Origin of the sequence: Nonomuraea longispora, assembly GCF_004348345.1 — a bacterium.
Classification (GTDB): Bacteria; Actinomycetota; Actinomycetes; order Streptosporangiales; family Streptosporangiaceae; genus Nonomuraea; species Nonomuraea longispora.
Genome location: NZ_SMJZ01000039.1, coordinates 1 through 50396, shown reverse-complemented (window position 1 = coordinate 50396; position 50396 = coordinate 1). Strand labels below are relative to the sequence as shown.

41 protein-coding genes and 1 riboswitch are annotated in these 50396 nt (G+C 72.2%); of the genes, 20 read left to right on the top strand and 21 right to left on the bottom strand.

Going from position 1 to position 50396, the window contains the following annotated elements:
* Nucleotides 1-281: 281 nt before the first annotated feature.
* Both E1267_RS13175 and E1267_RS13170 read left to right on the top strand, forming a co-directional pair.
* A complete protein-coding gene (locus tag E1267_RS13175) occupies nucleotides 282-1991 on the top strand; it encodes an ATP-binding cassette domain-containing protein (RefSeq protein ID WP_132332728.1) in 1710 nt (569 codons plus the stop codon).
* Nucleotides 1988-3766, top strand: a complete 1779-nt coding sequence (locus E1267_RS13170; protein WP_132332727.1) for an ABC transporter ATP-binding protein — start codon at nucleotides 1988-1990, stop codon at nucleotides 3764-3766. The genes E1267_RS13175 and E1267_RS13170 overlap by 4 nt, the downstream gene beginning before the upstream one ends.
* A 58-nt stretch (nucleotides 3767-3824) precedes the next feature.
* On the opposite strand, the gene E1267_RS13165 is transcribed toward E1267_RS13170, so the two are convergent.
* The 3 genes from E1267_RS13165 to E1267_RS13155 form a co-directional block, all read right to left on the bottom strand.
* The gene (locus E1267_RS13165; RefSeq protein WP_132332726.1) at nucleotides 3825-4511 is read right to left on the bottom strand and encodes a C40 family peptidase; all 687 of its coding nucleotides are present in this window, start codon (nucleotides 4509-4511) and stop codon (nucleotides 3825-3827) included.
* A 12-nt stretch (nucleotides 4512-4523) separates the two neighbouring features.
* Nucleotides 4524-4660, bottom strand: a riboswitch (cyclic di-AMP (ydaO/yuaA leader).
* Between the two features lie 114 nt (nucleotides 4661-4774).
* The gene (locus E1267_RS13160; RefSeq protein WP_132332725.1) at nucleotides 4775-5728 is read right to left on the bottom strand and encodes a Gfo/Idh/MocA family protein; all 954 of its coding nucleotides are present in this window, start codon (nucleotides 5726-5728) and stop codon (nucleotides 4775-4777) included.
* A 19-nt stretch (nucleotides 5729-5747) separates the two neighbouring features.
* Nucleotides 5748-6569, bottom strand: a complete 822-nt coding sequence (locus E1267_RS13155) for an aldo/keto reductase (protein WP_132332724.1) — start codon at nucleotides 6567-6569, stop codon at nucleotides 5748-5750.
* A 97-nt stretch (nucleotides 6570-6666) separates the two neighbouring features.
* Here E1267_RS13155 and E1267_RS13150 point away from each other — a divergent pair, with 97 nt between their 5' ends.
* Entirely contained in the window at nucleotides 6667-7623 is a 957-nt protein-coding gene (locus tag E1267_RS13150) for a hypothetical protein (RefSeq protein WP_132332723.1), read from the top strand.
* Complete coding sequence (locus E1267_RS13145) at nucleotides 7620-8849, top strand: DUF6716 putative glycosyltransferase (protein ID WP_132332722.1); 1230 nt, start codon at nucleotides 7620-7622, stop codon at nucleotides 8847-8849. Before E1267_RS13150 ends, E1267_RS13145 begins: the two co-directional genes overlap by 4 nt.
* A gap of 16 nt (nucleotides 8850-8865) precedes the next feature.
* Here E1267_RS13145 and E1267_RS13140 read toward each other — a convergent pair whose 3' ends face one another.
* From E1267_RS13140 to E1267_RS13115, 7 genes are all read right to left on the bottom strand, one after another.
* Nucleotides 8866-10119: a polysialyltransferase family glycosyltransferase gene (locus tag E1267_RS13140; protein ID WP_181957796.1), complete on the bottom strand. Its 1254-nt coding sequence runs from the start codon at nucleotides 10117-10119 to the stop codon at nucleotides 8866-8868.
* The gene (locus E1267_RS13135) at nucleotides 10116-11102 is read right to left on the bottom strand and encodes a glycosyltransferase family 2 protein (RefSeq protein WP_132332721.1); all 987 of its coding nucleotides are present in this window, start codon (nucleotides 11100-11102) and stop codon (nucleotides 10116-10118) included. The genes E1267_RS13140 and E1267_RS13135 overlap by 4 nt, the downstream gene beginning before the upstream one ends.
* Before the next feature lie 23 nt (nucleotides 11103-11125).
* On the bottom strand, nucleotides 11126-13162 hold the full coding sequence (locus tag E1267_RS13130) for an N-acetylneuraminate synthase family protein (RefSeq protein WP_132332720.1): 2037 nt from the start codon (nucleotides 13160-13162) through the stop codon (nucleotides 11126-11128).
* A gap of 73 nt (nucleotides 13163-13235) precedes the next feature.
* The gene (locus E1267_RS13125; RefSeq protein WP_246063829.1) at nucleotides 13236-13673 is read right to left on the bottom strand and encodes a helix-turn-helix domain-containing protein; all 438 of its coding nucleotides are present in this window, start codon (nucleotides 13671-13673) and stop codon (nucleotides 13236-13238) included.
* Nucleotides 13661-13813, bottom strand: a complete 153-nt coding sequence (locus E1267_RS46325) for a response regulator (RefSeq protein WP_246063827.1) — start codon at nucleotides 13811-13813, stop codon at nucleotides 13661-13663. The genes E1267_RS13125 and E1267_RS46325 overlap by 13 nt, the downstream gene beginning before the upstream one ends.
* A gap of 141 nt (nucleotides 13814-13954) precedes the next feature.
* Nucleotides 13955-15298: a HAMP domain-containing sensor histidine kinase gene (locus E1267_RS13120; RefSeq protein WP_132332719.1), complete on the bottom strand. Its 1344-nt coding sequence runs from the start codon at nucleotides 15296-15298 to the stop codon at nucleotides 13955-13957.
* A 65-nt stretch (nucleotides 15299-15363) separates the two neighbouring features.
* On the bottom strand, nucleotides 15364-16857 hold the full coding sequence (locus E1267_RS13115; RefSeq protein WP_132332718.1) for a glycoside hydrolase family 13 protein: 1494 nt from the start codon (nucleotides 16855-16857) through the stop codon (nucleotides 15364-15366).
* A gap of 288 nt (nucleotides 16858-17145) precedes the next feature.
* Between E1267_RS13115 and E1267_RS13110 the strand changes: the two genes are divergently transcribed.
* Nucleotides 17146-18393: a right-handed parallel beta-helix repeat-containing protein gene (locus E1267_RS13110; RefSeq protein WP_246063826.1), complete on the top strand. Its 1248-nt coding sequence runs from the start codon at nucleotides 17146-17148 to the stop codon at nucleotides 18391-18393.
* A 36-nt stretch (nucleotides 18394-18429) separates the two neighbouring features.
* A complete protein-coding gene (locus E1267_RS13105) occupies nucleotides 18430-18729 on the top strand; it encodes a hypothetical protein (protein ID WP_132332717.1) in 300 nt (99 codons plus the stop codon).
* A 10-nt stretch (nucleotides 18730-18739) separates the two neighbouring features.
* Here the strand turns inward: E1267_RS13105 and E1267_RS13100 are convergent, their stop codons facing one another.
* The gene (locus E1267_RS13100) at nucleotides 18740-19306 is read right to left on the bottom strand and encodes a TetR/AcrR family transcriptional regulator (RefSeq protein ID WP_165959595.1); all 567 of its coding nucleotides are present in this window, start codon (nucleotides 19304-19306) and stop codon (nucleotides 18740-18742) included.
* Nucleotides 19307-19359: 53 nt separating this feature from the next.
* On the opposite strand from E1267_RS13100, the gene E1267_RS13095 reads away from it, so the two are divergent.
* The gene (locus E1267_RS13095; RefSeq protein ID WP_132332715.1) at nucleotides 19360-22473 is read left to right on the top strand and encodes a bifunctional cytochrome P450/NADPH--P450 reductase; all 3114 of its coding nucleotides are present in this window, start codon (nucleotides 19360-19362) and stop codon (nucleotides 22471-22473) included.
* Nucleotides 22474-22505: 32 nt separating this feature from the next.
* Here E1267_RS13095 and E1267_RS13090 read toward each other — a convergent pair whose 3' ends face one another.
* On the bottom strand, nucleotides 22506-23585 hold the full coding sequence (locus E1267_RS13090; RefSeq protein ID WP_132332714.1) for a serine hydrolase domain-containing protein: 1080 nt from the start codon (nucleotides 23583-23585) through the stop codon (nucleotides 22506-22508).
* Nucleotides 23586-23787: 202 nt separating this feature from the next.
* Between E1267_RS13090 and E1267_RS13085 the strand changes: the two genes are divergently transcribed.
* The 5 genes from E1267_RS13085 (at nucleotide 23788) to E1267_RS13065 (ending at nucleotide 29201) form a co-directional block, all read left to right on the top strand.
* On the top strand, nucleotides 23788-24411 hold the full coding sequence (locus tag E1267_RS13085) for an ACT domain-containing protein (RefSeq protein WP_132332713.1): 624 nt from the start codon (nucleotides 23788-23790) through the stop codon (nucleotides 24409-24411).
* Between the two features lie 59 nt (nucleotides 24412-24470).
* Complete coding sequence (locus E1267_RS13080; RefSeq protein WP_132332712.1) at nucleotides 24471-24983, top strand: MaoC family dehydratase; 513 nt, start codon at nucleotides 24471-24473, stop codon at nucleotides 24981-24983.
* Between the two features lie 25 nt (nucleotides 24984-25008).
* Complete coding sequence (locus tag E1267_RS13075) at nucleotides 25009-26172, top strand: acyl-CoA dehydrogenase family protein (protein ID WP_132332711.1); 1164 nt, start codon at nucleotides 25009-25011, stop codon at nucleotides 26170-26172.
* An 85-nt stretch (nucleotides 26173-26257) separates the two neighbouring features.
* Nucleotides 26258-27571, top strand: a complete 1314-nt coding sequence (locus tag E1267_RS13070) for an acyltransferase family protein (protein ID WP_246063824.1) — start codon at nucleotides 26258-26260, stop codon at nucleotides 27569-27571.
* Between the two features lie 424 nt (nucleotides 27572-27995).
* A complete protein-coding gene (locus E1267_RS13065; RefSeq protein WP_132332710.1) occupies nucleotides 27996-29201 on the top strand; it encodes a cysteine--tRNA ligase in 1206 nt (401 codons plus the stop codon).
* A gap of 25 nt (nucleotides 29202-29226) precedes the next feature.
* Here the strand turns inward: E1267_RS13065 and E1267_RS13060 are convergent, their stop codons facing one another.
* A complete protein-coding gene (locus tag E1267_RS13060; RefSeq protein ID WP_132332709.1) occupies nucleotides 29227-30507 on the bottom strand; it encodes an ABC transporter ATP-binding protein in 1281 nt (426 codons plus the stop codon).
* A 230-nt stretch (nucleotides 30508-30737) separates the two neighbouring features.
* On the opposite strand from E1267_RS13060, the gene E1267_RS13055 reads away from it, so the two are divergent.
* The 5 genes from E1267_RS13055 to E1267_RS13035 are packed head-to-tail and all read left to right on the top strand — an operon-like array spanning nucleotide 30738 to nucleotide 35782.
* Entirely contained in the window at nucleotides 30738-32207 is a 1470-nt protein-coding gene (locus E1267_RS13055) for a glycoside hydrolase family 13 protein (RefSeq protein WP_132332708.1), read from the top strand.
* The gene (locus tag E1267_RS13050; protein WP_132332707.1) at nucleotides 32204-33229 is read left to right on the top strand and encodes a LacI family DNA-binding transcriptional regulator; all 1026 of its coding nucleotides are present in this window, start codon (nucleotides 32204-32206) and stop codon (nucleotides 33227-33229) included. The genes E1267_RS13055 and E1267_RS13050 overlap by 4 nt, the downstream gene beginning before the upstream one ends.
* Nucleotides 33226-34101: a carbohydrate kinase family protein gene (locus E1267_RS13045; protein ID WP_132332706.1), complete on the top strand. Its 876-nt coding sequence runs from the start codon at nucleotides 33226-33228 to the stop codon at nucleotides 34099-34101. Before E1267_RS13050 ends, E1267_RS13045 begins: the two co-directional genes overlap by 4 nt.
* A gap of 20 nt (nucleotides 34102-34121) precedes the next feature.
* Complete coding sequence (locus E1267_RS13040) at nucleotides 34122-35030, top strand: dihydrodipicolinate synthase family protein (RefSeq protein ID WP_132332705.1); 909 nt, start codon at nucleotides 34122-34124, stop codon at nucleotides 35028-35030.
* Nucleotides 35027-35782 carry a FadR/GntR family transcriptional regulator gene (locus tag E1267_RS13035; protein ID WP_220449457.1) on the top strand — a complete coding sequence of 252 codons (756 nt, stop codon included), beginning with the start codon at nucleotides 35027-35029 and terminating at the stop codon, nucleotides 35780-35782. The genes E1267_RS13040 and E1267_RS13035 overlap by 4 nt, the downstream gene beginning before the upstream one ends.
* Here E1267_RS13035 and E1267_RS13030 read toward each other — a convergent pair.
* Nucleotides 35779-37107 carry an MFS transporter gene (locus E1267_RS13030; RefSeq protein WP_165959594.1) on the bottom strand — a complete coding sequence of 443 codons (1329 nt, stop codon included), beginning with the start codon at nucleotides 37105-37107 and terminating at the stop codon, nucleotides 35779-35781. The genes E1267_RS13035 and E1267_RS13030 overlap by 4 nt on opposite strands.
* Before the next feature lie 118 nt (nucleotides 37108-37225).
* Here E1267_RS13030 and E1267_RS13025 point away from each other — a divergent pair, with 118 nt between their 5' ends.
* A complete protein-coding gene (locus E1267_RS13025; RefSeq protein ID WP_220449456.1) occupies nucleotides 37226-37966 on the top strand; it encodes an IclR family transcriptional regulator in 741 nt (246 codons plus the stop codon).
* Complete coding sequence (locus tag E1267_RS13020; RefSeq protein WP_132332702.1) at nucleotides 37963-38868, top strand: D-isomer specific 2-hydroxyacid dehydrogenase family protein; 906 nt, start codon at nucleotides 37963-37965, stop codon at nucleotides 38866-38868. Before E1267_RS13025 ends, E1267_RS13020 begins: the two co-directional genes overlap by 4 nt.
* Before the next feature lie 169 nt (nucleotides 38869-39037).
* Here the strand turns inward: E1267_RS13020 and E1267_RS13015 are convergent, their stop codons facing one another.
* From E1267_RS13015 to zwf, 6 genes are all read right to left on the bottom strand, one after another.
* Nucleotides 39038-41098 carry a serine/threonine-protein kinase gene (locus tag E1267_RS13015; RefSeq protein ID WP_165959593.1) on the bottom strand — a complete coding sequence of 687 codons (2061 nt, stop codon included), beginning with the start codon at nucleotides 41096-41098 and terminating at the stop codon, nucleotides 39038-39040.
* A 151-nt stretch (nucleotides 41099-41249) separates the two neighbouring features.
* Nucleotides 41250-42395, bottom strand: coding sequence for a cytochrome P450 (locus tag E1267_RS13010; RefSeq protein ID WP_132332700.1), 1146 nt, complete (start codon nucleotides 42393-42395; stop codon nucleotides 41250-41252).
* 216 nt (nucleotides 42396-42611) lie between these two features.
* The gene (locus E1267_RS13005; RefSeq protein ID WP_132332699.1) at nucleotides 42612-43424 is read right to left on the bottom strand and encodes an IclR family transcriptional regulator; all 813 of its coding nucleotides are present in this window, start codon (nucleotides 43422-43424) and stop codon (nucleotides 42612-42614) included.
* 175 nt (nucleotides 43425-43599) lie between these two features.
* Entirely contained in the window at nucleotides 43600-44214 is a 615-nt protein-coding gene (gene eda / locus E1267_RS13000) for a bifunctional 4-hydroxy-2-oxoglutarate aldolase/2-dehydro-3-deoxy-phosphogluconate aldolase (RefSeq protein WP_132332698.1), read from the bottom strand.
* A gap of 179 nt (nucleotides 44215-44393) precedes the next feature.
* Nucleotides 44394-46337 carry a phosphogluconate dehydratase gene (gene edd, locus E1267_RS12995; protein ID WP_132332697.1) on the bottom strand — a complete coding sequence of 648 codons (1944 nt, stop codon included), beginning with the start codon at nucleotides 46335-46337 and terminating at the stop codon, nucleotides 44394-44396.
* A gap of 67 nt (nucleotides 46338-46404) precedes the next feature.
* Nucleotides 46405-47934: a glucose-6-phosphate dehydrogenase gene (gene zwf, locus E1267_RS12990; RefSeq protein WP_132332696.1), complete on the bottom strand. Its 1530-nt coding sequence runs from the start codon at nucleotides 47932-47934 to the stop codon at nucleotides 46405-46407.
* Nucleotides 47935-48074: 140 nt separating this feature from the next.
* Here zwf and E1267_RS12985 point away from each other — a divergent pair, with 140 nt between their 5' ends.
* Complete coding sequence (locus E1267_RS12985) at nucleotides 48075-49280, top strand: ROK family transcriptional regulator (RefSeq protein ID WP_132332695.1); 1206 nt, start codon at nucleotides 48075-48077, stop codon at nucleotides 49278-49280.
* A gap of 17 nt (nucleotides 49281-49297) precedes the next feature.
* Here E1267_RS12985 and E1267_RS12980 read toward each other — a convergent pair.
* A partial coding sequence (locus E1267_RS12980) for an ATP-binding cassette domain-containing protein (protein ID WP_132332694.1) occupies nucleotides 49298-50396 on the bottom strand: 1099 nt, incomplete at its 5' end.

Sequence of the window (50396 nt, the reverse complement as noted above, 5' to 3'; positions counted from 1 at the left end):
GCCGGTCAGGCGTCTCTCCCGCGCTCGTCCCCGGGGCGGGACATTTCGCCTTCCTCACAGTTGGATGCTCTCCGTAATGGAATGCCCTCGCAAACCCGACACGCTCAAACGCCTGGGCGGACGCGAGCGCGCGCCCCTCGCTCGACGAGCACCGCTCGGCCGCGGAGCACCGCTGGTCCGGCCCGTCGCTATCTCGATGTGATCGCATGGGTTTGACTGGTGCGGCGTCGCCGCGTTACGGTCGGCGGCATGTCAGGTCAATGTGAGCGCATTGGATTGCTATGAGTCTGGTCCGGCTGCTGCCGCTGGCCGGATCCCGCCGGTTCCTCCCCCTGGGGGTGTTCAGCGTGGGCGCGGCGGTGCTCGGGCCGCTCAGCACGATCCCGCTCCGCCGGCTGATCGACCACGGTGGCGCCACCGAGGTCGCCGCGCTGCTGCTCGCCCTGCTGGGGCAGGAGTTCTGCGCGGCGCTGCGGGAACCGGCCGGGGCCGCCGCCGCCCGGCGCATCGACGGCGTGCTGCGCGCGAGGGTGCGAGCCGCCGCGACGGCCATGCCGCTGGCGCGGCTGGAGAACCCTCAGGTGCAGGCCGACGTACGGCTGGCGCTGACCGGGCACCGCGGCAGGACGGCGGGCATGGCGGCGGTGGCGCAGGCCGGAGAGGCGAGCCGGGCGGCGGCGGCGCTGTTCGGCGCCGCCGTGCTGGCCGCGCACGTGTGGTGGGTGGCCGCGGCCGCGCTGGCCCTGTCGGTCGCGCAGAACCGCCGCATCGCCGCGATGCTCGTCGGCCCTGGCGGCGTGGAGTCCCTGGCCGACAGCCCCGAGCAGGTCCTGCGCCTGCGCCGGGCCGGCTACCTGGCCGAGCTCACCGGCGGCCCCCGCGCGGCCAAGGAGGTCCGCGTCTTCGGCGTGGACGGATTCCTCATCGGCCGGTACGTCGCCGCCATGCGCGCGTTCGTGACCCCGCAGGCGCGCGGACGCCGCGCCGTCGTGCACGGGTACGGCGTCGTGCTGGCGCTGCAACTGGCCGGCGCCGCCGGCACGTTCGGGGCGCTGGCCTGGCTGACCGCCGCCGGCACGCTGACAGCCGCCGCCCTGGCCCAGAGCGTGCTGGCAGCCTTGCTGGTCCTCGCGTACGGCGCGGGCGGGCACCAGATGTTCGAGATCGCCCACGGGAGCAAACCGTACGAGGCGGCAATGCGCGTGCTGGACCAGCCCCTCACCGCCGCCCCCACCGCCACGGCAGCCGAGGAGCCCGCCGAGGAGCCTGCGCTGGTCAGGGTGACCTTCGGCTATCCCGGCCGGGCGGAGCCGGTGCTCAAGGAGCTGGACCTGCGGGTGCGGCCGGGCGAGCGGCTGGCCGTGGTCGGGCTGAACGGCGCGGGCAAGACCACCCTGGTCAAGCTGCTCACCGGCCTGTACACCCCCCAGAGCGGCACCGTCGGCACCGCAGGAGACGCCGCCGTGGTCTTCCAGGACTTCGCCCGCTACTCGCTGCCGCTGCGGGACAACGTCCGCCTTGGCGCGCCCGCGCACGAGTGGACGGACGCCGACGTCCTGGCCGCGCTCGCCGCCGTCGACGCGCTCGACCTGCTCGAAGGGCTTCCCCAAGGGCTGGACACGCCGCTGTCGCGCTCGTTCACGGGCGGGCGGGACCTGTCCGGCGGGCAGTGGCAGAAGGTGGCGCTGGCCAGGGCGGTGTACGCCCTCGACGCGGGCCGGCGCATCCTGATCGTCGACGAGCCCACCGCCCACCTGGACGCGCGGGCCGAGCAGGAGGTGTTCGAGCGGCTGCTGGAGCGTACGCGCGGGCGCACCCTGGTGCTCATCTCGCACCGTTTCGCCACCGTACGCCGGGCGGATCGCATCGTCGTCCTCGACGGCGGCGCCATAGCCGAGCAGGGCGGCCACGCCGAGCTGCTGGCGATGGGCGGCCGTTACGCGCGCTGGCACCGCCTCCAGACCGCCCTGATCGCGGGGACGAGCCGGTGACCGCGATCCTGCGCACGCTGGTGTGCCTGGCCTGGCGCACCGACCGGCGGGCCTTTCTCACCCTGACCGTCTTCCTCGCCCTCGGCGCCGTCAGCCACGGCATGGTCGGCGTCTTCCTGCGCGCGCTCACCGACGCCGCCACCGCGGGCGACGGCGTGCGGGCCTCGTGGTGGGCCCTGGCCGCAGGGGCCGCGCTGGCCACGGGCGTGGCGCTCGGCCGTGCGGAGCTGACGCTGATGGAGGAGCTGGGGGAGCGCATGGGCCTTGCCGTGCAGGAGGAGATCCTCACCCTCTCCTCAGGTGTGCCCACCATCGAGCATCTGGAGCGGCCCGCGTACCTGGACAGGCTGGCCACGTTGCGTGAGGAGAGCCGGCAGCTGTACTTCGCGGTGTGGGCGCTCGCGCTGGTCGGCGAGCACGCCGTGCAGATCGGGCTCGGCGTCGTGCTCGTGGCCGCGGTGCATCCGCTGCTCACGCTGCTGCTGGGCGGAGCCGTGCTGCCGTCGCTGCTGGTACGCGGCCGCGCGGCCCGCCACGTCGACGCGGCCGTCGAGCGCACCGCCGAGACGGCCAGGCTGGAGGAGCACCTGTCCGAGTCCGTTACCACGCCGGAGACGGCCAAGGAGGTGCGGCTCGCCCGCGCCGCGCCCGCCCTGGAGGCGATGGCGGCGCAGCGGTGGGAGGAGGTGTCGGCGGGGTTGTCGCGGGCCAGGGTCCGCGCCGCGCTGCTCACGTTCGCCGGGTCCGGCACATTCCTCGCCGGGTACGTGTCGGCGCTCGGCTGCACGGCGTGGCTGGCCGCCCGGGGGCAGGCCACGGCCGGCGACGTGGTCCTGGTCGCCACGGTCGGGGTGCAGTTCGTCACCCAGGCCTCACGGCTGGCCTTCCACGTGGGGTCGGTGGCCGCCGGCCTGCGCGCCGCCGGGCGCCTCGCCTGGCTGCGCGCCTACGCCCGGACTCGTACGCCCCCCGCGGACGAGGCCGGAGGGGCCGAGCCGCCCGGAAGCCTCAGCTACGGCATCACGCTGCGGGACGTGTCGTTCACCTACCCCGGCACCACGAAGCCTGTGCTGCGCGGGATCGACCTCCGCCTGCCCGCCGGCGCGACCGTCGCGCTGCTCGGATCGCCGGGCTCGGGCAAGACCACGCTGGCCAAGCTGCTGTGCGGCCTGTACCAGCCCACGGGCGGGGAGATCCTGCTGGACGGAGTCCCGCTCCGCGACGTGCCCCTGGGGCGCTGGCGGCGCCGGATCAGCGCCGTGTTCCAGGACTGGGTGCCGTTCGAACTCACCGCCGCGGAGACCGTCGGCATCGGTGACCTGCCCCGCATGGGCGACCGCGCCGCCGTGGACCGGGCGCTGGGGCGGGCCGGCGCCACGGAGGTGGTGGCCGGGCTGCCGGAAGGCCTGGGCACCGAGCTGGGCGACAGCTTCGCGGGTGGGGTGAAGTTGTCCGGCGGACAGTGGCAGAGGCTGGCGCTGGCGCGCGCCTCGATGCGGGAGGAGCCGCTGCTGCTCGTGCTCGACGAGCCGACCGCCTCCTTGGACGCGCCCGCGGAGAGCGCGCTCTTCGCCCGGTACGCGCAGGCCGCCCGCCGCCACCGTGCGGCCATCACCCTCCTGATCACCCACCGCTTCCCGACGGTGCGCGTGGCCGACCTGATCGTGGTGCTGGAGACCGGGCGGATCGCCGAGCAGGGGAGCCACGACGAGCTCATGGCCCTTAACGGCCGCTACGCCGGGCTGCACGCCGTTCAGCGGGACGGCGAGGGCTGACCGGACGCGCGAGAGCGCGCGTCCATGCCGGACGCGCGCTCGTACGCGGGGGGCGGGGTCAGGCGGCGTACTCGGGGTAGCCGTAGCCGACGACCTCGGAGGTCGGACGGGTACGCTCCTCGACCTTGCCGTTGCCGGTGTTGCCTTCGATCGTGGAGATGGTGCCGTCGCCGTTGTCCTTCACGACGAAGCCGACGTGCTGGATGTCGCTGATGTCCTTGCCGCCGTCCCAGGAGAAGAACACCACGGCGCCAGGCTTGGCCTCGGTGCCGAAGCGGTCGTTGGCGGCGAACCACTTGGCGTGGGCGACGGTGTAGGCGTCCCAGCCGACCTGCGGACGGGCGCCGGTCTGCTCACCGACCCAGGAGACGAACATCGAGCACCAGGCGGCGTTCAGGTAGGCGGCCGGCTCGCCCCCGTCACGGGCGACGGTCTCGGCGGCGCGCTGCGAGTTGGCGTACCACTGCTGGTACGGGGTGCCGCCACCGGCGGCGTTCTCGGAGACGCCGACCTGGGACTTGGCGAAGTCCAGAACCTGGGAGGCGGTCACATTGACCTTGGTCTCCTCGGCCGCGCGCTTCTTGGACTCGGTGACCGGCGAGACGGCGGCCGGCCTGTTGCCGGGAGGGGCGTCGGCGTTGGCGGCGGCGACGTTCGCGCCGAAGGCCGAGGCGAGGACGGTGGCGCCGAGTGCGGCGCGGGCGATGGTGCGCTTGGGGACAGCGGTAAGTCGGAACGTGGCCATCGAGGGGATAACTCCTTGCTTCCATGCCGCTTACCGGGTTAGCTGACGGGTTCGGGCGTGGAAGCTGCCCTACGGCACCAAGGTGCCGATTCACCCCAAAGGACGTGGGTCCCCGGTTCCGCGTGATGCGGATTCAGCGGTCACAGGACGATCCTGTGATCTTGTGCGATGGTCAGACATAGCCGGACAAACCGGACGTATGCCTTGAGATGCCCCATAAGGTAATACATGAGGCAAGAGGATTACAACTACATAAAGCCCAGCTAGGCGATTTGCCTGCGAGCGTCGGCCAGAAGCCCCAGCATGGCAAGGGATTCGTCAAGGGGCATGATCGAGGATTCGGTCCTGCCCTCGGCCGTGGCGGCGCGGACCTCGCGGAGCTCACCGGCGTAACCGTTGTCGGCCGGATCGAGCACATGCTCCTCCGGCTCCTTGGAGGGCCCGGTGAGGACGATCCGCTCGGGCGCCCAGAACGGCGCATGGATGTCCGCCCGCATCTGCGTACCTACAACGCAGGCCTGGTTCGGGTAATTCCCCAGCAAGGAGGTCTCCACGAAAGCCCTTCTGCCGCCGGGATAGAGCAACATCCCGGCCGCCTCCGCGTCAACTCCGCTCGGCGCCAGCGAGCCCGTGACGCGCAGGCCGGTGGGCATGCCGAGCAGCAACTGGGCCAGGCCGAACGGGTAGACGCCCAGGTCGAGCAGCGCGCCGCCGCCCAGCTCCGGGGCCCACAGCCGGTGCGCCGGGTCGTAGGGCATGGCGAAGCCGAAACTGGCCTGCACGGAGCGGATCTCCCCGAAGCGCGAGTCGGTGGCGATGAGCCTGATCAGCGGGTTGAACCGCATCCACATGGCTTCCATGAGGAACACGCCGGCCTCGCGCGCCATGCGTACCATCTTCTCGGCGTCGCCCACGGTCGCGGCCAGCGGCTTCTCGCACAACACGGACTTGCCCGCGGCGATGGCGGCCTGCGCGACCCGCAGGTGCTCGGTGTGCGGCGTCGCCACGTAGATCGCGTCGACCGCCGGGTGGGCGCACAGCCGCTCATAGGAGCCGTACGCCGACTCCGCGCCCAGCGCGGCGGCCAGGGCCCGCGCCCGTTCCGGATTCCGGGAGCCGACGGCGCCCACCCGCATCCCGGGCTCCGCCACGATCGCCGCCCCGACGGTCCGCGCGATGACGCCCGTCGCCGCTATGCCCCATGTGAAATCGCGCACGCGGACGATGCTAGACGCATCAGATCACGTTGAACGTGTCAGGGTCGCCACCGTAGCGAAGGCCCCTGTTCAGCGCGCCGAGGGCGGCCATGCTCTCCGGATCGAGGATGAAGTCGAACACGTCGATGTTCTCGGCGATCCGCGACGGCGTCACCGACTTCGGGATGACGACGTTGCCGAGCTGCAGGTGCCACCGGAGCACGATCTGCGCGGGTGTCTTGCCGTGCTTGTCCGCCAGCAGCGCCAGCGCCGGATCCTCCAGCAGCCCCCGGCCCTGGCCGAGCGGGCTCCACGCCTCCGTGAGGACGCCGTTGGCCTCGTGAAAGGCCCGCGTCTCCCGCTGCTGGAAGTAGGGGTGGAGCTCGATCTGGTTGATGGAGGGCACGGTGTCGGTCTCGTTCATCAGCCGGGTGAGCATGCCCGCCGTGAAATTGGACACGCCGATGGCCTTGGCCCGCCCGTCACGGTAGATCTTCTCGATCGCCTTCCACGCCCGGACGTACTTGTCCTGCTTCGGCACCGGCCAATGGATGAGATAGAGATCGACGTAGTCGAGCCCCAGCCGGGCCAGGCTCTCGTCGAAGGCCTCCTCCGCGCGGGCGTGGTCGGCGTTGGCCAGCTTGGTGGTGACGAACACCTTCTCGCGAGGCAGGCCGGACGCGCGCACGGCACGCCCCACGCCCTCCTCGTTCCCGTAGGCGGCGGCGGTGTCGATGTGCCGGTAGCCGGCCCGCAGCGCCGTCGCCACCACCTGCTCGGCCTCGTCGGCGGGAACCTGCCAGACGCCGAAGCCGAGCTGTGGGATCTGGACGCCGTCGGTGTTGAGCATGAGCGAGTTCATGGGTCCCATTGTTCACGTACCGTTTCTGGCCGCTTAAGGCGGCCGGGCTAGCTTGAAGCCGTCGTGAACGCGCCATCACCCGGCTGGGAGGACTGGAGTGGTCGAACAGGCGTCGGCCTGGGTGGAGTCCCCGCTCCAGATGCTGTGCGCCGTCGAGGCCCACCACGCCGGGCTCCTCGGGCCCGCCACGGCCGTCGTGCCGCGGGCGGGGCTCCGCCCGCTGAAGGCGACCCGCCGGGAGCTGCGCGCGCTCGGGCTGCCCGACGGGCTCGAACTCGCGGAACCGCGCGACGCCATGCCGAGGCGCGTGCACGCCGTCGGCGACGCCTTCTCCGGCAAGGTCCAGCTGCGCTGGCTCACGTCCGGCATCGGGCTCACCTCGGGACGCATCGTCATCGTCGACGACGGGCTGGCCACGCTGCGGCTGCTGGAACTGCTGGCAGCCGGGCCCCGGCGGCCGCTGCTGCGGGCCCGCGCCAAGCCCACCGCTCCGCGCTCCGCGCTCGGCCTGGCGGCCGCGCTGCGGCTGCGCGTGAGCGACGTCTCCGTCTTCACCGCGCTGCCCGTGGCCGACGACCTGGCCGCCGCCGTCGTCCGTACCGGCGTCGATCTCGTACGCCACGACTTCGCCTGGCTGCGCGCCCAGCCGCCCAGCACGCAGGGGCCGGCCGAGCGCACGGTCGTGCTCGGCACCTCGCTCGTCAGGAACGGCCTCGTGCACCGCGACCACTATCTGCGCTGGCTGACCGAGCTGGCGGCGCGGGAGCCGCTCGCCTACTACCCGCACCGCCGCGAGGACCCCGTCGACGTGGCCCTGATCCGGGAGCGTCCCGGCATCACCGTGCACGACGCGGGCGCGCCCGCCGAGCTCACGTTGCGCGGGCTGGACGCGGGCCAGCGCGTCCTCAGCCTCCCCTCGACCGCGATCACCTCGCTGCGGGTGCTGCTCAGCCCGCGCGGTGTCGCCATCGAGCCCGTGAACGTTCCCGATGACTGGTGGACCAGCAGGGCGGAACCCGCCCTGCGCTCGCATTTGACTGGAGTGACCGGGTGAGAGTGCTGGCGGTTGCCGACTCCGACTCGTACCTGAAGTGGGCGGCCTGCCTGCTCGGCGACCTGCCCGCGGGCTGCGTGACGGAGCTGGCGGTGGTGCGCACGCCGATCGCGCCCTCGCCCGAGCAGATCGCCGCGGCGGTGAGCGGGCCCGCGGACGGCCCGGGGAGCGGCGCACAGGCCCCGCCACTGACCGGGCCGCCGATCGGGCCGCCGATCGGGCCGCCGGTGATGTCGGCGCGGTCGGTGCGCCGGCTGGCCGAGCGCACGCGGCCGGACGTGATCCTCGTGGCCTGTACGGGCCCGGTGGTGGACGTGCTGGTCTCCGACGTGTTCGCGGGGCTGACGCCGAGGCCCGTGTTCGTCAGCGGGCTGCCGGGCATCTCGGTGCCGGCCACGGAGAAGGCGTGGCTGTTCCGCAGCGGCTGCGACCTGTTCGTGGTGCACAGCGAGCGGGAGGTGGCCGAGTTCCGCGACATCGCCGGCCGGCTCGGCGGGGGCGGAGCGGTCGGCCTGGCCAGGCTGCCGTTCCTGCGTCCCGGCGCGGTCGCCGGGGGCGGGAACAGGATCGTGTTCGCCACCCAGGCCAAGGTGCCGCGCCCGCGCGAGGAGCGCGAGCGAATCCTGCTGGCCCTGGCCGAGCTCGCCGGGCGACGGCCGGAGCTGGACGTGGTGGTCAAGCTGCGCGCACTGGAGGACGAGCGGCAGACGCACAACGAACGCCACCACTACCAGCGGCTGTGGCGGGAGATGGGCGAGCCGGGGCGGCTCGCCTTCGCCGCCGGGTCGATGCACGACCAGCTGACGCGGGCGGCCGGGTTCGTCACGGTGAGTTCGACGGCGGCGCTGGAGGCCATCGCGCTCGGCGTACCCTCACTGGTCCTGAGCGACTTCGGCGTCAGCGCCCAGATGATCAACCTGGTGTTCGAGGGCAGCGGCCTGCTGGGCACGCTGGACGACCTGGCCAAGGGCGACTTCCGCGCCGCCGCGGCCGAGTGGTGCGCGGCCAACTACTTCCACCCGCCGGAGCGCGGCGACTGGTCGGAGCTGCTGGCCGGGCTGGTGAGGGCCCGGCCGGGCGAGCCGGCCCGGTCGCTGCTGGACGGGCCGGAGCACGCCGCCGCCCGGCGCAGGGCCCGGTTGCGGGTGGAGCTCCATCCCACGATGTTGCGAGCGGGCTACCGCGCCAAGCGCCGCATGCGCCGCTATCTGAAAGCCCTGTCCTGAGCGCTGTGAGGGATGCTCAGATCCCTGATCTGAGCTTCCTGCGCAGCCTGGTCAGCGCGGTGGGCCTGGCGGGCCCGGCGGGCGGTGCCACCAGGTCCAGCGCCTCGAGCCGCCTGCGCTTGAAGTAGCGGGCGTCGAACGTGATGGTGTCCGGCCGCAGCTCGGGATAGGTGTCGGCCTGCATGCAGTAGCCCACCGTCCGTACGAGGCCGGGGAGGTCGAGGGTGGGCGGCCGCTCGATCACGCCCTCCTCCGACAACCGCGGCAGCAGCGCGTCCACGATCGTGACCGGGATCCTGTTGCTGTTCTCGTACGGCGTCAGCCGCTCCAGCACCATGCCGGTGCCGTACGACGCGACCTGCAGCCCGAAGTAGCGCCGCGCGGTCATCAGCCCCGTGGAGAAGCAGCCCACGACCAGTTCGGGCCGCATCGCCGCGAAGCACACCTCGGCGGGCACGTTCCCGGCGGCCACCGACAGGCTCACCCCCAAGGGCGCGGCGGCGGCCCGCAGCAGCCTGGCGTGCCGGCGCCCGGCGGCCGGGTGCGGCTTGAACACGACGTCGGTGTAGCCGCGGGCGGCCAGCGCCGCCAGCATCGTCTCGTGCAGCGCGGCCTCCTCCTCCGGCGTGACGATCTCCAGCGCCGACAGGTACTGGCCGAGGATCATCGCCTGACCGTGCGGCGGGCCGGGCGTGGCGGCGGACACCTCGTCCAGCACCGCCAGGAAACGTTCGCCGGGCAGGATCTCGGGCGCGACGCCGTACTCGCTGAGCAGCAGCGGCCTCAGGCCCGGTACGAGGTCCAGGTGGAGGAGCCGCCCGACGCGGCGGAAGATCTCGGCGGGCAGGGGGTCGCGGGTCGGGCCGTAGCTCATCAGCCCGTCGGAGTAGACGGTGATCGGGCAGTCGCGCACCAGCCCCGCGATCGTACGGGCGGGCGGCACCGCGATCGACTCCAGCGCCAGCTCCTCCACCCCGTCCAGCCCCCAGTGGGAACGGATGAGGCGCTCCAGCATCGGCACCTCGATGACGCGCGCCCGCCAGTCGGAGGGATGCAGGGGGGCGATGAGCTCGTTCCACGAGACGACCTGGTCGAACCGGCCGCGCAGCGGCGCGAAGCCGGGCGACTCGTCGAGCGGCGCCGTCACCTCGGGCACGGCCGCGTTGTCCGACACCACGAGCACGCGCCGGCCCGCGCCGAACCGGCCGTCGTCCACGGCCGCGGCCAGGGACATCGCTCCGAACAGCGTGGAGGCGTAGAAGACTTTCACTGGGGCTCCTCCCGGTCACGGCGGACCCGGATGTGCGGGCTGGGGGGCAGGCCGGGCACCAGGGCCCGCAGCAGGGCCTCGCGCTCGCAGGCCATCCGCGCCACCGACTCCGTCACCAGGTCAGGGGGCAGCCTGCCCACCATCTCGGCGCCGCGCTCCTCGAAGCGGGCGCGCAGCTCGGGCGTGAGACGGTCGCCGATGTCCAGGTGGTGGGCCAGCAGCGCGCAGAAGTTCCGCACCGCCTTGGGCAGGAACTCCGGCTCCAGGTCCTTGAACACCAGCTCGAACGCGTCGAAGAAGTGCAGCTGACGCTCGTCGCCCACCTGCGTCAGCGACCCGGACACCAGGCGCCGGTAGAACACGCCGGCCAGCGACACCACGGCGAACGTGGCGGCTTCCCTGTGCAGCCGCCAGATCCACGGGCGGTCCTCGGCGGTGTGCAGCGAGCCGGGGAAGTGCAGCAGGTCGCCCAGGGAACGCCGGTAGATCCCGGCCCACGCGTACGGATAGTCCACCATGGTCCGCACCCCGGCGGGCATGATGGCGCCGCGCGCGTCGAGCACCGTACCCCTCGGGGCGGCCAGCGGGGCCCGGTGCACCACCCGCTTGCGGCCCTCGACCTGGATGTGGTCGGTGCGTACGAAGTCGCACCCGAGCCCCTCCACGGCCTCGACGAGGCTCGCGAGATAGCCGGGGGCCAGCCAGTCGTCGCCGTCCATGAACGTGACGTACCGGCCGGAGGCGGCCGACAGGCCCGCGTTGCGCGCGTCGGCCAGCCCCACGGGAGTACGGTTGCGCAGCACGCTCAGCCCGGGCAGGTCGAGGAGGAAGTCCTCGACGATGTCGCCCGTGGCGTCCTTCGACCCGTCGTCCACGACGATGAACTCGAAGTCGCGCCGGGCGTTGCGGCACAGCGAGGCCAGCGCGTCGGCGATGTACCGCTCGCCGTCCCGCACGGGGACGACGACGGAAAGAGTGATCAACGTGCGGTCTCCTGCCGGGGACGTCAGACCGTCACCCGGCGCAGGCGGGCCTTGGGGGCCTCCTCGCCGGGGAAGACGCGCTTGACGCCGTCGCCCATGGCCTGCTCGATGATGCGGATGTCGCGTACGAGGTGCTCCAGTCCCGCCGGCTCCAGCGAGGCCGCGTGGTCGGAGCCCCACATGGTGCGGTCGAGCGTGATGTGGCGCTCCACGCAGACCGCGCCGAGCGTCACGGCGGCCAGCGAGATCTGCAGGCCGCGCTCGTGCCCGCTGTACCCGACGGGCACCCCGTAGCGCTCCTTCAGGGTGGTGATCGTGCGCAGGTTCGCCTCCTCGGGAGGCAGCGGGTACGTGGACGTCGCGTGCATCATGATGAGCTTGCCGGTGCCGAGGATCTCGACGGCCTGGTCGATCTCCGTCAACGTCGACATGCCGGTCGACAGGATGACCGGTTTGCCGGTGGCGGCCAGGACGCGCAGCAGCTCGTGGTCGGCGATGCCGGCCGAGGCCACCTTGTGCACCAGGACTTCCATCTCCTCCAGGAACTCCACCGACGGCACGTCCCACGGAGAGGCGAACCAGTGCAGCCCTCGCTCGTCGCAGTATTTCGCGATCTGGCGGTACTCGTCGTGACCGAACTCGGTCCGCTCCTTGTACTCCAGATACGTCATCTCGCCCCACGGCGTCTGCCGGATCTGCCCCTTCTGCTCCTCGGGCACGCAGATCGACGGGGTGCGCTTCTGGAACTTGACCGCCTGGCAGCCCGCGTCGGCCGCCACGTCGATGAGGCGGCGGGCGATGTCGAGGTCGCCGTTGTGGTTGATGCCGATCTCGCCGATCACGTAGACGGGCTCGCCGTCGCCTACCGGCACGTCGCCGATGCTCACCGGGCCGAGCCTGCGCTCCGCCCTCGCCTCCGCCACCGGAGCCGCAGGACGGGCGGCCACGACCCGGTCGCACAACTCACGCACCGCCCCCGACCCGCCGGGCCTGGTCAGCACCACGCGGGCGGCGGCGCGCACGCGCGGGTGCGCGTCGGGCGTCGCGACCGGCCAGCCGACCTCGGCCATCGGGCCCAGATCGTTGACGTCGTTGCCGACGTAGGCGACCCTGGCCGGGTCGAGGCCCTCGATGTCCAGCCAGTCGCGCAGCACGGTGCTCTTGTCGGCCAGCCCCTGCAGCACCGGCACGCCCAGCTTGCGGGCGCGGGCGGCCACCACCGGGTTGCGCTCGGTGGACATCACCAGCACCTTCACGCCCGACCGCTTCAGCAGCGACACGCCCATCCCGTCGGAGCGGCTGACCAGCACCATCTCCCGGCCCTCCGAGTCGACGTAGGCGCGGTCGTCGGTGTGCACGCCGTCGAAGTCGGTGATGACCGCGTCGACGTCGACCGGCTCCGGCTCGTCGAGGAACGGCGCCAGCGCGCGTACCAGCTCCAGGTCCTCGGGGTTGTCGATCTCGATGGCGTGCTGCGGCGGCACCGGCTGCACGGCGACCTCGCCGAAGAAGCGGTGGCCGCGCTCGCGCAGGCCGGAGGTGCGCATGACGTAGAAGGCGCCGTTCTCGCGGAACTGGGGCTCGCGGTCCTGGCGGCGCGGCCTGACAGCGGGGTCGTGGTTGATGCCCCCGCCGGCCGCCGTCCACAGGAATTCGTGCGTCGGCAGCCCCGACACGACAGAGTCGGCCTGGCCGTCCAGCACCCTGCGCACCGCCGCCGACAGGTCGGCGGGGTCGATGAACGCGCTCGTGCACTGCACGAGCACCACGACCTCGGGGTCGGCGCCGAGGGCGTCGAGCGCGTGCAGCACCGCCGACTCGCTTGAGGCGGTCGAGCCGCTCAGCTCCTCGGGCCGGTCCACCACGGTCGCGCCCGCCAGCCTGGCGGTCTCGGCGATGCCCGCGTGGTCGGTGCTGACCACGACCTCGTCCACGAGGTCGGCGCGCAGGCACGCCCGTACGGCGCGGGTGACCAGGGGGACGCCCCCGACCAGGGCGAGGTTCTTCAGGGGAACGCCCGTCGAACCTCCGCGGGCGGGAACTACGGCCAGGACTCGCACGGTGGGTCTCCTCGGTACGTGGGATCGCACCCAGAAGCTAGAAGGCCGGGTTGAACGGCCAGCGTCACCGTCATTAACTTTCCATGGGGATCCGGTAGAGCAACTCTGGCCGGCCCACCACCGCGTACCGCGGCGCGCGCTCGGCCACCCCCAGCTCCACCAGGTGTTCCAGGTAGCGGCGCGCGGTCACCCTGGACACTCCGACGGCGTCGGCCACGGCCCGCGCGGCCATGCCGTCCGGTTCCCCGCGCAGCCGCGCCGCCACGGCGTCCAGCGTGTCCCTCGCCAGGCCTTCCGGCAGCTCCGAGCTGCCCCTGAGGGTGCCCAGCACGCGGTCCACGTCGCCCTGCCCGATGGCCAGGCCCGCCTCGTCCTCGAACCGGACGTAACGCGTGAGCTTCTCCAGCAGTGCCGCGTAGGTGAACGGCTTGGGCAGGCACTGGGAGATGCCGAGCGACACCGCGACCATGGCCAGGGCGCGCGCGGACGTGACGGCGATCACGTCGCACATGAGCCCGCCCGCGCCACCTCCAGCCCGTGCATGTCCGGCAGGTACAGGTCGAGCAGGACGAGGTCCACCTGCCGCCGGCGCAGGAACCGCAGCGCCTCGCCGCCCGACCTGACCACGCCCGCCACCTCGAACCCGGGCACCCGCCCCGCCGGTCGGTCAGCTCCTGCGCGGCCCGCAGCTCCGTGTGGAGGCCACGCTGCTGGACGAGAGCGAGCCGCAGGAATCCGGGTCCGGCCGCGAGATGACGAAGGTCCAGCCCGGTGCGCGGGGCGAGTGCGCCGTCACTCCGCGAGCGGCAGCCGCAGGACGAACCTTGCCCCGCCCCGGCACTCCTCGACCGCGATCCGGCCGCCGTGCGCCTCCGCCACGTCCCGGGCGATGGCCAGGCCCAGCCCGGTGCCGCCGGCGTCGCGGCTGCGGGCCGCGTCGAGGCGGGTGAAGCGTTCGAAGATGCGTTCGCGGTCCTCCACGCCGATCTCCATGCCGTCGTTCTCCACCGCCAGCACCGCCATGCCGTCCGCGCGGGAAACCTTGACGAGGACCCGGGACTCGGCGTGCCGCTGGGCGTTGTCCAGCAGGTTCGTCAGCACCCTGCTGAGCTGGACGCGTACCCCTTCGACCACCACCTCCTCGGCCAGCTCCACCTGGACGGGCACCTTGTCCGAGCGGGTGGACAGCTCCTGGCGCACCAGCAACGCCAGATCGATGCGCTCCTTGGCGGTGTCCACCTGGGAGCCGATCCTGGCCAGGAGCAGCAGGTCGGTGATGATGGCCTGCAGGCGGTCGGTGTCGCGCAGGCTGCCGGCCACGAGCGCTTCGACGTCGGTGTCGTCCGGATAGAGCTGGGCGCTCTCCAACTGGGCGCGCAACCCGGCGATGGGGGTGCGCAGCTCGTGGGAGGCGTCGGAGGCGAACTGGCGCTGCTGCTCGGCCGAGCGTTCGAGCCGGGCCAGGGTGTTGTTGACCGAGCGGGCGAGCTGGGCCAGTTCGTCGTCGCCCGGTGGCTGGGAGACGCGGTGGCTGAGGTCGCCGGCCCCGACGGCGTTCAGCTCGGACCGCATGACCGCCACCGGCCGCAACGCCCTGCCCGTGACGAGCCACGTGGTCCACGAGGCCAGCCCGATCAGCACCGCCACCTGGACGAAGACGATCACGTCCAGAACGCGGGTGTCGAGCACCTCGGGGGTCCTGCGGCCGGCGTAGACGACGGGGGAGTCGGCGAAGATGGTCACCCGCACCGCCGACAGGTGCACGCACTCGGTCGGCAGGCAGTTGACGGTGCTGATGTCCTGGGTCTCCTTGTTGGGACGTACGTCGCTGAGCGGCGGTAGGTTCCTGGCCGCGTCGCTCGTGGCGAGGATCTGCCCGCTGGGGCCGACGACCTGGATCAGGTCGACCGGCGGGTTCACCACCGGGATGGCGGCGCCCGCGGGCAGCGCGCCGCCGCGCATCTCGGCGGCGATGCGCTCGGCGGTGTCCCTCGTCGACTGGAAGACGTTCGCCTCGATGACGGATCTGGACACCACGATGCCGACGATGGCGAGAGGGATGAACACGAGGGCGGCGACAGCCGTCGCGATGAGGGTCACGCGTCCGCGCAGGGACCTGGCCCACCAGGGTGCCACCCCCCGAGGTTACCGAGGGTGACCGCTGCTGTATGCCGCGTCAGGACAAAGATTCGCCCAACCGTTCAGCGCTGGAGCCAGACCGTGGTGTCGGGCGGCACGGACCCGTCGCCCGGCAGCGGCCCGCTGGTCGCCAGCACCTCCCCCGTCACACCGGGCCGCACCGGCTCCTCACCCGTGTTGACCACCACGACCAGGCCGGGGTCGCGCTCGATGGCCAGCACGTCCTCGGGGGAGTCGAGCCACGTGAGCGTCCCGCCGCCGAGCGCCGGGTGTTCCTTGCGGATCCGCAGGGCGGCCCGGTAGAGGTTCAGCGTGGAGCCGGGATCGTCCTCCTGGGCCTGCGCGGACAGCGCCGCCCACGACGCGGGCATCGGCAGCCACGGGTCCGTCCATCCCATGTCGCCGGAGCTCGTCCACGGGATCGGCACCCGGCAGCCGTCGCGGCTGTCGCCGCGGCGCAGGAACGCCGGGTCCTGGCGCAGTTCGTCCGGCAGGTCGAGCACCTCGGGCAGGCCCAGCTCCTCGCCGTTGTAGAGGTAGGCCGAGCCGGGCAGGGCCAGCATGAGCAGGGTGGCCGCCCGCGCGCGGGCCAGGCCGCCGTGGCGCGTGACGTGGCGCGGCTTGTCGTGGTTGGACAGCACCCACGTGGTGGGCGCGCCGACCAGCTCCGCCTCCTTCAGCGACTTCTCGATGACGGTACGGAACGACTTGGCGTGGAAGTCGGCCAGCATGAAGTCGAAGTTGAAGGCCTGGTGCAGCTCGTCCGGGCCGATGTAACGGGCCAGCCGCTCCGGCGAGGTCACCCACGCCTCCGCCACCGCCATCCTGCCGCCCGGGTAGGAGTCGAGGATCGGCCGCCACTCGCGGTAGATGTCGTGCACGCCGTCCTGGTCGAAGTACGGCACCTGCTCGCCGCCGAGCATCTCGGCCTGTCGTCCGTCCTTGGATCCCACGTCGGGCAGCCCCTCGGCCTTGACCATGCCGTGCGCCACGTCGATGCGGAAGCCGTCCACGCCCCGGTCGAGCCAGAAGCGCAGGATGGCACGGAACTCGGCGCGTACGTCGGGGTTCTCCCAGTTGAGGTCGGGCTGTTCCGGGGCGAACAGGTGGAGGTACCACTGCCCGTCCTCGACCTGGGTCCACGCGGGGCCGCCGAAGATCGACTCCCAGTCGTTGGGGCGGTCGCGGAAGATGTAGCGGTCGCGCATCCCGGCCTGGAACCACGGGTGCCGGTCGGAGGAGTGGTTCGGCACGAGGTCCACGATGACTCTGATGCCGGCCCCGTGCGCGTCGGCGACGAGCGCGTCGAAGTCGCCGAGTGTGCCGAACATGGGGTCGACGTCCTGGTAGTCGGCCACGTCGTAGCCGCCGTCGGCCATGGGGGAGGTGTAGAAGGGGCTCAGCCAGATGGCGTCCACGCCCAGGCGCGCGAGGTAGGGCAGGCGGCCGCGCACGCCTTCGAGATCACCGACGCCGTCCCCGTCGGAGTCGGCGAAGCTGCGGGGATACACCTGGTACACGACGGCGTCGCGCCACCAGTCGTCGTTGCCGAGCATGGTGTCCTTCCCTCGGATGTCCGAGATGTCGGGATCTTCTGGTGAAGGATGGCGCGACCGTTCTCCGAGGGTCAAGTGCAACTTGCGGAAAGTTGCAGAGATCACGTCGTCCCGCACGGAGCCGGTCGCGAGCCGGACGGCCGCTGGTCCGTCGGCGCGGTTGCGTAATTCCTTGCGGCGCATAACGGAGAGGTCAGGAGTTCGGGGAGTTCTGGCGTCCCGCGCGATGATCACGCTACGGTTGCTTTCCCAGTGATCCGTGTTTCAAATAGATAGTGGTGTGCTCGCATGAGGCTGTTGTCCGTAGCCGTCATCGTTTCACTCCTGCCTGCCGCTCCCGCCGCAGCCCAGGCTCACGCGGGAACGACGTACTACGTCGACTCCCGCGCGGGGGACGACGCGGCCGCCGGCACCAGCGCGAGCACCGCGTGGAAGACGCTCGACAAGGCCGTCGCCGACCTCGAGCCGGGCGACACCGTCAGCGTCAGGCGCGGCAGCGGCTTCACCGGCCCCCTCACCCTCACCTCCAGCGGCACCAAGGCCAAGCCGATCACGCTCACGACGCACGGCTCGGGAGCCAGGCCCAAGATCACCGGCTCGGACGACGACTGCGTCGTCGTCAAGGGCGACCACTGGCGCATCAGCGGCCTGCGGGCCTCCGGCTGCCGCTGGGCCGGGTTCCAGATCGACGGCCACGACAACGAGCTGATCGGCGTGGAGGCCGACAAGAACATCGCCGGCGCCTTCGTCACGCCCTCCGGCACCCGCAACACCATCCGTGACAGCGTCTTCACCGACAACAACCGGATGAGCGTCAACGACAAGGGCGGCGACAACGACTCCGGCGCCTTCGGCGTGCTGCTCAACGGCGACGACAACGTGGTGACCGGCAACACCATCACCGGCAGCTTCGCGAAGAGCAAGGACTACGGCTACGACGGGGCCGCCGTCGAGATCTTCGGCGGCGACCGCAACCGCGTCACCCACAACATCGCCAGGAACAATGTGACGTTCACCGAGCTCGGGGCCAAGAAGGGCGAGACGGCCACCGGCAACGTGTTCGCCTTCAACGTCGTCACCACCTCCCGGAAGCGCGGCTCCTTCCTCGTCACCCGCGGCCCCCGCCACATCGTCGGCCCGGTCAAGGGCACGGTCGCCGTGCACAACTCGGTCTACCTGCCGGCCAAGGACACCATCGGCTGGTCCTGCCACGACGGCTGCGCGCCGTCCATCCTGAAGCTGCGCAACAATGTGATCGTGGTCGGCGGCGAGACCGGCTTCGCGGACGGCAAGGGCGCCGATGAGGGCGGCAGCGTCTACAAGGGCCGCAAGCACAGGTTCAAGCTGGGCCCGAAGTCGGTCAAGGCCGACCCGATGTTCACCTCGCGCACCGATCTGCGGCTACGTCCCGGCTCCCCGGCGCTCGGCCGCGGCATCGCCCTTCCCCCGTCCTGGTACGGCGGCAAGGCCTTCGCCAAGGACATGAAGGGCAAGGCGCTGACCGGCTCGCCCGACGCGGGGGCCTATCAGCGCTGACCCGCGGCCCCGTCCGCCGGGTCTAAAGTGAACCGTGTGCTCCACGATGTCCGCGCTCCGCTGGTGAGGCAGCTCGCCGAGTCCGACGCTCCACGCCGCTACTGGCACATGGGCGACGAGGACGGGCGGGCCTGGTTGTTCGAGAGCGTCGAGGGCGACGGCGAGCACTGGGCGGTCAGGCAGGTGGAGGTGGGCGCCGACCGGGCCGCCCGCCGCTACTGGTGGCGGCGGCTGCAGGACGACGACGGCTTCCTGACCGACCAGCCGCTGGAGATCTGGGAGCTCACCGAGATCACCGAGGAGGCGTTCGAGGCCGTCTGGGCGGCCGCCGGCTGAGCCCGCCCGGCTAACGGGCGGAATAGCTCGCCAGGCCGTTGATCATCAGGCGCACGGCCGTGTCGAAGGTGCGGGCCGTCTCCTCGGGGTCGTCCGGCCCGTGGCCATGGAGCTCGGTGGTGATCAGCCCGGTGACGAACGCGTGCAGCACGTCGCTCGTCCGCCGCAACTCGGGCTCCGGCACCCCGGCCATGCGCAGGATGCGGTAGAGGGTCACCCAGATCGCCAACGTACGGTCCTCGATGATCTCCCAGTGGGCGTGCAGGTAGGTCCACATGGCCGGGTGGCTGCGCGCGTGCCGGTAGTAGGCCAGGGCGAGGAGCCGGAGCTGGTCCTGCCAGGGGGTGCCGTCGTCCTCCGGCAGGTGCACGCGCTGCTGGATGGTGCCGCATATGAGCCGGATCAGCGCGTCCTTGCTCGCCACGTGGTGGTAGAGCGACATCGGGTTGACGTCCAGCTCGGCCGCCAGTCTGCGCATGGACAACGCCTCCACGCCGCCCTCGTCGATCAGACGCAGTGCCGTCGTGCTGATCTCCTCCAGCGTCAGAGGCGTCCCTCTGCGCGCGCTCACAGCCATACGCCGTATGGTAGCGTCCGCCATACGGTGTATGGCTACTCAAGGGAGCTCTCATGGCACGCATCCCCGCCCCGCCGGGCCTGCCCGTCGTGGGCAACACGCTGCAGATCCCCTCGCACGCCCCGGTTGACCACTTCGTCAAGGTCGCCTCCCAGTACGACGAGGGCATCTACCGGCTCGAGATCGCCGGTCGCGTCCTCGTCCTCGTGTACGATCCGGACCTGGTCGCGGAGGTGTGCGACGAGAGCCGGTTCGTCAAGCGCATCGGCCCGCCGCTGTCGATCGTGCGCGACTTCGCCGGCGACGGGCTGTTCACCGCCGACCATGACGAACCCGTCTGGGGACAGGCGCACCGCATCCTGATGCCGGCCTTCAGCCAGCGCTCGATGAAGGCGTACTACCCGCAGATGCTGGAGGTCGCCGAGCAGCTCGTCGCCTCGTGGGCCGGCCGCCAAGGGGAGGACCTTCCCGTCGCCGACGACATGACCCGGCTCACCCTGGACACGATCTCGCTCACCGGGTTCGGCTACCGCTTCCAGTCGTTCGACTCGCCCGAGCTGCACCCGTTCCTCAAGGCCATGGGCGGCGCGCTGACCGAGGCCATGCTCCGCAACCAGCAGCTCCCGCTCGTCACCAGGCTGCAGCGCAAGCGCGAGGAGACCTACCGGCGCGACATCGCCACCATGCACGACCTCGTCGACGACGTGATCAGCCAGCGCCGCGCCGAGGGCCGTACCGGCTCGAAGGACCTGCTCGGGCTCATGCTGGAGGCGTCCGACCCGCGCAGCGGCGCCCGTCTGTCCGACGAGAACATCCGCAACCAGGTCCTCACCTTCCTCATCGCCGGGCACGAGACCACCAGCGGCCTGCTCTCCTTCGCGCTGTACAACCTGCTGCGCGAGCCTCACACCCTGGCCCGCGCGTACGACGAGGTGGACCGCCTGTTGCCGGACGACGAGCCGCCGGCGTACGAGACGATCATGAAGCTCGACGTGATCCCCCGCATCCTGGAGGAGACGCTGCGCGTCTGGTCACCGATCCCGCTGTTCGGCGTGACCCCGGTCGAGACCACCACCACGCTCGGCGACTACGCCCTGCCCGAAGGCGCCAGGCTCGCCGTGCTGCTGCCGGCGTTGCACCGCCATCCCAAGGCGTGGGACAGGCCCGGCGAGTTCGACATCGACCGCTGGCTGCCCGAGCAGCGCGTGGCCCACCGCCCGGCGGCGTACAAGCCGTTCGGGAACGGCGAGCGGGCCTGCATCGGGCGCCAGTTCGCGCTCACCGAGGCCAGGCTCGCCCTGGCGCTGGTCCTGCGGCGGTTCGCCCTGTCCGACCCGGGCGTCTACCGCATGAAGATCAAGCAGATGCTCACCCTCAAGCCCGACGGCTTCACGCTCAGGGTCCGTGAGCGCCGCGCCCACGAGCGGACGGCCATGGCCCTGCCGGACGTGCGCGAGAGCGAGCAGCAGGACATCGCCGTCACCGGCGTGCCGCTCACCGTCGCCTACGGCTCCAACCTCGGCACCAGCGCCGACATCGCCGAACGCCTGGCCGAACGGGCCGGGCGGGCCGGCTTCGCCACCACGCTGACGTCGCTCGACGAGCTGACGCCGCCCGCCGGGGGCCTGCTCGTCGTGGTCGCCTCCTCCTACAACGGCAAGGCTCCCGACAACGCCCAGCGCTTCGACGCGCTCGAGTCGCTGCCCGACCTGTCCGGGGTGCGGCTGGCCGTGCTGGGGTGCGGCAACACGCAGTGGCCCACCTACCAGGAATTTCCGAGACGGGCGTACGAGAAGCTGACGGCGGCGGGAGCCGTGCCCCTGGTCGAGCGCGGCGAGGCCGACACGGACGGCGACTTCGACGGCGACGTGTCGGCCTGGACGGCACGGTTGTGGGAGGCGCTGGCCGAGGAGTACAGCGCGCCCACGGCCGGCGTGGGCCCCCGCTACGAGATGGAGGTGCTCAGCGAGACCGAGGTCAGGCCGGCGGTCGTCTCCGAGCGGGCCTTCCCGCTGACCGTCGTCTCCACCGAGGAGCTGACCGGCGACCCCGCCGGACTCTGGGACTTCTCGATCGAGGCGCCCCGCCCCGGCGTGCGTACCGTCGTGGCCAGGCTGCCCGAGGGCGTCACGTACACCGCGGGCGACCACGTGGCCGTCTTCGCCAAGAACGACCCCGAGCTGGTCGAGTGGGCGCTCGGCCGCCTGCGCGTCCCCCGCGACCAGGTGGTACGGCTGCGCGCCGCCGGAGCCACCCACCTGCCCGTCGGCACGCCGGTCACGGCGGGCCTGCTGCTGACCGAGTTCGCGGAGCTGCAGGAGGTCGCCTCCAGGTCCGACCTGGAGGCGCTGGCCGCGCACACCGCCTGCCCGTGGACCCGCGGCCAGATCGCCGAGCTGACCGCGAACTACGCCGACGAGATCCTCGCCAAGCGGATCTCCCCGCTGGTCCTGCTCGACCGTTTCCCCGCGATCGAGCTGCCGCTGCCCGCGTTCCTGGAGATGGCCGGGCCGATCAGGCCGCGCTACTACTCGGTGTCCTCCTCGCCGCTGGCCGATCCCGGGCTCGTCCGGCTCACCGTCGGCCTGGTCGAGGGGCCCGCCTGGTCCGGCTCCGGCACCTACCACGGCATGTGCTCCGCGTACCTGGCCGGGCTGAGGGAGGGCGACGTCTTCTACGGCTACGTGCGGGTCCCCGCGCCGCCGTTCCGGCTGCCCGCCGACCCGGCCACGCCCGTGATCCTCGTCGGGCCAGGCACCGGGTTCGCGCCGCTGCGCGGCTTCCTGGAGGAGCGGGCGCTGACCGGCGCGAGCGGACCGGCCGCGGTCTTCACCGGCTGCCGTCACCCGGACCACGACCAGCTCTACGCGGGCGAGCTGGCCGCCTGGGCCGCCTCGGACACGGTGACCGTGCACGCCGCGTACTCCGCGGTGCCGGGGCATCCCTACCGGTTCGTGCAGGACGCCGTCGCCGCGCGCGCGGACGAGGTGTGGGAGCTGCTGGAGCAGGGCGCCCACGTCTACGTCTGCGGCGACGGCCTCCGGATGGCGCCGGCCGTGCGGCAGGCGCTGCTGGACGTCCACCAGCGGGCGACCGGCCGCGACGGCGCGGGGTGGCTGGCAGGGCTGGAGGCGGACGGCCGCTACCAGCAGGACGTCTTCGCCTGACGCCCATCGAGGGCCCCGGACGTGCGGGCTGGTCAGCAGAACGTGGTGTCCAGGGCCTTCTGCAGGGCGTCGGCGGGGGTCGTCCCGCTGTAGGGGTTGCCGGACATCACCAGGGTGCGGCCGTCGTCCGAGCGCAGCGCGTACGTGAGGTAGCCGAAGATGCCGCCGCTGTGGCCGTAGAGGCTCTTGCCGCACGTCGTGCCGAACTTCTGCAGGCCGAGCCCGTAGTCTTGGCCATCGCCCGCCGGCTGCGTGGCGCGCATCTGCCTGAGCGCGGACGCGCTGGTCAGCTTCCCGCCCAGCAGGGCGCCGAGGAAGCGGGTCAGGTCGGCCGTGGTCGAGATCATCTCGCCGGCGCCGTACTCCAGGGAGGGGTTGATCCGGGTGGCGTCCACGATCTTGCCCTTGTGGAGGACGTAGCCGCGGGCGTGCGGCCGGGGCATCGACTGCCGGTGGCCCGGCAGGGACGTGTGGGTCAGGCGGAGGGGGCGCAGGATCCTGGCGGTGATCGCGTCGGCGTACGAGCCGCCCGTCAGTTTCTCGATCAGCATGGCGGCCACCACGTAGTTCGTGTTGGAGTAGCGCCGGCCCTGGCCGGGCTTGAAGTAGGGCGGCCTGGACAGCCCTACGGCCAGCAGTTCCTCCGGCGTCTGGTCGTAGCGCGACTCGACCGGCCGGAAGTCGCGCAGCGACCAGCCGGGGATGCCGGCGCCCGCGTAGTCGAACAGCCCGCTGGTGTGGCCGAGCAGTTGCCGCACCGTGATCGGGCTGCCCTCGGGCAACGCGCCGGGCAGGTGCTCGGAGACGGGGTCGTCGAGCTTCAGCCTGCCTTCGTCGGCGAGTTGCAGCACGACGGTGGCCACGAACGTCTTGGTGACGCTGCCGATCCGGAAATGGCCTTCGGGGTCGGCCGGCTCGCGTGAGACCACGTCGCGGTACCCGGCGGCGGCCGTCCAGTCCTTGCCCTTGTCACTGACCCTGACCAGGGCCGCCGACATGGCCTTGGCCTTCACCAGGTCGCCGAGCTGCCGTTCGAGGGATTCCAGGCGGTCGTTCCCGGGCGCGAGAGAGGTGAGAACGAGCGAAAGAGCGGCGATCTTGACGGAAATCATGGGGACGACTGTAGAAACGAGGGGAGGACCGGGCCATGCGGTGCGCCATACGATGACCTGCGGAAAACCGCACCACCCTTTATCGACAATCCGGACTTAACGCTGCATGCTGGGATATAAACCGCAGCATGTGCGACACATCCGTGGAACATGCTCGAAATGTCGCCACGGCACTGTGGAAACCTCTGGAAAGGGGGGCGCGATGCTGCTGCGACTGAGGGTGTCCCTACCCGACAGACCGGGCGGTCTGGGGCAGGTCGCCAAGGCGCTCGGAGCGCTGGGGGCCGACATCCTGCAGGTCGTCGTGCTCGAACGCGAGTGCGGCCGGGCCGTGGACGACTTCACCGTCTCCTGGCCGGGCCCGATCACCCCGTGCGAGGCGCGCGAGCGGCTGTCCTCCATGCCCGGCGTACGCGTCGAAGGGGTCTGGCAGACCAAGGAGATGCCGGGATCCGCCCCCGACTACGACCTGTTGACGCACGTCGCGGCCGAGCCCGCACGGGGGTTCGCCACGCTGGTCGACGCGCTGCCCGGACTGTGCGGAGCGGAATGGTCGGTGGCCGTGGCCGACGGGGCCGTACGGCACGCCTCGCTGGCCGCCCCCGCCGAGTTCGAGCCTCCGGACCGCCCGCCTCGGGCCATGACCGTCGACGCCCGCGAGCTGCGGCTGATGGTGCTGCCGGTGGTCACCCAGGGCCTGCACGTGGTGGTCGCCAGGGCCGGCGGGCCGGTGTTCCACCGCGCCGAGGTGGAGCGCGCCGCGCGCATCGTGGACGTGGTCGCCACGCTCGCCGCCCGCCACGCGTCGGTACGCGCGGGTGATTGACCGGGCAATCACCTCGTCACTAACGTGAACGCGTCGACCGGTGTGGACAGGAGCCGCCCTTGACCGTTCACGAGCCCAGCATCGGCCGCTACTACGAGGACTTCACCGTCGGGGACGTCTACCAGCACCCCATGGGCCGCACCATCAGCGAGGCCGACAACACCTGGTTCACGCTCCTGACCATGAACACCAACCAGAACCACTTCAACGCCCACTTCGCCGCCCAGGCGCCCACCGGCAAGATCATCGTGAACTCCGGCCTGACCGTGGCCATCGTGCTCGGCCTCTCCGTCATCGACGTGAGCCAGACCGCGATCCTGAACCTCGGCTGGGAGGGCATCCGGCTCACCCACCCGGTGTTCGTGGGCGACACCGTCTACGCCGAGTCGAAGGTCACCGCGAAACGCGAGTCACGATCGCGCCCGTACGCGGGCATCGTCACCTGCTACACGCGCGGGCTCAACCAGGACGGCGACGAGATCATGTCGTGGACGCGCACCGTCATGGTCTACAAGCGTGACGCCCCGCACGACAAGAACCACTTCCCGCAGGCCAGGACCGGCCCCCTCTGATGACCCCTTCGACGGATCGGAAGCCATGGACTTCGAGCTGACGGACGAGCAGAAGGCGTTCCGCGAGACCCTGCGGGCGTTCGTGGACAAGGAGATCCTGCCGGTGGCCACCGAGTGGGAGCGCTCCGGCAGATACCCGGCCGAGATCATCGGCAAGATGAAGCAGATGGGGCTGTTCGGCCTCAGCGTGCCCGAGGAGTACGGCGGGATGGGCGCCGACATGGTGTCGTTCGCCCTCGTCTTCGAGGAGATCGCACGCGGCTGGATGGGCGTGGCCGGCACCATCGGCTCCCACTCGCTGGCCTGCTGGATGATCGCCCGCCACGGCACCGAGGAGCAGAAGGAGCGCCATCTGCCCGACCTGGCCGGCGGCGTGCGCCGTACCGCGATCGCGCTCACCGAACCGGCCGCGGGCACCGACCTGCAGGGCATCGGGACCCGCGCCGTACGCGACGGCGACCACTACGTCGTGACCGGCACCAAGACGTGGATCACCAACGCCCGCCACGCCGACCCGCTGCCCGTGCTCGTCAAGACCTCGGTCGAGGAGCCGGCGCACAGGGGCATGTCGGTGCTGCTCGTCGACCCGTCCACGCCGGGCTTCAGCGTCAGCCGTGATCTGCCCAAGCTCGGCTACAAGGGCACCGAGACGTGCGAGGTCGTGCTCGACGCGGTGCGCGTGCCGGTGTCCTGCCTGCTCGGAGGCGTCGAAGGGCGCGGGATGCAGCAGGTGCTCGGCGGGCTGGAGATCGGCCGCGTCAACATCGCGGCCCGCGCCGTCGGCGTCGCCCAGGCCGCCTACGACGCGGCGCTCGGCTACGCCCGCGAACGCACGGCCTTCGGGCAGCCGATCGCCGGCTTCCAGGCCATCCAGCTCAAGCTCGCCGACATGGCCACCGAGATCCAGGCCGCCCGCCTGCTCACCTACTGGGCGGCCGCGCGGGCCGACAGGGGAGAGCGGGTCGACATGGAGGCGGGCATGGCGAAGTACTTCGCCTCGGAGGTGGCGCTGAAGGCGTCGCTGGAGTCGATGCGCGTCCACGGCGGGTACGGCTACTCGCAGGAGTACGTCGTCGAACGGCTCTACCGGGACGCGCCGCTCATGGCCATCGGGGAGGGCACCAACGACATCCAGCGCATGGTGATCGCCCGCGCGCTCGTCTCGGGCAAGGGCCGCCTCGGCTGGTGACACGGGCCGCTTTTCCAGGGGTTCCGCGGAGTGCGAACGCCGTGCGGGCCGCATCACCCGGCCCGTTACGGGTAGGTTAGTGCGGGTGTCCGCAGCCACCTTCGCCTCCGCGTCCCCCCGTCCGCTGCCCACTGCCCGGCTCGCCTGGCTGGACGCCCTGAGGGGCATCGGCGCGCTGGCGGTGGTGGCCGAACACATGCTGCCCTGGTTCATCCCCCAGCTACGGCCCTACTGGTTCAACATCGGCGTCTACGGCATCCTGGTGTTCTTCCTGGTCAGCGGCTACATCATCCCCGTCTCCCTCGAACGCCACGGCGACGTGCGCGCGTTCTGGTTCAGCCGGTTCTTCCGCCTCTACCCGCTCTACCTAGCCGTGATCGCGATGGTGCTGGCCCTCTCCTGGTGGGTGCCGGTGCGCGAGGCCGTCCCGCGCGACGCGAGCGCCGTGGCCGCACACGCGACCATGCTGCTCGACGTCGTCGGCGTCGGAGGCATGGCCGACACGATGTGGACGCTGTCGTACGAGATGGTGTTCTACCTGCTGGTCACGGCGCTCTTCCTGCTCAGGGGCCACGGCTACAGCGGGCTGCTGGCGATGGTGTTCGCGGCCGGCGCCGTCGTGGTCGGGCTGGTGACGTCGGGGGCGCTCGTGGCGGGGGTCTGGCCGGCGTACGTGTCGTGCGCGGTGTTCGCGGCCGGGCTGGCGTGCGTCATCACGGGCAGGTTCCGCACCACCGCCGCCTGCGTGCTCGGGGTGATGGCGCTGCTGCTGCTGGTGCTGAGCAGCCGGGTCCCGTGGCTGGGCGTGGCGGTGGTCGCGGTGATGTTCGCCGGCACGGCCATCCACCGCTGGGAGCGCGGCGACGGGCGGCTGTGGCCGGTCGCGGTCACCACGGCGCTGGTCGTGATCGCGCCCCTGTGGGCCGTCACCAGTGGCTGGTGGTGGGTGCAGGGCGACGTGTGGCTGACCACGATCGCGCTGGCCGGCCTGACGTTCGCGGGCGGCATGGCGCTGCGCGGGCGGCGGCTGCCCAGGGTGCTCACCTGGCTCGGGCTGATCAGCTATTCGCTCTACCTGGTGCACCATCCCCTGCTGAAATATTTCGTGGCGGTCACGGGCGACCTGCGCCAGGCGGACCTGCCGGTGCAGATCGGCATGACCGTGCTGGTCACGATCCTGATTCTGGCCGGCAGCGCGCTCACCTACCGTTTCGTCGAGAAGCCCATGCAGGAGCTCGGCCGGCGCCTGTCAGGCAGGAGCGGCCACCGGCTCGAGAGCCCGGGCGATGTCCGGGCGCAGCCGGAGCGCCCGCGCGACGACGGCGTCCTCGGCGAGCAGGAAGCCGAGGTGCCTGACGGCGTGCGCGACCACGTTGGCCAGGGCGACCCGGTCGGGTGACGGTGTCGCGGGCGCCAGGCCGCGCGCGATCTCCAGCACGGGCACCTCGACCGCGGGCAGCCACGGCTCCGGATCGGGGCACACCGCGTAGGTCAGGACGATCTCGCCGCCCGTTTCGTAGCGCCAGCTCGTGGAGTGCACGACGGTGGCCGGATCCGCGGCGGCGACCCCGCTGAGCCGCCGGGCGGCCTCGTCGGGGCTTTCGCCGCGCTCCGGATGGGTACGTGCATGCCGGTAGGACCAGCGATTGCCGGAGCCTGCCCTGAGCATCAGCGTCTCCACCGAGACCACGTGTCTTCCCGTCACCGCCACCAACTTACTGCCATTCACATGCAGGTACGTCCCATGCGCATTCGCGCTCCGCTCTTGAACAGCCGGCCGGCCCGGCTGTAGTCGATGAGGTGCGAGAGAGAGGCCGACAGGCATGCCCGGTTCGCTGGTGCTGATGGGGTCGGGGGAGACGAGCCCGACCATGGTCGAGGTCCACCGCGCCGCGGCGCGGAGGCTGCCCGCCGGGGCGCGGGCCGTACTGCTCGACACCCCCTACGCCTTCCAGGAGAACCGCGCCGACATCTCCGCCCGCGCCTGCCGCTACTTCGCCCGCAGCGTCGGCCTGGACATCGAGGTGGCGGCCGGCGTCACCGGCGCCGACTGGGTGTTCTCCGGCCCCGGCAGCCCCACCTACGCACTCGACAGGTGGGCCGCCTCGGGCGTGGCCGGCGACCTGCGGGCCCGGCTGCGCGCCCGCCGGGGGGTGACCGTGCTCGCCTCGGCGGCGGCCTGCACGGCGGGCCTGGCCACCGTGCCGGTCTACGAGATCTACAAAGCGGGCGCCGACCCCCACTGGCGCGCAGGACTCGACCTGCTGGAGCCGCTCGGACTGCGGGCCGTGGTGATCCCCCACTTCGACAACGCCGAAGGAGGCACCCACGACACCCGCTACTGCTACCTCGGCGAGCGCCGGCTCTCCCGCATGGAACGCGAACTGCCGTCCGGCACCGCGGTGCTCGGCCTCGACGAGCACACGGCGCTCGTCATCGACCTCGCGAACGAGTCCGCGCACGTGGCCGGCAGGGGCGGCCTGACCGTCCGGCGGCCGGGCTCGTCCATCACCCTGCCCGCCGGCACCCGTACCGACCTCGGCGAGCTCCGGCGCCTGGTTGAGGGCGGCGCCGGCGTCACCGTCCCGACGCCGCCCGGCCCCGGACCCGCCGCTGTGCCCGCCGCTGTGCCCGCCGGGGCGACGCTGGAGGAGACCGCCCACGCGTGCGAACAACGCTTCAACGCCGCCGTCGCCGGGCCCGACATGGTGGCCGCCGCGCAGGCCGTTCTCGATCTGGAGGCCGAGATCGTCAAATGGGCCGCCGACACGGAGGAGGACTCCGGCGGGGTCGAGCAGGCCAGGGAGCTGATGCGGCTGCTCATCGCCCGGCTCGGCGAACCGGCCTCGACCGCTCGCCTGCGCGCCCTGGGCCTGAACGCCCTGGTGGAGCCGCTGCTCGCGCTACGCGCCCGGCTGCGCGACGAGGGCCGCTACGAGCTCGCCGACACCCTGCGTACGGCGCTGCTCGAAGGCGGGGTGGTCGTGGAGGACACCACCGACGGCCCTCGCTGGACCCCTGCTTCCTGAGGTCAGATGTCCCGGCGGGGGCAGGCTAGCGGCGCGGGGGGTCGATGCGGGCGCCGTCCAGCGTGAAGATCATGACGCGGCTGAGGTCCACGCCCACCTTGGCGGGGTCGCCGGCACGCCAGACAGGGTGGTTGCCCAGCCGCACGATGAGGTCGGAACGGCGGTGGATGCCGCTGTTGGGGTGCTGGCCCACCCGTTCCTGCTCCTGGTGCTGCTCCGGCTGCGAGAACAGCCGTTTCACCAGCCCCGTCAGCCGGCCCGACCCGTTCTTCGAGCCGTTGACGCGGCGGGCCGGGTCCGGCGGCTCTGGCACCGGGGCGAACGACATCCCCGACTCCAGGTACGCCAGCCACTCGTGCCCGTGATATTCCAGCGCCCGTACCCGCCCGTAGAACGAGGGCCCGTCGTAGCTCTCCGGCACCGGCGCCAGCCCGTCGGGCCGCAGGCCGACCAGCACCTGCCCGCCGGTGTGCTGGGAGATCGCGTACGCCCTGGGATCGCTCCACGGCATCGTCAGCCGGTGGGGACCGAAGTCGAGCATGACGTACTGGTTCTGCGGCGTCCTGACGTTGGCCGCCAGAAGGTTCAGCTGCTGGGAGTTGAGGAAGGCGGCCACGAAGGCCGTGGCTGGATCGTTGTAAATCTGGGCCGGGGTGCCGACGTCCTGGAGAACGCCACGGTTCAGGATGGCGATCCTGTCGGCCAGGGTCAGCGCCTCCACCTGGTCGTGGGTCACGTAGATCGTGGTGACGCCGAGCGATCTGACCAGGGCCGAGATCTCCATGCGCAGCTCGGTGCGCATGCCGGCGTCGAGGTTCGACAGGGGCTCGTCCATGAGGAACAACTTGGGTTGCCGGACGATCGCCCTGCCCATCGCGACGCGCTGTCGCTGGCCGCCGGAGAGCGTGCCGGGGCGGCGTTCGAGCGTCTCGTCGATGTGCAGCGCCTTGGACAACTCGGTGACGCGCTCGCGCACCATCGCCGGGTCGGACTTGGCGATCTCCAGAGGGAAGGCGATATTGCCGCGTACGGTCCTGTGCGGGTATAACGCCCCGCTCTGGAACACCATGGCGACGTCACGGTCGCGCGGGGCGAGGTGGTTGGCCATCTGACCGTCGAGCCAGAGCTCACCTTCGGTGATCTCCTCCAGGCCGGCGATCATCCGGAGCAGGGTGGACTTCCCGCATCCGGAGGGGCCGAGCAGGACGAGGAACTCGCCGGCTTGCGCCCGCAGGCTGAGGCGGTCGACCGCGAGGTAATCGCCCGGATACACCTTGGTCACTTTATCGAGAACGACCGAGCTCATGGGCCCACACCTTGCGCGCGTGTCACCTGTGACGGGGGCTGATTGATGAGGTAGTACATCGCGCCCTAACGGTACATGTCCACCCTTGATGTAAAGAATCTCGTTCGATTGCGTTTCGGTCGGGGGTTATGGGCATCCCTAGGCGTTGATTTCCGATTGTTAGGGGTGTGGAAGGGCTTGCGTAAACTTGCGGAAAGAGCTTTCATGGTCGAAACGTACCGGGGGAGACTATGACCGCATGGTGGCGTGACGCCGTGATCTACCAGGTTTACGTACGCAGCTTCGCCGATGGCAACGGTGACGGAGTCGGCGACCTGATCGGCGTTCGCGATCGCCTGCCGTATCTGACCCGCCTCGGCGTCGACGCCCTGTGGCTGACGCCGTTCTACACCTCGCCCATGGCCGACTTCGGCTATGACGTGGCCGACTACCGCGACGTCGACCCCCTGTTCGGAACGCTCGCGGACGCGAAAGCGCTCATCGACGAGGTCCACGCTCTCGGACTGCGGATGATCGTCGACATCGTCCCCAACCACACCTCCGCGGCCCACCCCTGGTTCCGGCAGGCGTTGCGCGGCGAGGGCCGTGACCGTTACATCTTCCGCGACCGGCCGAACGACTGGGAGTCGATCTTCGGCGGCCCCGCGTGGACCCAGGTCGAGGACGGGCAGTGGTACCTCCACCTGTTCGACCCCTCCCAGCCCGATCTCAACTGGGACAACGACGAGGTGCGCGGGGAGTTCGAGTCGATATTGCGGTTCTGGCTCGACCTCGGCGTCGACGGCTTCCGGGTTGACGTGGCGCACGGCATGGTGAAACCGGAGGGCCTGCCCGACATCGGCCGCGGCGGCCAGGCCACGTTGGTCGGCAGGGAGCCGGTGCCCTTCTTCGACAACGACGGCGTCCACGAGATCCACCGCTCATGGCGGCGCGTGCTCGACTCCTACCCCGGCGAGCGGATCGGCGTGGCCGAGGCGTGGGCCCCCACACCCGAGCGGCTGGCCCGTTACGTGCGCCCGGACGAGCTGCACCAGGCGTTCAACTTCCACTACCTGTTCGCCCCCTGGGACGCCGCCGAACTGCGCGCGGTGATCGACGCCTCCCTCGCCACGGCAGGCTCCGTCGGCGCCCCCACCACCTGGGTGTTGTCGAACCACGACGTCAAACGGCACGTCACCCGCTACGGCAGCCTGGCCAGGGCCCGCGCCGCCGCGCTGCTCACGCTCGCGCTGCCCGGCTCGGCCTACGTCTACCAGGGCGAGGAACTGGGCCTGCCCGAGGTGCTCGACCTGCCGGAGGAGCTGTGCCAGGACCCGCAGCGGCTGCGCGACCCCGGCAGCGGGCGCGACGGCTGCCGCGTCCCGATGCCGTGGACGCGCGCGTACGGCTGGACCCGCCCGTGGCTGCCCATCCCCGAGGAGTGGGCGGACCTGAGCGTGGAGGCCCAGCAGGGCGTGGCCGGCTCGACGCTGGAGCTGTATCGTGCGGCGCTGCGGCTGCGGCGCGGCCTCGGCGGGGAGCTGGCCTGGCGCGACTCGCCCGAGGGCACGCTCGTCTTCTCCAGGGGCGCGTTCGCCTGCACGGTCAACCTCACCTCCGACCCGGTGGACTTCGAGGTCGACGGCGAGCTGCTGCTGGCGTCCGACGTCCCCGGCGCACCCGATTCAGCGGCGTGGTGGAAAGTAAAGTGTCAGGCATGAACGGTCACGCTCGCCTAGCCGACATCGCCGCCCAGGCCGGGGTGAGTGAGGCCACGGTCAGCCGGGTGCTCAACGGCAAACCCGGCGTCTCGGCCGCCACCCGCCAGGCGGTCATGACGGCGCTCGACCTCATGGGCTACGAGCGCCCGCCCCGGCTGCGGCAGCGGAGCAACGGATTGATCGGCCTGGTGACGCCCGAGCTGGACAACCCGATCTTCCCTGCCTTCGCCCAGGCCATCGAGAAGGCGCTGACCCAGCACGGCTACACGCCGGTGTTGTGCACGCAGTTGCCGGGCGGAGCCCCTGAGGACGAGTTCACCGAGCTGCTGGTGGACCGGGGAGTCAGCGGCATCGTGTTCGTGTCGGGGCTGCACGCCGACACCACCGCGCGGATGGACCGCTACACCCGCCTCACCGACCGCGGGCTGCCGATCGTGCTGGTCGACGGCTACAGCGAGCACATCGACGCCCCCTTCATCTCGCCCGACGACCGCCTGGCCGCCCGGCTGGCCGTGCAGCACCTCGTCGACCTGGGCCACGAGCGCATCGGCATCGCGCTGGGGCCCCACCGGTTCGTCCCCGTGATCAGGAAGATCGAGGGTTACAAGCAGGCCATGGCGCAACTGCTCGCCACCTCCGACGTCGACGACCTGATCGCCCACTCGCTGTTCTCCGTCGAGGGCGGGCAGGCGGCCGCCACGCAACTGCTGGCCCGCGGCTGCACCGGCATCGTGTGCGCGAGCGACCTGATGGCGCTGGGCGCGATCCGCGCCTGCCGGCAGAAGGGCCTGTCGGTTCCGGCGGAAGTGTCCGTGGTGGGTTTCGACGACTCACCGCTGATCGCGTTCACCGACCCGCCGCTGACCACCGTACGCAAACCGATCGGCGCCATGGCCTCGGCGGCCGTGCAGACGCTGCTCGAAGAGGTCAACGGCGCCGCCCCCAGACACGTCGAGCTGATCTTCCAGCCGGAGCTCGTCGTCCGCGGCTCCACCGGCTCCGGCCCTCTGGTCAACCGGTGAACCGCGACCTTCTCGTCCTCGGCGGCGCCGGGGTCGACACCACGGTCTACGTGTCCGGACTGCCGCTGCCCTACCGCGACACCTACCTCGTGCCGCCGGTCGTGGACCGCATCGGCAACACCGGCGCCGGCGTGACGCTGGGCTGCCACGCGCTCGGCCTCGCGGTCGCCTTCGCCGACCTGATCGGCGACGACCCGCAGGGCGCGCTGGTCCGCCGGGCGCTGGGCGCGGTCGAGTGCCGCTGGGGCCGCGCGGAGGCGGGCACCCGGCGCAGCGTCCTGCTCGTGGGGCCCGACGGCCGCCGCACCTCGCTCCACGACGCGAAGGTCACGCCGGGGGAGCGCCTGGCGCGCGAGCTCTACGCGGACATACGTCCCCGGCACGTGCACGTGTCGATCATGGATTTCTGCCGTCACGCCCTCGGCGACTTCGGTGACGTCCCGATCTCCACCGACCTGCACGACTGGGACGGCGCCTCCGACTACCACAAGGACTTCGCCTACCGCGCCGACCTCGTGTTCCTGTCGGAAACCGCGCTGCCGGACCCGGCCGCCGCCATGCGCGACCTCACCGCGCGGGGGCGCGCCCGCACGGTCGTGTGCACGCGCGGCGCCCGTGGGTGCCTCGTCCTGACGCGCGGCTCCGGTGTGCGCGCCTTCCCGGCCGCGCCGCCCTCGGGGCCGGTGGCCGACAGCAACGGCGCGGGCGACGCGTTCGTCTCGGGCTTCCTGTACGGCACGGTGAACGGCAGGCCGCTGGAGGAGTGCGTACGCCTGGGGGCGATCGCCGGCGCGCACGCCTGCACGGTCACCGGCACGCACGAGTCCCCGATCACGGAGGCGCTGCTGCTCGCGAGGTCCGCCGCTAAGTAATGTGATAGTACGATTGAGCCGTGCTCGATCTCGTACGCGGCGTCTCGCCGGTCCTGGAGGTGCCCTTCCACGACGACGGCGCCCTCGATGCCGACGGCTTCGTCACGGTGGTCGGCGAGGTGCTGGCCACAGGCGTCACCTCGGTCATGTTCCCCGGCTTCGCCGGCGAGGTGCACAAGCTCGACGACGCCGAGCGGGAGCTGCTCACCGGCCTGCTCCTCGACGTCACCCGCCCCCGCGACGACGTGGCCGCGATCGTCTCGATCCCCGACCACGCCACCTACCACGCCGTCACGCGGGCCGTACGCGCCGCCGAGCGGGGCGCCGACGCGATCAACCTGCTGCCGCCGCACTTCCTGGGCCCCTCGCGTGAGGCCGTGCTGGCGCACGTCCGCGCGGTGCTGGCCGCGGTGGCGCCGCTGCCGGTCGTCCTGCAGTACGCCCCGGCCCAGACCGGCACCGCGCTCGACGCCGGCACACTGCACCGGCTCGCCGCCGAGCACCCCAACCTGCGCTGGGTGAAGGTCGAGTCGGCGCCGCCCGGCCGGCTGGTCGCGGCGCTGGCGGAGGGAGAGCGGCCGCTGCCCGCCCTGGTCGGCTACGCCGGGCTGCACCTGCCCGACGCGCTGCGCCGCGGCGCCGTCGGCGTGCAGCCGGGCTGCTCGTTCACCGACCTCTACGTCGAGTTGTGGCGGCGCTGGGCGAGCGGCGACGAGGCCGGGGCGCTGGCCCTGCACACCCGCCTGCTGCCCTACCTGTCCTACTGGATGCAGGGCGTGGAGCTCATCGTCGCCGCGGAGAAGGAGATCTCGCGCCGCCGCGGCTGGATCGGCTCGGCCCACTGCCGCGCCCCCGGCTACCGGCTCGATGAGGAGGAACACCGGATGATCGACCGGTTCGTCGAGGAGTTCGGGCTGGCGCCGGCATGACCGCCGGCCGGCGGCCGGCCCTTCCGGCGACCCCGGTGACGGGCAGCGGTGCGGCGCTGCAGGGCCTGCACGGGCAGGTGGTCGACAGGATCGGCGGTGCGCTCGCGGCGGGGGAGCTGCGCGCCGGGGAGGTGCTGCGGCTGGAGGACGTCCAGGAGCGCTATTCCGTCTCGCGCACGGTCGCCCGCGAGGCCGTACGCGTGCTGGAGTCCAAGCGGGTGGTCACCAGCCGCCCGCGCGTCGGCGTCACCGTGCGCCCGATGAGCGCCTGGAACCTCTACGACCCCCAGGTGATCCGGTGGCGGCTCGCCTCGCCGGGGCGGGCGGCGCAGCTGCGTGAGCTGGCCGAGCTGCGCGCCGCGGTCGAGCCCGCCGCCGCGGCGCTGGCCGCCGGGCTCGCGGGGCAGGGCGTGCGCCGGGAGCTGATCGCCCACGCGCAGGCGCTGACGAGCGCGGCGCGCGACGGCGACAGCGAGGGGCTGGTGACGGCCGACGCCGCCTTCCACCGGGTGCTGCTCGCCGCGTCGGGCAACGGCATGTTCGCCCAGCTCGCCGAGGTGACCGAGGAACTGCTCAAGGCCCGGCGCGATCAGCTGCTGCTGCCCGAGCGGCTCGACACGGCCGCCGTCAGGCGCCACCTCGACGTGGCCGAGGCCGTCGCCGCGGGCCGCAGGGCCGAGGCGGCCGAAGCGGTGCGCTCGATCGTGGAGTCCGCCCGCGACGAGGTCGAACACCTGCTCGGCGGCCCTTAGGCGGGGTCCCGCTCGGCCTTGGCGGCGGTCTCGGCGGCCAGCCGTCCAGGGGCCGTGAACGGCCCTGACGCCATCGCCACGGCCGCCGCCAGGAACATGGCCCCCGCGATGACGAGCAGCGGCGCGTCGAACGAGCCCGTGGCCTCCTTGACCACCCCGATGAGCGGCGTGACGGCCAGGCCCGCGATGTTGGCGACGGAGTTGATGAGCGCCACCCCCGCCGCCGCGGCCACCCCCGTCATGAAGGACGTGGCGCTGCCCCACAACGCGGGCACGGCCGACCACGCGGCCCCCGTGGACAGCGCCAGCAGCGCGAACCCGAGCACGCCCGGCCCGGCCAGCACGCTGCCCACCAGCATCACCCCGGAGGCCGCCATCGGCACCGCCATGTGCAGCGCGTGCCTGCCCCGCCGGTCGACGCCGCGCGCCACGAGCACCATCGCCACCACGGCCAGCGCGTACGGCACCGCGGTCAGCAGCGCGGTCACGAAGTCGCTCGGCTCGCCGAACCCGCCCTGGATCACCTGAGGCATCCACAGGGTCAGCCCGATGCTGTTGAAGGAGTACAGGAAGAAGAACAGCGCCAGCAGCAGCACCCCGGGGCTGGTCAGCGCCTGCCGTACGGAGATCGCCCGCTGCCCGTCGATCTCCGCCTGCTCGCGCGCGAGCCGCTCGACCAGCCACGTACGCCCCCGCTCCGGCAGCCACGCGGCCTCGCGCGGCTCGTCGGTGAGGAACCTCAGCACGACGAACCCGAGCACGACGGCGGGCAGGCCCTCGACGACGAACAACCACTGCCAGCCGGCCACGTCGAGGAACCCGTCCATCTTCATGATGAAGCCACTGATGGGCGCCCCGATGACGGTGGCCAGCGCGGCGCCGACGTAGAAGCGGCCCATCGCGCGGCCCCGGTGGCTGGCGGGGAACCAGCGAGCCAGGTACCAGATGATGCCCGGAGTGAAGCCGGCCTCGGCGGCTCCGAGCAGCAGCCGTACGATGATGAACGACTTCTCGCCCTGCACCAGGGCCATGCAGGCCGACACGATGCCCCAGCTGATCATGATGCGCGCGATCCAGCGGCGCGCGCCGATCCTGGCCAGCACGACGTTGCTGGGGATCTCGAAGATCACGTACGTGACGAAGAACATGCTGACCCCGAGCCCGAACTGCGCGGCGGTCAGCCCGATCGCCTCGTTCATGCTCAGGGCGGCGACCGAAACGTTCGACCGGTCGATGTAGGCCACGATGTAGCAGACGACGATCAGCGGCATCAGGCGGCCGGTCACCCGGCGCATGGTCTCTCGCTCCAGCTCGCCGACGCTCATCCCCGTGACCTCCTGTGCAACATATGCACACCATGAACTAATGGTGTTACCATTACCCTGCTGCAGGGATTCGGTCATGTCAACATCGCTGTAAAGGGCAGAGCTTATGTCGCAGACCGTGAGCAGGGCGACCGCGATCCTCCGGCTGGCGTGCGGTGGCCCGCGCAGCCTCGCGGACATCGGCGACCGGCTCGGCGTGCACCGCACCACCGCCCTGCGTCTGCTCCACACGCTCGCCGAGTCCGGCCTCGTCCGGAGGCTGCCCGACGGCACCTGGGGCGCCGGGAACGGGCTCGCCGCGCTGGCCGCGCGCGCCGGCGGCCAGTTCGGGCTGCGCGACCTCGCCCACCCGCACCTCGCCGCGCTGCAGGACAAGGCGGGCCACACCGTCCACCTGGCCGCCCTGCGGGAGAGCACCATCGTCTACGTGGACAAGATCTCGCCACCCGGCCCGGCGCGCATGTACGCCCGCATCGGTCGGCCCGTTCCGCTCCACACAGCGGGCGTGAGCAAGGCCATCCTCGCCCACCTGCCCCCCGCCCACGCGGACGAGGTGCTGGAGGGCTGGGAGTTCACCCCGTACACGCCCGCTACGCTGACCACCAGGGCCGCGCTCGACCAGGAGCTGCGGGCCGTGCGTGAACGGGGGTGGGCGGCCGATGAAGGCGAGTTCGAGGAGTTCGTCCACTGCGTGGCCGTGCCCGTGCGCAACGCCTTCGGCGACGTGACCGCGGCGGTCTCGCTCACCGCGCTGCGCGCCCAGGCCGGCCGCGCCGCCCTGCACGCCCTGCTGCCGCCGGTGATCCGGTGCGCCGCGGCCATCTCTGAGCAACTCGGTTACCAGGAGGACCCACCATGACCGTCGCCGTCCACGTCGGCCCCGAGCCCGTGCCCGTCCTCGTCGAGGCCGTGGAGCGGGCGGGCGGCAAGGTCGTGCCACTGGAGCAGGCCGAGGCGATCGTCTACTACGGCAGCGACGATCCCGCGGAGATCCGCGCCATGACGCACGGCGGCATCCGCTGGGTGCAGTTGCCCCACGCGGGCGTCGAACGCTGGGCGGACGCCGGGGTCTTCACCGAGCAGCCGGTCTTCACCGCCGCTGCCGGCGCCTATGGGCCCGCCGTGGCCGAGCACGCGCTGGCCATGATGCTGGCGGCCGCGCGCGGGCTGCACCGGCACGCCAGGGCCACCTCGTGGGGTCCCAACACCTCGAAGGAGTTCGCCGGCTCGACCGTCTCCATCGTCGGCCACGGCGGCATCGGGCGGGCGCTCATGCGGATGCTGGAGCCGTTCGGCTGCCGCGTTCTCGCGGTCACCGACAGGGGAGAGGCGCCGGGGGCGGCCCGGATCGTGCCGCGCGCCCGCTTCCGCGAGACGCTGCCCGAGGCCGGTTACGTGGTCGTCGCCGCTCCCGCCACCCCGCGGACCAGGGGCATGTTCGGGGCGCGCGAGTTCGGCCTCATGCGTTCGGACGCGTGGCTGGTCAACGTGGCACGGGGTGGGCTCGTGGTGACCGGCGACCTGGTGGACGCGCTGCGCGAGGGCCGCATCGGCGGCGCCGCCCTCGACGTGACCGACCCCGAACCGCTGCCGGACGGGCATCCGCTGTGGGAGCTGGACAACGTCCTGATCACGCCCCACTGCGCCAACCCGCGCGACGCCTACTGGCACGGCCTGGCCGAACGCGTCACCGCCAACGTACGCCGCTTCGCCGAAGGCGCCCCGCTCGAAGGCGTCGTCTCCCCGTCCCAAGGCTTCTGACCGAGCACGTCACCACCCGCTCCCACCCTCGCCACGACGCCGCCCGCCGCACGACGCCGCCCGCCGCACGGAGGCGCCGGGCGTGCGGGCGGTGCAAGGCCGCGTGCGGCCGGTCGCCGCTCATCCTGCGTCACGTGCGCGGGTAGGTGAGGCGGGCGATGGGCGGGTGTTACGGCGCGGTGGCGTCCGGTCGGCCGGGGAGGTTGATGCGGGCGCCCGCGCTCAGCCCTGAGTCGTGCACCTCGAGCCCCACGGGGGTGAGGCCCTTGTCCAGCTCGAACACCAGCGCGCCCGTGAACGTCCGCCCGGCCTCGATCCGGATCGGGGTGATCTCCTTGCCCGCCTTGTCGAGCAGCCGGGTGCCGGCGTGCAGCGCGTCGTCCTCGTCGATCAGCTTCTGCTGCCCGGGGTAGAGCACCCGGGCGTCAGGGCCGACGTTCTCGATCTTGACGCCGATCCGGCAGGCCCGCGTGGCCGCCGACTTGGCGGGCTTGCCGCATTTCGTGCTCGTCACGGCGAACTTCAGCTTGCCGTCCTGCACGGGCCCGTCCGCGCCGGACGCGGGCGGCGGGCGGAACACCCAGGCCAGTACGGCCACCAGCAGCACCAGCAGCACCGCGGCCACGACCAGGACGGTCAGGCAGCCGGCGAACATGCTGCGCTTGCGCTTCGGCGGCCGGTAGCCCGGCAGCGGGCCCTGCCCGGTCACCGCGCCGGTCACCGCGCCGGTCACCGCATGGTGCGGCGGCGCCTGGCCGGTCCGGCGGTGCGGCAGCGGTCCGCGCCCGGTGGTGAGCGGGCCGGTGTGCTCAGGGTGCGGCGTCTGCTGGCCGTGCGCGATGCGCGGCAGGGGTCCGGTCCGCTCGGGATGCGCCGGCCGGCCTTGCCCGGCCGGCGTGGGACCGGTGCGTTCCGCGGGCGGCGGAGGGTGCGGGCTCCGGCCCGAGCCGGGTGTGGGGCCCGTCCGCTCGGTGGGCGGCACGTGCTGCGGGCCGCGACCGGAACCTGACGTCGGCCCGGTGCGTTCGGCGGGAGGAGGTTGCCGTGGCCCTCCCACCGCGCCGGGCAGGGGGCCGGGCCCCGTGCGCTCGTGGTGAGCCTGTTGGGGCACCCGGCCGTCGGGGTGCCCTGCCTGAGCCCCATGGCCCCCGGCGTCGGGGTGTGGACCGCGCTGGGTCGCGTCGCGGTGCGGGCCACGCTGAGGTGCTTCGGGAAGCGGGCCCTGGTGGGTGGACTCCGGGTGCGGGGTGCGGTGAGGGGCCTCGGGATGGCGGTGCGGCGATGGCGATCCGGGCGCGGCACGCTCGGGCGGCGGCCGGTGCGGCGCCTGCGGCATCAGCGGCCCGAACTCCGACGGGTTCCACGCGTTGGTCAGGTGCTTGGTCGCGGCCAGCTGCGCGGCCGGCTCGTCGGCCGCCTCCACCAGCTCCAGCAGCAGCTGCCTGGCCGCGGGCCGCCGCGCGGGGTCGGGGTGGATGGCCGCCGCCACCAGCCGGTCGAGCGGCGCAGGCAGCCCCCGGAGGTCGGGAGGCGCGGTGCGGGCCCTGGCCGCCATCACGTAGGCGTCGCCCTCGCCGAACGGATGCCCGCCGAGCCCCGCGTACGCGATGAGCGAGCCCCACGCGAACACGTCGCCCGCCGGGCTCGTGCGCCCCTCGAAGACCTGCTCGGGAGCGATCCACCCGGGTGTGCCCATCACCATGCCGGCGTTGGTGTGCCGCGAGTCGACGTGCGAGGAACGGGCCAGGCCGAAGTCGATCACGCGCGGCCCCGCCAGCGTCAGCATCACGTTGGCCGGCTTGAGGTCGCGGTGCACCAGCCCCGCCGCGTGGATCGCTGTGAGCGCGGCGGCCACGCCGACGGCCGCCGCGTGCAGCACGGACGGTGACAGCGCGCCGTGCTCGATGAGGTGGTCCTCGAGGGAGATGCCGTCGATGTACTCGGTGACGAGATAGAGGCGGCCGCGGTCCTCGCCGTGGTCGAGCACCCGCGCCGTGCAGAACGACGCCACCTTGCGCGCGTTGGACACCTCTTCGTGGAAGCGCGCGCGGTAGACGGGGTCGGCGGTGAAGTCACGCCGGATCGCTTTGAGCGCCACCCGTGACCCGTCGGCGGCCTTGGCGAGGTAGACCACCCCCATGCCGCCGGAGCCGAGACGGCTGAGCAGCTCGTAGGGGCCGATCGCCGGCGGATCGTCCGGCTTCAGCGGAGAGCCAGCGGAGCGCCCCAACGTCGCCGTCCTCTCGCCGTCGTCATCCCGTCTCAACCCGAACCGATCCTCCGCCCCGGCCGGTCGTCGTGCAGCGACCCGCACCGTTCCGCCGCACGGCATCCCGTTTGTACCCAAGACTCTAACGGAGGAAGGGCCCGCTCGTTGGCCACTAGGCGTGAGCAGGCTTGCGGCGCGCGGGGCGCATCGTCACCCGCAGCCGCGCGAGATTGAGCGCGTAGGGGAGCGGCCGGTGCGGCGAGATGAGCCGCCCGACGGGCTTGGGACGGGAGGCGCGCAGGATGCCGGCCAGGAAGGCCGTGCCGACCGCGAGCGTCAGGTGCACGCCCTCGCAACCCGGCCTTGCCCACCACTCGCCGGCGGCGGTGCCGTCCTGCCAGATCTCGGGTGCGAAGGTGTTCGCGTACGGCAGGCGGGGGCTGCGCTGGTGGGCGGCCATCGGCACGAGGACGGTGGTGCCCGCGGGCAGGGTGGCGCCGTACCAGGAGGTCTCCATCGTGGTGACCCGGGTCAGCGCCGGCACGGGCGGCCACAGGCGCAGGCTCTCGCGCAGGCAGGCGCGTAGGTGACAGGGGTCGGCGCGGGCCGCCTTGCGGTGCGCAGGGTGGGCGGCGAGCAGGGCGAGGGTCTGCATGAGGCCGGGCGCGGTCACCCCGAGCCCCATCAGCCAGAACGCGGCCTGCATGAGCCCGCGCGACTCGGCCTGTCCGGGGTTCTCGGCGATCAGCCCGGCCAGGCTGCCGGGCTCGGCGCGGCGCAGGTGGTCGATGATCCGAGCGTCGTAGCGGCCCGACAGGAGCTGCTGGCGCCGCCTGGCCCGCAGCCGTCCCGCCCGGGTGAGGTCCGCCAGCAGCCGGGTCAGCTCCTCGTCGCCGGCCGCGCCGTCGCCGTAGACGCAGCGGCGGGCGACGCGCTGCCAGCGCGTGTCGAGCCGGGCGTAGTCCACCACGCCGTCGGTGAGTCCTTCGGCCTCCTCACGGGCGATCTCGATGAACGCGGGCCGCAGCACGTCCGTCGGCAGGCCCAGGGGGCGGATCTCCACGGCCGGCGCGTACGCGTCGTCGTCCTCGGCCAGCACACGCAGCGCGTCCCGCTTGGAGATGACCACCAGCGCGGAGCCGCGTGGGCCGCGGACCAGGACGGGACGGCCGCCGTACCGGGATTCGAGCTCCATCAGCAGCGTGCGGGAGCGCAGCAGGTCGCGCCCGGGGGCGAGGTGCGGCGTGCCGGGCGGTACGAGGGCGGACCGCAGGCGCAGGCTCTCCAGCGCGGTGGCCCTGGGCAGCCCCCTAGGCACGTGCGGCTCCCCGGGATCCGGCCGGCGCCCGCGAGTCCCGGGCCGCGTGGGCCCTGGGCCCTGAGCCCGCGGGCGCCTCCTGGATGGCCGGAGCGGGGAGAAAGTTCATATCCCGATGTGATCGCCGCAGCCTTGCCTTCGCAATCTGGGGTTTCGGTCACCGGAACGTCTGCGGCCCCGCGCGCCCGAGGTGTTCCGGTGGCCGGAACGCCGGCATCACGGCACACGAAGCGGTTCGGGGCAGGGGGAGATCGCGGCCGAGATGGCCTGCGCCGCGCCGCGTACGGAGATGCCGAGCCGGGCGAGCTGGGCCGCGTGCGCGGGCGCGGCCACGCCGAGCGCCATGCAGACCGTGCCCGCGGGCCCGAACACGGGGGCGGCCACGCAGGCCACGCCCTCGGTGTACTCCTCCTGCGCGTACGCCACCCCGTGCCTGCGGACCTGGGCCAGCTCCCGCTCCAGCCCGGTCAGGGTGGTGACGGTGCGGCGCGTCCAGCGTTCGAAGGGGCCGCGCGCGATCAGCTCGTTGCGCAGCCGGGGATCGAAGGCCAGCAGCGCCTTGCCCGTAGCGGTGCAGTGCAGCGGCGCGCGGTCGGTGCCGTCGGAGCGTGAGCCGACGCGGTTGTGCCCGTAGAGGCGCTCGACGTAGCGGGCCTCCAGGCCGGCGGGCACGGCCAGGTTCACGGTCTGCCTGGTGGCCTCGTACAGGTAGAGCAGGTACGGGAGCACCACCGCGCGGGTGCCCGGCACGAGGGCGCGGGTGGTGCGGGCCATCGTCTCCAGCACCTCGCCGGGCACGTAGACGTTGCCGACCCGCCGGGCCAGCTCGCGCGCGCACAACACGCCGAGGATGCGATGCGCGGTCGACTTGGGCAGCCCTGTGCTGCGGCACAACTCCGACAGGCTCACCGGGCGGGACGACGCGCTGAGCGCGAGGAGGATGTCGATCCCGCGCTCCAGGCTGCCCGGTTGCGCCGCCCTGCGGTCGTCGGCGACGCTCTGCTCGTGGTCGGCGGTTTGTGTCGGCATGACTGTCCTTTCGCTTTCCGAGGAGCGAAAGGGGCTTCCCGGGGCCGCGTTTTGTGCATGCCTCGACCTACCCGGTTGACCGAAGGTTGATACACCGTCAACTCAGAGTGATGATCTTCGCGTATTCAGAAAAAGGCCGCGCCGGGGGATTGCGCGGCCTTGTCCGGTCCGTGCGTCACCTTAGTGCGGCGGCCTCCGACGCGAGCTTCTCGACCCGGCCCCAGTCCCCCGCCGCCAGCGCGTCGGCCGGGGTCAGCCAGGTGCCGCCGACGCAGCCCACGTTCGGCAGCGCGAGATAGCCTGCCGCCGTGTCGGCCCGGATGCCGCCCGTCGGGCAGAACCGCACGTCCGGCAGCGGCCCGCTCAGGGCCTTGACGTAGGGGACGCCGCCCGCGGCCTCGGCGGGGAAGAACTTGAGCTCCTTGACGCCGCGCTCGGCCAGGGCCATGGCCTCGGACACGGTGGCCGCGCCGGGCAGGTAGGGAATGCCGCTCGCGTCCAGTGCCTCGACCAGCGACAGGGTGGTGCCCGGCGAGACCAGGAACCGAGCCCCGGCCGCCACCGATGCCGAAATATCGGCAGAAGTCCGGATCGTGCCGGCACCCACGGTCGCCTCGGGCACCTCGGCGGCGATCCGGGCGATGGCCTCACGGGCGGCCGGCGTGCGCAGGGTCACCTCGATGACCGGCAGGCCACCGGCGACCAGCGCCCTGGCCAGCGGCACGGCGGTGTCCGCGTCGTCGATTACCACGACGGGGATCACCGGGGTGAGATCGAGCAGACTGCTCATACGTTCTTCTCCTCGTCGGCCCCGTCCGGGACCTTCCGTACTGAAATTTCCGGGCTTGCGTCACAGCGGGGCATGCCTCAACCCACCTATTCCCTGCGCGCGCACCGGCTCAGCCAGGCCGCGGCGCCCGTCAGCGCCGTCCGAGCAGGCCGCGCCGGCCGCGATCCCCAGCCGGACCGTCACCGGGCCAGCCCGGCGGGGCGAGCCCTCACAGGGGCGCCCGCCTCCAGGTGCGAGGAGCCCGCCTCGGCGGGGAAACCCAGCCCGGGGCCGTGGTGCGGAGACTCGGCGCCGCTCACCCCGAAGATCCCGGCCCCCTGCTCCGCGTGCCCCGCCATCCGGCGGAACGCGGCGAACAGCTCACGCCCGGTCCCGACCCACTGCGCGTCGCTCAGCGGCCGTCCCTCGGGTGCGCGCCCGGCCAGTTCCTCGGCCGGCACCAGCAGCTGCAGGGTGCCCGCTGCCGAGTCGAGCCTGACGACGTCGCCGTCGCGCACCAGCGCGATCGGCCCGCCGTCGGCCGCCTCGGGCGACAGGTGGATGGCCGCGGGCACCTTGCCGGACGCGCCCGACATCCGCCCGTCGGTCACGATCGCCACCCGCTGCCCCCGGTCGAGCAGCACGGCCAGCGGCGAGGTCAGCTTGTGCAACTCGGGCATGCCGTTCGCGCTCGGTCCCTGGTAGCGGATGACCGCCACGAAGTCCTGCCCGTCCAGCTCGCCCGCCTCGAACGCCTCCAGCAGGTCGAGCTGGTCGTCGAAGACCTTGGCCGGCGCCTCGACCACCAGGTGCTCCGGCTTGACCGCCGACACCTTGCTGACGGCGCGGCCCAGGTTGCCCTCGACCATGTGGATCCCGCCGTCCGCAGCGAACGGCCCGGCGACGGGACGCAGCACGTCCAGGTCGGCGCTGCCGCCGGTGACCGGCGACCACAGCAGCTCGCCGTCCACCAGGGCGGGCGCCTCGCGGTAGCGGTCGAGCCCGCGTCCCGCGACGGTCAGCACGTCGGCATGGAGCAGCCCTTCGTCCAGTAGGTCACCGATGAGCACCTGCATGCCGCCGGCGTCGCGGAAGTGGTTCACGTCCGCCTGGCCGTTCGGGTAGATCTTCGTCAGCGACGGCACCACCCGTGACAAGCAGGCCAGGTCGTCCCAGGTCAGGACGATGCCCGCGGCGGCCGCCATGGCCACCAGGTGCAGCGTGTGGTTGGTCGAGCCGCCGGTGGCAAGCAGGGCGACGCAGGCGTTCACGATGGCCTTCTCGTCGACCACCTCGCCGATCGGCGTGTACTCCCCGCCGTGCGCGGTGATCTGCACGGCCCTTCGTCCCGCGGCCGCGGTGAGGGCGTGGCGCAGCTCGGTGTGCGGGTTGACGAACGTCGAGCCCGGCAGGTGCAGGCCCATGACCTCCATCAGCGCCTGGTTGGAGTTGGCGGTGCCGTAGAAGGTGCAGGTGCCGGGGGAGTGGTACGACCGGGCCTCGGCGTCCAGGAGCTCGTCCCTGCCCACCTTGCCCTCGGCGAACAACTGCCGGGTGCGGGCCTTGACCTTGTTCGGCAGGCCGGACGTCATCGGCCCGGCGGGCACGAAGACCGCCGGCAGGTGCCCGAAGTGCAGCGCCCCGATGAACAGCCCCGGCACGATCTTGTCGCACACGCCCAGCAGCAGCGTCGCGTCGAACATGTCGTGCGACAGCGCGATCGCGGTGGCCATGGCGATCACGTCGCGGCTGTAGAGGGACAGCTCCATGCCGGGCCGCCCCTGCGTGATGCCGTCGCACATCGCGGGCACGCCGCCCGCCACCTGCGCCACACCCCCGGCCTTGCGCACGGCCGCCTTGAGCTCCTGCGGATACGTCTCGTACGGCTGGTGCGCGGAGAGCATGTCGTTGTAGCTGGTCACGACGGCCACGCCGGGCTTCGCCGTGGCGCGCAGCGCGGGCTTGTCCTCGCCTGAGGCGCCCGCGAAGCCGTGCGCCAGGTTCGCGCAGCCGAGGTGCGCCCGCGCGGGCCCCTTCGCCCGCGCGGCCTCGCCGTCACGGCGGATCCGCGCCAGGTACGCGGCCCGGCTCGTGGCGCTCCGCTCGGCGATCCGGTCGGTGATCTCCTGAATGACGGGGTTCATGCACGCTCCTTCGTCGGGCCGGTGAACCCGAGGTCTCTCCATCGGCAGGTACGCATCGCGCGCTCGTTCACGCGTCATCCTCGTGCCACGCGCGACCGCTGCGGCCGAGCAGTTCATGGGCGCCCGCGGGACCGGTGGTCCCCGCGGCGTAGGGCTCGGGCAGCTCCGCCTGCGACTCCCAGGCCTGCAGGATCGGGTCGATCCAGCGCCAGGCCGCCTCCACCTCGTCCCGCCGCATGAACAGCGTCGGGTTCCCGGCCAGCACGTCGGTCAGCAGCCGCTCGTACGCCTCCGGCACCCGCGTCGAGAACGTCTCGCCGAAGCTCAGCGACAGCGGCACCGGCTTCAGCGTCACGTCGCCCGCACCCGGCTCCTTGGCCATGATGTGCAGCCGGATGCCCTCCTCCGGCTGGAGCCGCAGCACCAGCCGGTTCGGCGCGCCGCCGGGGTAGATGGAGTGCGGCACGTCCTTGAACTGCACCACGATCTCCGAGCGCCGGTACGGCATCCGCTTGCCGGTGCGCAGGTAGAACGGCACTCCCGCCCACCTCCAGTTCTTCACCTCGGCCCGGATCGCGGTGAACGTCTCCACCCGCCGCGAGGCCTCGGTGGGCGGCGTGGACGCGGGCTCGTCGAGGTAGCCCGGCATGTCGTCCGCGCCGACGTACTGGCCGCGTACGGTGAAGCGGTCGGCCTCCGTGCCCGTGATCGGCCGCAGCGCCTGCAGCACCTTGACCTTCTCGTCACGCACGGCCTCGCGGTCGCTGCGGGCGGGCGGCTCCATCGCGGTCAGCGTGAGCAGCTGCAGCAGGTGGTTCTGCACCATGTCGCGCAGCGCGCCCGCGTGGTCGTAGTAGCCGCGCCTGCCGGGCGTCCCGACGGTCTCGGCCGCGGTGATCTGGACGTGGTCGATCCAGAGCGAGTTCCAGATCGGCTCGAGGAAGGCGTTGGCGAAGCGCAGGACCAGGAGGTTCTGGACGGTCTCCTTGCCCAGGTAGTGGTCGATGCGGAAGATCTGGCGCTCGTCGAAGATGGCGCCGACCTCATCGTTGATGCGCTGCGCGCTCGTCAGGTCATGGCCGAGCGGCTTCTCCAGCACCACGCGGGAGCTCGGCGTCACCAGCCCGGCCTCGTCGAGCTCACGGCAGAACGGCCCGAACGTGCGGGGCGGGCTGGCCAGGTAAAACACCCGGTCGCGCTGCTCGTGCCCGGCCAGCAGCCTGGTGAGCGCGCCCCAGCCCTGCCGGTCGGTCCCGCCCGTGCCCGTGCCCGTGCCCGTGACATCTCTGCCGACGTCGACCGAGACGTGGTGCAGGCGGCCGAGGAAACGCTGCCAGCCGGCCTGGTCGTCGGCGGGCACCTGGTCGCGTACCTCGGCGTCCACCTTTCCGCGGAAGTCGGCGTCGGTCAGCCCGCCCCTGGACATGGCGATGACGCGGGATTCGGGCGAGAGCCGGCCGTCCCTGTCGCTGTGGTAGAGCGCCGGGATCAGCTTGCGCATGGCCAGGTCGCCGGTCCCGCCGAAGACGACGAGGTCCGCGGTGTGCGCGCCGGCGGGATCTGGGCGATCTGCGGGTGAGGTCGAGAGGGGGGACACGGTTGAGACTCCATGATCTACCAACTAGGGATAGAACGGACAATAACGGGAGTTTGGTTCGTACACAAGCGGAGTTTTGGAATCTAAGATAAAAAAGTTGCGACTTTTCATTACCTAACCCCGTGTGGTTCACTTAGCCGATGCCTCGACGTACTGCCGCGACCTTCGCCACCAGTGGCGAGGTGCTCCGCCTCATCCGCTCAGGAGAGGCCGTGACGCGCGCCGACCTCGGCCGGGTGACCGGTCTGTCGCGCCCAGCGGTGCAGTTGCGCGTCGGTGAGCTGCTGGAACGCGGCCTGGTCGTGGAGCGCGCCGACGCACCCTCCACGGGCGGGAGGCCGCCGGTCCGGCTGGAGTTCAACGCCTCGGGCGGCGTGGTGCTGGTCGCGGCGCTCGGCGCCAGCCGCACCCGGGTCGCCGTCTGCGACCTGGCCGGGCACGAGCTCGACGGGTGCGAGTTCGCGATGGACGTGGAGCAGGGCCCCGACGTGGTGCTGCCGTTGCTCATGGACACGTGGGACGAGCTGCTCGGCGGCCGTCCCCGCTCCACGGTCGCCGGCGTCGGCATGGGCGTGCCCGCGACGGTCGAGTTCGCGCAGGGCCGCACGGAGAGCGCCCGCGTGATGGCCTCCTGGACCGGAGTGGTGATCCCGCCGATCATTCACGAGCGGTTCCCCGTCCCGGTGCTCGTCGACAACGACGTCAATGTGCTGGCCATCGGCGAGCACCGCGGCGTCTACCCCGACCTGAGCGACCTGATGTTCGTGAAGATCTCGACGCGGATCGGCGCGGGCGTCGTCGCCGGCGGCGAGATCCTGCGCGGTGCGCTGGGCGCCGCGGGCGAGATCGGGCACATCCCCGTGCTCGACGGCGGCGACGTGCTGTGCCGGTGCGGCAACACCGGCTGCGTCGACTCCGTCGCCAGTGGCACCGCGCTGCTGCGCGACCTGCGGGCCCTCGGCAAGGACGTCATGACGATCGCCGACGTGACGGCGCTGGTGCGGGCGGGCGACGCCGAGACGATGGCCACCGTGCGCGAGGCGGGACGCAGGATCGGCGAGGTGCTCGCGGGGGCGGTCAACATCCTCAACCCGTCGGTGGTGGTGCTGGGCGGCGACGTCGCCGAGGCGTTCGGGCCGCTCGTGTCCAGCATCCGCGAGGTCGTCTACCGCCGCTCCACCGCCCTGGCGACCCGCCGGCTGCGCATCGAGCCGAGCCGGCTCGGCGCGGGCGCCGGCATCAGCGGGTGCGCGGTGATGGTGCTCGACCACGTGTTGTCGCCCGAGGCGGTCGACGAGGCCATGACGGTCTCCGCCCTGCGCCGGCAGAGCGCGGCCTCCGGCTAGAGGGCGGCTAGAGTCGGCTAGAGGTCCCAGCGCGGCTCGGCGCTCTCCTGCACGCGGCCGTCCGCGCGGAAGATCAGGTGACGGTCGAAGCCGGCGGCGAACCACCGGTCGTGCGTGACCACCAGCACCGTGCCCGCGAACCCGGCAAGGCCCCGCTGCAACGCCTCCGCGCCGGCCAGGTCGAGGTTGTCGGTCGGCTCGTCGAGCAGCAGCAGCGTCGCCCCCGAAAGCTCGAGCAGCAGGATCTGCAGCCGGGCCTGCTGGCCGCCCGACAATGTCTCGAACGGCTGCCCGCCCGCCGGGGCCAGCTCGTAGCGGGCCAGCGCCGCCATCGCCTCGTTGCGGGTCATGGCGTGCTCACGCATCACGACGTCGGCCGCGGCGCGTCCGTGCAGGTCGGGCCGCTCGTGGGTCTGCGCGAAATAGCCGGGCGTGACCCTGGCGCCCAGCCGGGCGGAGCCGGTGCGGGCGATCGGCTCGCCGGCCAGCAGCCGCAGGAAGTGCGACTTGCCGGTGCCGTTGGCGCCGAGGACGCCGACGCGCTCGCCGTACCAGATCTCCGTGGAGAACGGCCGCAGCAGGCCGCTCAGCTCCAGGCCCTCGCACGTGAGCGCCCGCTTGCCGGTGCGGCCGCCGCGCAGCCGCATGCGCACGTTCTGCTCCTTCGGCGCGCGCTCGGGCGGCCCGGCCCGCTCGAACCGCTCCAGCCTCGTCACCGCCGACCGGTACGCGCCCGCGAGCGCGTCGTTGTTCGCCGAGCGCTGACGGAGTGTGTGCACCAGGCCGCGCAGCCGGGCCCGCTCGTCCTCCCAGCGCCCGCGCCTCTCCTCCAGCCGCTCCGCGCGCCGCCTGCGGGCCTCGGCGTAGCCGGCGAACCCGCCGCCGTGCACCCACGCGCCGCGCCCCTCGACCGTGATGATGCGGTCGGCCGTCTCGGCCAGCAGCCACCTGTCGTGCGAGACGAGCAGCACCGTCTTGGCCGACTCCCTGACCGCCCGCTCCAGCCACTGCTTGCCCCGCACGTCAAGGTAGTTGTCGGGCTCGTCGAGCAGCAGGATCTCGTCCGGACCGCGCAGCAGCGCCGCCAGCATGAGCCGCTTCTGCTCCCCGCCCGAC

Coding starts and splice junctions, on each gene's coding strand:
- E1267_RS13075 (WP_132332711.1), top strand. CDS start 25,009: ATGGACTTCGAGCTGACGGACGAGCAGAAGGCGTTCCGCGAGACCCTG.
- E1267_RS13030 (WP_165959594.1), bottom strand. CDS start 37,107: ATGAGCGTCGGCGAGCTGGAGCGAGAGACCATGCGCCGGGTGACCGGC.
- E1267_RS13100 (WP_165959595.1), bottom strand. CDS start 19,306: ATGGCTGTGAGCGCGCGCAGAGGGACGCCTCTGACGCTGGAGGAGATC.
- E1267_RS13095 (WP_132332715.1), top strand. CDS start 19,360: ATGGCACGCATCCCCGCCCCGCCGGGCCTGCCCGTCGTGGGCAACACG.
- E1267_RS13175 (WP_132332728.1), top strand. CDS start 282: ATGAGTCTGGTCCGGCTGCTGCCGCTGGCCGGATCCCGCCGGTTCCTC.
- E1267_RS13060 (WP_132332709.1), bottom strand. CDS start 30,507: ATGAGCTCGGTCGTTCTCGATAAAGTGACCAAGGTGTATCCGGGCGAT.
- E1267_RS13125 (WP_246063829.1), bottom strand. CDS start 13,673: ATGTGCGACGTGATCGCCGTCACGTCCGCGCGCGCCCTGGCCATGGTC.
- E1267_RS13115 (WP_132332718.1), bottom strand. CDS start 16,857: ATGCTCGGCAACGACGACTGGTGGCGCGACGCCGTCGTGTACCAGGTG.
- E1267_RS13165 (WP_132332726.1), bottom strand. CDS start 4,511: ATGGCCACGTTCCGACTTACCGCTGTCCCCAAGCGCACCATCGCCCGC.
- E1267_RS13050 (WP_132332707.1), top strand. CDS start 32,204: ATGAACGGTCACGCTCGCCTAGCCGACATCGCCGCCCAGGCCGGGGTG.
- E1267_RS12985 (WP_132332695.1), top strand. CDS start 48,075: ATGCCTCGACGTACTGCCGCGACCTTCGCCACCAGTGGCGAGGTGCTC.
- E1267_RS13020 (WP_132332702.1), top strand. CDS start 37,963: ATGACCGTCGCCGTCCACGTCGGCCCCGAGCCCGTGCCCGTCCTCGTC.
- eda (WP_132332698.1), bottom strand. CDS start 44,214: ATGAGCAGTCTGCTCGATCTCACCCCGGTGATCCCCGTCGTGGTAATC.
- E1267_RS13005 (WP_132332699.1), bottom strand. CDS start 43,424: ATGCCGACACAAACCGCCGACCACGAGCAGAGCGTCGCCGACGACCGC.
- E1267_RS13090 (WP_132332714.1), bottom strand. CDS start 23,585: ATGATTTCCGTCAAGATCGCCGCTCTTTCGCTCGTTCTCACCTCTCTC.
- E1267_RS13155 (WP_132332724.1), bottom strand. CDS start 6,569: ATGAACTCGCTCATGCTCAACACCGACGGCGTCCAGATCCCACAGCTC.
- edd (WP_132332697.1), bottom strand. CDS start 46,337: ATGAACCCCGTCATTCAGGAGATCACCGACCGGATCGCCGAGCGGAGC.
- E1267_RS13035 (WP_220449457.1), top strand. CDS start 35,027: ATGACCGCCGGCCGGCGGCCGGCCCTTCCGGCGACCCCGGTGACGGGC.
- E1267_RS13065 (WP_132332710.1), top strand. CDS start 27,996: ATGCCCGGTTCGCTGGTGCTGATGGGGTCGGGGGAGACGAGCCCGACC.
- E1267_RS13055 (WP_132332708.1), top strand. CDS start 30,738: ATGACCGCATGGTGGCGTGACGCCGTGATCTACCAGGTTTACGTACGC.
- E1267_RS13085 (WP_132332713.1), top strand. CDS start 23,788: ATGCTGCTGCGACTGAGGGTGTCCCTACCCGACAGACCGGGCGGTCTG.
- E1267_RS13110 (WP_246063826.1), top strand. CDS start 17,146: ATGAGGCTGTTGTCCGTAGCCGTCATCGTTTCACTCCTGCCTGCCGCT.